General features: G+C 42.8%; 43 protein-coding genes and 2 pseudogenes (1 of these 45 running past the window's edge). 15 read left to right on the top strand and 30 right to left on the bottom strand.

Features of this window, described 5'->3' with window-relative positions; all coding sequences use genetic code 11:
• From yidC to dinB, 9 genes are all read right to left on the bottom strand, one after another.
• Positions 1-567: the beginning of a membrane protein insertase YidC gene (gene yidC / locus LN893_RS11970; RefSeq protein WP_229970335.1), read on the bottom strand. The gene continues 1,269 nt to the left of window position 1, outside the view; 567 of the gene's 1,836 nt are visible here — the first part of the coding sequence; its start codon is at positions 565-567; its stop codon lies beyond the left edge, outside the window.
• A gap of 33 nt (positions 568-600) precedes the next feature.
• Positions 601-2,214: a CTP synthase gene (gene pyrG, locus LN893_RS11965; protein ID WP_229970334.1), complete on the bottom strand. Its 1,614-nt coding sequence runs from the start codon at positions 2,212-2,214 to the stop codon at positions 601-603.
• A gap of 236 nt (positions 2,215-2,450) precedes the next feature.
• Entirely contained in the window at positions 2,451-3,515 is a 1,065-nt protein-coding gene (locus tag LN893_RS11960; protein ID WP_229970332.1) for a PA0069 family radical SAM protein, read from the bottom strand.
• Between the two features lie 226 nt (positions 3,516-3,741).
• The gene (locus tag LN893_RS11955) at positions 3,742-5,121 is read right to left on the bottom strand and encodes an SPW repeat domain-containing protein (protein ID WP_229970330.1); all 1,380 of its coding nucleotides are present in this window, start codon (positions 5,119-5,121) and stop codon (positions 3,742-3,744) included.
• A gap of 290 nt (positions 5,122-5,411) precedes the next feature.
• Complete coding sequence (locus LN893_RS11950; protein WP_229970328.1) at positions 5,412-6,110, bottom strand: LytR/AlgR family response regulator transcription factor; 699 nt, start codon at positions 6,108-6,110, stop codon at positions 5,412-5,414.
• A gap of 6 nt (positions 6,111-6,116) precedes the next feature.
• The gene (locus LN893_RS11945; protein ID WP_229970326.1) at positions 6,117-7,604 is read right to left on the bottom strand and encodes a redoxin family protein; all 1,488 of its coding nucleotides are present in this window, start codon (positions 7,602-7,604) and stop codon (positions 6,117-6,119) included.
• A gap of 20 nt (positions 7,605-7,624) precedes the next feature.
• Positions 7,625-8,692 (bottom strand): sensor histidine kinase, encoded by a 1,068-nt coding sequence (locus LN893_RS11940; RefSeq protein ID WP_229970323.1) that lies wholly within the window; start codon positions 8,690-8,692, stop codon positions 7,625-7,627.
• A gap of 164 nt (positions 8,693-8,856) precedes the next feature.
• Positions 8,857-11,340 (bottom strand): zinc-dependent metalloprotease, encoded by a 2,484-nt coding sequence (locus LN893_RS11935; RefSeq protein ID WP_229970321.1) that lies wholly within the window; start codon positions 11,338-11,340, stop codon positions 8,857-8,859.
• A 432-nt stretch (positions 11,341-11,772) separates the two neighbouring features.
• Positions 11,773-12,855 carry a DNA polymerase IV gene (dinB, locus tag LN893_RS11930; RefSeq protein WP_500797094.1) on the bottom strand — a complete coding sequence of 361 codons (1,083 nt, stop codon included), beginning with the start codon at positions 12,853-12,855 and terminating at the stop codon, positions 11,773-11,775.
• 154 nt (positions 12,856-13,009) lie between these two features.
• Between dinB and LN893_RS11925 the strand changes: the two genes are divergently transcribed.
• From LN893_RS11925 to LN893_RS11905, 5 genes are all read left to right on the top strand, one after another.
• A complete protein-coding gene (locus LN893_RS11925; RefSeq protein WP_229970317.1) occupies positions 13,010-14,293 on the top strand; it encodes a PQQ-dependent sugar dehydrogenase in 1,284 nt (427 codons plus the stop codon).
• A gap of 172 nt (positions 14,294-14,465) precedes the next feature.
• Positions 14,466-15,146, top strand: a complete 681-nt coding sequence (locus LN893_RS11920) for a type 1 glutamine amidotransferase domain-containing protein (RefSeq protein WP_229970315.1) — start codon at positions 14,466-14,468, stop codon at positions 15,144-15,146.
• Between the two features lie 214 nt (positions 15,147-15,360).
• Positions 15,361-16,239: a cysteine synthase CysM gene (gene cysM, locus LN893_RS11915; RefSeq protein WP_229970313.1), complete on the top strand. Its 879-nt coding sequence runs from the start codon at positions 15,361-15,363 to the stop codon at positions 16,237-16,239.
• 232 nt (positions 16,240-16,471) lie between these two features.
• The gene (locus LN893_RS11910) at positions 16,472-17,326 is read left to right on the top strand and encodes a pirin family protein (protein ID WP_229970311.1); all 855 of its coding nucleotides are present in this window, start codon (positions 16,472-16,474) and stop codon (positions 17,324-17,326) included.
• 95 nt (positions 17,327-17,421) lie between these two features.
• The gene (locus tag LN893_RS11905; protein WP_229970309.1) at positions 17,422-18,243 is read left to right on the top strand and encodes an SDR family oxidoreductase; all 822 of its coding nucleotides are present in this window, start codon (positions 17,422-17,424) and stop codon (positions 18,241-18,243) included.
• Between the two features lie 135 nt (positions 18,244-18,378).
• On the opposite strand, the gene LN893_RS11900 is transcribed toward LN893_RS11905, so the two are convergent.
• The 8 genes from LN893_RS11900 to LN893_RS11865 form a co-directional block, all read right to left on the bottom strand.
• The gene (locus LN893_RS11900) at positions 18,379-19,329 is read right to left on the bottom strand and encodes a pseudouridine synthase (protein ID WP_229970307.1); all 951 of its coding nucleotides are present in this window, start codon (positions 19,327-19,329) and stop codon (positions 18,379-18,381) included.
• Positions 19,330-19,580: 251 nt separating this feature from the next.
• Positions 19,581-20,036, bottom strand: a complete 456-nt coding sequence (locus LN893_RS11895; protein ID WP_229970305.1) for an Hsp20/alpha crystallin family protein — start codon at positions 20,034-20,036, stop codon at positions 19,581-19,583.
• Between the two features lie 170 nt (positions 20,037-20,206).
• Positions 20,207-20,572: a universal stress protein gene (locus LN893_RS11890; protein ID WP_229970303.1), complete on the bottom strand. Its 366-nt coding sequence runs from the start codon at positions 20,570-20,572 to the stop codon at positions 20,207-20,209.
• Complete coding sequence (locus tag LN893_RS11885) at positions 20,554-21,090, bottom strand: universal stress protein (RefSeq protein WP_229970301.1); 537 nt, start codon at positions 21,088-21,090, stop codon at positions 20,554-20,556. Before LN893_RS11885 ends, LN893_RS11890 begins: the two co-directional genes overlap by 19 nt.
• A gap of 397 nt (positions 21,091-21,487) precedes the next feature.
• Positions 21,488-23,914, bottom strand: a complete 2,427-nt coding sequence (locus LN893_RS11880; RefSeq protein ID WP_229970299.1) for a zinc-dependent metalloprotease — start codon at positions 23,912-23,914, stop codon at positions 21,488-21,490.
• Positions 23,915-24,137: 223 nt separating this feature from the next.
• On the bottom strand, positions 24,138-25,964 hold the full coding sequence (locus LN893_RS11875) for a M2 family metallopeptidase (protein ID WP_229970297.1): 1,827 nt from the start codon (positions 25,962-25,964) through the stop codon (positions 24,138-24,140).
• A 262-nt stretch (positions 25,965-26,226) separates the two neighbouring features.
• The gene (locus tag LN893_RS11870; protein ID WP_229970295.1) at positions 26,227-27,561 is read right to left on the bottom strand and encodes a DNA recombination protein RmuC; all 1,335 of its coding nucleotides are present in this window, start codon (positions 27,559-27,561) and stop codon (positions 26,227-26,229) included.
• A gap of 243 nt (positions 27,562-27,804) precedes the next feature.
• A complete protein-coding gene (locus LN893_RS11865; RefSeq protein ID WP_229970293.1) occupies positions 27,805-28,923 on the bottom strand; it encodes a fatty acid desaturase family protein in 1,119 nt (372 codons plus the stop codon).
• A 587-nt stretch (positions 28,924-29,510) separates the two neighbouring features.
• Between LN893_RS11865 and LN893_RS11860 the strand changes: the two genes are divergently transcribed.
• The 6 genes from LN893_RS11860 (at position 29,511) to LN893_RS11835 (ending at position 34,919) form a co-directional block, all read left to right on the top strand.
• Positions 29,511-29,702, top strand: coding sequence for a cold-shock protein (locus tag LN893_RS11860; RefSeq protein WP_229970291.1), 192 nt, complete (start codon positions 29,511-29,513; stop codon positions 29,700-29,702).
• Positions 29,703-29,834: 132 nt separating this feature from the next.
• Entirely contained in the window at positions 29,835-30,062 is a 228-nt protein-coding gene (locus LN893_RS11855) for a hypothetical protein (protein ID WP_229970289.1), read from the top strand.
• Between the two features lie 65 nt (positions 30,063-30,127).
• Entirely contained in the window at positions 30,128-30,583 is a 456-nt protein-coding gene (locus LN893_RS11850) for a cold-shock protein (protein ID WP_229970287.1), read from the top strand.
• Positions 30,584-31,488: 905 nt separating this feature from the next.
• On the top strand, positions 31,489-32,349 hold the full coding sequence (gene proC / locus LN893_RS11845; protein ID WP_229970285.1) for a pyrroline-5-carboxylate reductase: 861 nt from the start codon (positions 31,489-31,491) through the stop codon (positions 32,347-32,349).
• A 226-nt stretch (positions 32,350-32,575) separates the two neighbouring features.
• On the top strand, positions 32,576-33,667 hold the full coding sequence (gene proB, locus LN893_RS11840; protein ID WP_229970283.1) for a glutamate 5-kinase: 1,092 nt from the start codon (positions 32,576-32,578) through the stop codon (positions 33,665-33,667).
• 4 nt (positions 33,668-33,671) lie between these two features.
• A complete protein-coding gene (locus LN893_RS11835) occupies positions 33,672-34,919 on the top strand; it encodes a glutamate-5-semialdehyde dehydrogenase (protein WP_229970281.1) in 1,248 nt (415 codons plus the stop codon).
• A gap of 104 nt (positions 34,920-35,023) precedes the next feature.
• Here the strand turns inward: LN893_RS11835 and pgl are convergent, their stop codons facing one another.
• The 3 genes from pgl to gnd all read right to left on the bottom strand — a co-directional run bounded on the left by pgl (position 35,024) and on the right by gnd (position 38,752).
• Positions 35,024-35,752 (bottom strand): 6-phosphogluconolactonase, encoded by a 729-nt coding sequence (gene pgl / locus LN893_RS11830; RefSeq protein WP_229970279.1) that lies wholly within the window; start codon positions 35,750-35,752, stop codon positions 35,024-35,026.
• A gap of 7 nt (positions 35,753-35,759) precedes the next feature.
• On the bottom strand, positions 35,760-37,268 hold the full coding sequence (gene zwf, locus LN893_RS11825) for a glucose-6-phosphate dehydrogenase (RefSeq protein WP_229970277.1): 1,509 nt from the start codon (positions 37,266-37,268) through the stop codon (positions 35,760-35,762).
• Positions 37,269-37,333: 65 nt separating this feature from the next.
• Positions 37,334-38,752: an NADP-dependent phosphogluconate dehydrogenase gene (gene gnd / locus LN893_RS11820; RefSeq protein ID WP_229970274.1), complete on the bottom strand. Its 1,419-nt coding sequence runs from the start codon at positions 38,750-38,752 to the stop codon at positions 37,334-37,336.
• Positions 38,753-39,549: 797 nt separating this feature from the next.
• Here gnd and LN893_RS11815 point away from each other — a divergent pair.
• Both LN893_RS11815 and LN893_RS11810 read left to right on the top strand, forming a co-directional pair.
• Complete coding sequence (locus tag LN893_RS11815) at positions 39,550-42,111, top strand: PAS domain S-box protein (protein WP_229970271.1); 2,562 nt, start codon at positions 39,550-39,552, stop codon at positions 42,109-42,111.
• A 276-nt stretch (positions 42,112-42,387) separates the two neighbouring features.
• Positions 42,388-43,365 carry an ROK family protein gene (locus LN893_RS11810; RefSeq protein ID WP_229970268.1) on the top strand — a complete coding sequence of 326 codons (978 nt, stop codon included), beginning with the start codon at positions 42,388-42,390 and terminating at the stop codon, positions 43,363-43,365.
• 83 nt (positions 43,366-43,448) lie between these two features.
• Here the strand turns inward: LN893_RS11810 and LN893_RS11805 are convergent, their stop codons facing one another.
• The 5 genes and pseudogenes from LN893_RS11805 to LN893_RS11790 all read right to left on the bottom strand — a co-directional run bounded on the left by LN893_RS11805 (position 43,449) and on the right by LN893_RS11790 (position 48,491).
• Entirely contained in the window at positions 43,449-43,706 is a 258-nt protein-coding gene (locus LN893_RS11805; RefSeq protein ID WP_229970265.1) for a hypothetical protein, read from the bottom strand.
• A gap of 221 nt (positions 43,707-43,927) precedes the next feature.
• Entirely contained in the window at positions 43,928-45,712 is a 1,785-nt protein-coding gene (locus LN893_RS11800) for a cytochrome-c peroxidase (protein WP_229970261.1), read from the bottom strand.
• 94 nt (positions 45,713-45,806) lie between these two features.
• Positions 45,807-47,285 carry a PhoX family protein gene (locus tag LN893_RS11795; protein WP_229970258.1) on the bottom strand — a complete coding sequence of 493 codons (1,479 nt, stop codon included), beginning with the start codon at positions 47,283-47,285 and terminating at the stop codon, positions 45,807-45,809.
• A 318-nt stretch (positions 47,286-47,603) separates the two neighbouring features.
• Positions 47,604-47,666 (bottom strand): annotated as a pseudogene (locus tag LN893_RS20750) (hypothetical protein); the annotation flags it as partial.
• Positions 47,667-47,702: 36 nt separating this feature from the next.
• Positions 47,703-48,491, bottom strand: a pseudogene (locus tag LN893_RS11790) (IS5 family transposase).
• Between the two features lie 87 nt (positions 48,492-48,578).
• On the opposite strand from LN893_RS11790, the gene LN893_RS11785 reads away from it, so the two are divergent.
• Complete coding sequence (locus LN893_RS11785) at positions 48,579-49,205, top strand: hypothetical protein (protein WP_229970256.1); 627 nt, start codon at positions 48,579-48,581, stop codon at positions 49,203-49,205.
• Positions 49,206-49,378: 173 nt separating this feature from the next.
• Here the strand turns inward: LN893_RS11785 and LN893_RS11780 are convergent, their stop codons facing one another.
• The 4 genes from LN893_RS11780 to LN893_RS11765 all read right to left on the bottom strand — a co-directional run bounded on the left by LN893_RS11780 (position 49,379) and on the right by LN893_RS11765 (position 54,118).
• Positions 49,379-50,557, bottom strand: a complete 1,179-nt coding sequence (locus LN893_RS11780) for an MFS transporter (RefSeq protein WP_229970253.1) — start codon at positions 50,555-50,557, stop codon at positions 49,379-49,381.
• Positions 50,558-50,930: 373 nt separating this feature from the next.
• Positions 50,931-51,488 (bottom strand): hypothetical protein, encoded by a 558-nt coding sequence (locus tag LN893_RS11775; protein WP_229970250.1) that lies wholly within the window; start codon positions 51,486-51,488, stop codon positions 50,931-50,933.
• Complete coding sequence (locus tag LN893_RS11770; RefSeq protein WP_229970247.1) at positions 51,481-52,983, bottom strand: PQQ-dependent sugar dehydrogenase; 1,503 nt, start codon at positions 52,981-52,983, stop codon at positions 51,481-51,483. The genes LN893_RS11775 and LN893_RS11770 overlap by 8 nt, the downstream gene beginning before the upstream one ends.
• Before the next feature lie 430 nt (positions 52,984-53,413).
• The gene (locus LN893_RS11765) at positions 53,414-54,118 is read right to left on the bottom strand and encodes a pseudouridine synthase (protein WP_229970245.1); all 705 of its coding nucleotides are present in this window, start codon (positions 54,116-54,118) and stop codon (positions 53,414-53,416) included.
• Between the two features lie 861 nt (positions 54,119-54,979).
• Between LN893_RS11765 and LN893_RS11760 the strand changes: the two genes are divergently transcribed.
• A complete protein-coding gene (locus LN893_RS11760) occupies positions 54,980-55,462 on the top strand; it encodes a serine acetyltransferase (RefSeq protein ID WP_229970242.1) in 483 nt (160 codons plus the stop codon).
• A 96-nt stretch (positions 55,463-55,558) separates the two neighbouring features.
• Here LN893_RS11760 and LN893_RS11755 read toward each other — a convergent pair whose 3' ends face one another.
• Entirely contained in the window at positions 55,559-57,250 is a 1,692-nt protein-coding gene (locus LN893_RS11755) for a potassium channel family protein (RefSeq protein ID WP_229970239.1), read from the bottom strand.
• Positions 57,251-57,671: the final 421 nt, after the last annotated feature.

Genomic DNA, 57,671 nt, shown 5'->3' with positions numbered 1-57,671 from the left:
TAGTTTATAGCCAACTTGGAAGCTTTGGTTATACAAAGTATAAGTTTGCTCAACATACTGGTTTGCGCCTAACTCTGCTCTAAAAGATATTCTTTTCGCTTCGCCTGCGTCAGTCGTTATTGTGCTTACATCAGATGGTGTAAAATACAAATCAGACAAACGTACGGTGTTACCATTGTTTGTAGCGAACTGCACATCGGTGTTGCTGCTTTCTTTGTCAAACAGCACAAGCGGACCGCCTTGGTAAGACTTATAGTTTTTTAGTACTACTTCCTCTACCTGGCCACCTTTTGTGTTGAAGGTAATCTGCAGGTTTTCGTTGTCGAGAGTAGTTGTAGTGGCTTCTCCTGTGGCTGCAGCACCAAACGTACCCATTGCAGCTGCTCTTCGAGCCTGCGCTACTGAATCTTCCGCTATTGTTGATGTGGCAGGGGCAACTTGCTCGACTCTGGCAACTTGTTCTGTGGCCTGCTGGGCTTGCTGGTTATTGTTCCCCGAAAAGAAGAAGGTATAAACCAGCAGCAGGACCGCCATCAGTCCAAAGCCAATCGCATTATTTCTATCCATTTACTAAATATTCAAATTGTGTTTTGTTTTTGCTTACTTTGATTTAGCGTAATTAATTGCCGCTTTTATAAATTTTACAAACAGCGGGTGAGGGTTCAGCACGGTGCTTTTTAACTCAGGATGATATTGTGCAGCCACAAACCATGGGTGATTTTGTAACTCGATCACCTCTACCAGCCCCGTCTCAGGGTTGATGCCTGATGCTAGCATACCAGCTTTTTCAAAATCTTCTAAGTACTTGTTGTTGAACTCATAACGGTGGCGATGACGCTCTGTTATCTTCTGCTTTCCATAAATAGAATAAGCCTTAGAACCTTTTTTTAGTTCACAAGTATAGGCACCTAATCGCATAGTACCGCCTTTTTGTGTAATTTCTTTCTGATCAGCCATCATATCAATGATAGGATGTGGCGTATCAGGGTACATTTCTGTAGAGGCAGCTCCCTCTAAACCAAGTACATTGCGTGCAAATTCAACTGCAGCACATTGCATACCTAAACAGATGCCCAGGAACGGGATTTTGTTTTCGCGAACGAACTTAATAGATTCTAACTTACCCTGAAAACCTCTCTCTCCAAAGCCTGGTGCTACCAGCACAGCATCCATGCTGCCCAGCAACGTAGCCACATTATCAGGATTTATGTTTTCAGATTGGAAAGTTTTCAGTTTTACCTTACACTCGTTTGCTGCGCCAGCATGCACAAAAGATTCTATAATAGACTTATAAGCATCTGGCAACTCTACATATTTACCTACTAAGGCAATATTTACCTCGGCTGTAGGGTTTTTAAGGCGACCAAGGAATTCTTTCCAAGTGTCTAACTCAGGCTCCGATCTCTGCGGTAGTTTCAGTTTGCTGATCACACGCTCATCCAGCTTCTCTTTTCGCATCAGCAGCGGCACATCGTAAATGGTCTCTGCATCCAACGATTCGATTACTGCATTCTGCTTCACGTTACAGAACAAAGCTATTTTTTTGCGCAAATCAGACGGAACTGGATGCTCTGAGCGGCAAACTAAGATATCTGGCTGTACACCTGCTTCCGACAAATCCCGTACGGAGTGTTGGGTTGGTTTTGTCTTCAACTCACCAGCTGCCTTAAGGTAGGGCAGGAGCGTCAGGTGAATTACACAGGTTTCGTTTGAACCTAGTTCCCAGCGCAACTGGCGCACCGCCTCAATAAACGGAAGGGATTCTATGTCGCCCACACAGCCGCCAATTTCAGTAATTACTATATCATACTCGCCCGTCTGGCCTAACAGCAGCATACGGCGCTTTATCTCATCGGTAATATGCGGAATAACCTGAACTGTTTTACCCAAATAAGCGCCTTCTCGCTCCTGCATAATTACGTGGTTGTAAATGCGACCTGTCGTAACATTGTTTGCCTGAGAGGTTGGTGCATTCAAGTATCGCTCGTAGTGTCCCAGGTCGAGGTCGGTTTCTGCACCGTCTTCTGTTACAAAACATTCGCCATGCTCGTACGGGTTCAGTGTGCCTGGGTCTATGTTAATGTAAGGGTCGAATTTTTGAATGGTTACGGAGAAACCTCTTGCCTGCAGCAACTTAGCAAGAGAAGCAGAGATGATACCTTTACCTAAAGAGGAGGTAACGCCCCCTGTAACAAATATATATTTAGCAGCCATAAGTTTGTATTAACTATATGGGCTACAAAGTTAAATCATTTATTTCATTATCCTGTAGTATAAAGCCATTCTTATAGGTTTTGCATAAGAGAACTTAATTAATATTCAAGTCGGAACGTGTGGTTTTCGGAAATGGTGTGGTTAAACAAAAGAACAAAAACATATCCTCACAAGACAAATAATTATGAATGGCTTATTTACCATTACAAAAAGCAAACTAAACCAGGACCTTTCAATTAAAGATTTAAACCCAATTGTTTGCCTGATTTTGTACAGAAGTGACTGTAATTGTAAGGTTTCATGGTTCGGCCAGCCATATACTTTTGCTTGCTGATGCGAAAGAGTTTGGAAATAGTGTCGGCAAATAGGCCTTCTCCGCGCATCCGTGTACCGAAGCGGCTGTCGCTGAGCTTGCCGCCGTGGCAGTCTGCAATTTGTTTGAGTACTTTTTGTGCCCGATCGGGAAAGGCTTCGTTTATCCAATCTTCAAAAATAGGACCAATACTGCCGTTCAGCCGAACAATGGTATAAGCTGCGTTACTCGCACCTGCATCGGCTGCTTGTTTTATAATTTGTGGTATTTCAGAATCATTTAAACCAGGTATGATAGGGGCCACCATCACATTAACAGGAATTTCTGCAGCACTTAATTGGCGTACAACTTCCAGTCGTTTGGCAGCCGATGCCGTGCGTGGTTCCAGCTTCTGTCTTAGCTTTTCATCCAGGGAGGTAATGCTCGTATTCACATGCACCAGGTCCAGTTTGTTCAGCTCTTGCAGCAGGTCGAGGTCGCGGAGGATGAGAGCATTTTTGGTGATGATACTAACGGGGTGACGGTACTGCAGGAGAACTTCTAAAATGCGGCGGGTGATCTTCTTTTTAGCTTCTATGGGTTGGTAGCAATCAGTGTTACCTGCTAACATAATGGGCATTACTTGCCAGCTTTTGCTTTCTAGCTGCTGTGCCAGTACTTCTGGAGCATTTTCTTTTACAATGATTTTGCGCTCGAAGTCCAATCCTGCACCATATCCCCAATACTGGTGCGTGTTGCGGGCATAACAGTAAACACAGCCATGCTCGCATCCCTGGTAAGGGTTTAGGGAATAACCCAAACCCAGATCTGGACTATCTATCTTGTTTACGATTTTTTTCGGGTGCTCTGCAAAGAATTCTGTTTTACTGTTGTTCAGCATCGGTTCATCTAAACCTTCTATATGCTCCGCTACATACTCGTGCTTCAGGTAAGGATTAGCAGGATTATACTGTGCTCCGCGACCTTTTATAAACTCTTCTGCTTTCATAACTATTTATACAAGTGCTAATATAAATAGTTTAACTAAAATAATTAGCTTTAAAAGCAAGATATAATTTATACATCAGCCCTGCTTTCTAAAAAGTAACGCTGAGGGTAAATATAAATTAGTAAGGAGCAGGCTTGCTAAAACATAAAGTAGAGACAGCATAGCTGTGACAAGTACTTTTCTCTTAGTAGTTGTACATCAGAGTAGGTTTAGACAGTTTTTATACTCAAACAATGTACTTATCAAAGCTACCTCTTTTATCTTCTACTTTTCCTTTTCGGAAAGCAAGCGGTATGATAATGATGCCAGCTGCCAGGCTATTCCACATAGCCATATCCTGATTGGCACCTAAAATAAAGGGAGCAGCAACTAGCCAAAGTCCTAGCAGAATGTGCAGGTAACGGAGTGGACGTGCTACCTCAGACATAGCAATAATTGCAAACGTAACAACAATGGCACCTGCCAGGTGGTTGCTATTGGCAATGGTACCACTATAACCTAACACCCCTGGAGCAGCCATTACCCACATACCCACCAGCATAATGATGATCAGGTTCCATGGCCTGAGAAACAGATCGTGTGTAACTTCTTTTAAAGTAAGGTCCAGGAGCGTTTCAGGGTTCTTTGTTTCTTCTATATGTCCGCCTTTCATAGTGCCGCCAAACCAAAGCGTTTTCCAGTAAGATGTTTTTCTCGCTTTCTTCTCATGGCGCATCAGCTGAATTGTTGCCAGCACTTCATCAATCGCAAAAGGAATCATGATAAGAGAAACCATTGCGCTTGAGAGGCACAACGTACACCAGTAGCCTACCGAAACGGGTTGGAGAATAACTAAGGTGATGCTAACTACACCAAGCGGAAAAATTAAGATGCCGAAGATAATGACGATCCAGGGCATAGTGCGCCAGCGATGGGTGCCACCTGCCAAGCCAAACAAAACATCAATAAGATAAGAAAATGCACCAAGAATGGCATCAGGAACAGGAAACGATTTTGAAACAGCCGAAGTAAGTACTTTTCGGGTTCCATCGCCAAAAAATGGATCCCAAACAGACTGTATGTACTCTAATTGAAAAGCACCCATATAGCGGCCAATAAAAAAACCTAACCAAGCGAAGAAAACTACAGGAACCCGCTGATTCCAGGAAGAAGGATTGTAGCTCCAGCCAGTGGGAACATTAGGTCCTGGCTGCTCAAATAATTTTATGCCTGGTTGCTTTGGAATAACAATCCCAAAGATTACGACCAAAGTTCCGATAAGATAGCCATTCAGTAACCCAGATCCTTCCTTAGGCCAAAAAACCATGGGAGCAACAAAAAGCCATATGCCTATAAAAACAACCACCCATTGCGCCCACAGTTTGTAGGGTTTCAAAGCAAAATAACTCATCACGATCAAAAAGAGACCTGATAGAATATCGCTCCAAACCATTGCAGGAACTTTGTAACCAAAAGTGGGAGGATTGGCAATAAGCCAGAGCCCCAAGGTAATGATGCAGTAGTAAACCCAACTTACTTTTTTATGATGCTCTTCATGAGTTTTCTGCTTTTCTTCCGAGAACATCTCCTTCTTTACAAAGAAGAGATTGCTAAAAGTAAGATCCATATACCTAAGTTGTTTTTTCCGATACAGACAAGACAGGTTGTACTAATGCAAGTAGGAGGGACGTTATCCCTCCAGAGCTCTTTTAAAGCATGCTTTAATATCAGTAAACACTGCAGCAGCAGCTACTAAGGGCTTGGTAAAGTAACGCAAGAAGGCTCTTTTTGTTCACGCTAAAGCAATGCAGCGGCAGTTGGGAAAGGGCACAGGAGGAAGTTGAAAGAGTACTGGAGCAATGCTCTGCATTTGAACACTTTTAAAAGAATCTCTGCAGGCTTGTTTAAAAGTGTGTTCTACCCGAGTGGCAAAGACAATTTCTGTAAAAGCTCCTGCTTAAAGTTACTCGAAAGAGGGATGCTAGTACCTGACACGGTTAATTGATGCCGCTCGATCTTTTCTATTTTGGGAAGCGCAACTATAAATGATTTATGTACACGCAGGAAAGGTTTACCTACCAGTTTAGCCGTTGCCTCTGTAAGTGTCATGCGGGTAACGGTGCGCTGCCCAACTTCATAAAAGGTAAGGTAATTATCATCTGCCTCAATGTATAGCAACTCGTCAAGGTTAATGCGCACCATATTATAACCGTCTTTTACAAAAAGGAAATTATCGAGTTGAGCTTTGCTAGCGCTAAATTGCTCCTGCACACGGGTGCAGGCTTGCAGAAAACGGGCAAAACTGATAGGCTTCAGCAGGTAATCGGTAGCGGCTAGTTCAAACCCTTGCACGGCATATTCGGCGTAAGCGGTTGTGAAGATAATTTTCGCATCAGTGCCTGCTATTCTGGCAAACTCTATCCCAGATAAATCGGGCATGTTGATGTCGAGGAAAATCAGGTCTACCTTTTGCTGCCGCACATAGGTTAAGGCTTCTGTGGCGCTTGCAAAGGTTGCTTCTAAATTCAGGAACGGTACTTTCTCAGCATGCGCTCGAATAATATTCAATGCAATAGGTTCGTCGTCTATGGCAATGCAGCGAAGTTGGGTGTTCATAATAAATTATCTAAGCAGTTGTTCAATCTGGTTGTATAACTTTTCTCCAGCTGACGGACGCTCAGCCTGTAAGTTCACTACTTCACCATTTTTGTCGATGAGTAAGTAAGATGGATAGGACAAAGTACCTTTTGATGCGTACAAGTTGCGAAAGTATTCCTCTAGCTCTTTACTACCCAAAATATGTCTGCCTTCGAGCATGTAAAAGGTTATCATATCTTTCCATGTCTTCTCTGGTTCAGAACTATGTTCAAAAGCAATATAGACAAAATCAACTGGTTTACCCTTAAATTTTTCCTTCAAAGCTGCCGTATACTTAAATTCTTCCCTACAAGGACCGCACCAGCTTCCCCACATGTCAATGTACACAGCTTTGCCTTTATGCTGAGCTAGTATTTCCTCCAGCAACTTGAAATTTGAAGAGTTTTCTTCCAGTATTATTTCAGTAGTTACTGTAGCTGTTTTGCTTTGCAGCAGGGGCTTCATAGCCTCGGTTAAGTGTGCTTTATGGCTGCTATTCGGGAATTTTTTTAAAAAATCTTCATATGCCTCGGGTAAGTAAGCTATTTCTCCACTTTCAAGGCCGTTCGTAATAAGGGAGGCTAGGGCATTTTCCAGCGCATGCCCTTCTAAGCCATAGTTCAATGCTTTGTACTGCCAATAGTTTTCTCCTTTTGCACGCACTTCTTTGTTTATCTCGGCAAAAGGTTTTCCGAAAATCTCTTCGCATAGCTTCATAAACTCTTCTTTGCTTTGGCAACTCATCTCCAGGAAGCGAGGGTAATAAGCTATAGTTTGCCCGTAATGGAAGCTGCCTATGGCGGACACGTTTGAGAGAGGCTGATTGGAATATGCCGTTTTGAGTGCCTCTAGCCACTCCTGCCTTGAATGCTTAGAAACATGCCCTACAGACCAAACATCGTTTTTATAGATCAGGTCGAACAATTTGCTGGAGGCAAAATAAGAAATGTCGGCAGCCGTGATACGTAAAAAATTTTTGTTCCTGAGCTTGGCATTTTTTAAAGTTTGCAAAGCAGTGGCTTGGCTTGCTTTTATCGATGCTAGAATTTCGGAAGGATAGGTGAGGGTATCATTCCAGTTCTGCGGGTAGAGCTTCTGCATTGTTAAGCCTGTCTTGTACCAGAATGCATTTTCTGGCGCTAACTTTCCTTTAAATTTTAGGGAGTTTATGAAATCCTTCGCATCAGCCTGAATAGTTAAAGTTTTGCTTGGCTCAGCATATAGGTATAATCTTGTGCCATCAAAGTCCAGAAATATAGTTTGCGGCTTTTTTACAGGCAACACTACTGTAAACTCCCCTTTGGTGTTCAAAGCTACTTCCTGTGAGTTTTGTTTATGGTACCACACATCATAAGGTACATTCACGTTTACCTTTTGCCCTGGCTTAGCGTGATTAATTTTCCCCTTCAGAAGCATCTGCGCCTGTAAGGCATGGGTTAACAAAAGACAAAGTATAAAGATTAGTTTTTTCATAAGTTATGAATGTTTATGGGTTAGGAATGGAGTTGTAGGTGCAGGTCAACTATAAAATTTTCTGTCTGATGTGTTTCTAGCTTATGTCGGTTGGGGTAGAGCAACTGTAGACGCTTTTTGGTGTTTTCTATACCTGTGCCTTGTCCTTTGGGGGGCATGTTTTCTCTCAAAATTTTATTCTGTACTATTAGGTGTAGCTGTTGCTCCTTAACCTTTAGCTGTATATGCACCCAACAAGTATAGTCCATGCTGATGCCATACTTAAAGGCATTTTCAATGAAGGGAATGAGTAGCATGGGCGCAATGATGCAGGGCTTGCCGTCGTAGCTTATCTCTGTTTTCACCTCAATGTTCTCTCTGGCAGGCAGCCGCAGGCTTTGAAGGTGCAGGTAATCTTCAATGAATTTTATTTCGTTAAGGATAGAAGTGAAGTCCTGTTGCGCCTCATTCATGGTATAGCGCATGATGCCAGCGAGTTGGTCTATACTTTCAGCGGTGCTTGGAGCCTCTTCTTCCAGGGCCGTGCCATAGAGGCTGTTGAGGGTGTTGAAGAAGAAGTGTGGGTTTACTTGTGCTTTTAGAGCATTCAGTTCTGCCTGAGATTTTTCTGAACGGCTTTCAGCAACATGAATTCTTTTGTAGATATAATCTCGTACCAGTGCGTAAAGAAAAACCAGTAATGCTATCACAATCGTAGCAGGTAGAGTACTCTCCATACTTCCCAAACCATACCGCAGTTCATCTGCTACAAAAAAGTACATGGCACCAGCCACACCACATGCAATGGATGTAAGTATAAAAAGCTTTGTTCCTTTTCGCCTGAATATGTAATGATAGTTTGCTTCTGCTAACAAAGCAATAAAGGATATAAATAGCCACACTAGTTGCTCTGCGTTGTGATTAAAAAACCTTTGCCACACAGTTACAGGTGTGCCATCTTCATTTATAATATAGTTTCCCCAGGTTTCGAGCCTGTAAAGGTAGAGGAGTATATCGTATAGGTTTAACAGAAACCACGAACCAAATGCTAGCAGCAACCATTGCTGCCAGAATCGGAGTTTATGTAGATGCAGTTTTTTGAAATCCATTGCCTTTTCTTTTCTTCAAAAGAACTACATCAACAGCAGAGAGAAAAATAAATGGGGTGAAACAGGAAAAGGGTGTGGTGTAATGGCTATCTGTAAAATAAAGAACACAAAAAAGCCCCAACTGCAACAGTTGGGGCTTTCAAACTTTAGATCAGGCTTTACACTTAGCTCTTTGGATGAAGAATATTGTCGATTCTTACCAAAGCATCCTGTAGGTGATACTTTGTCATGCTATCATTAGTCTTAGGTAAAAATGCTTTTATCTGGCTTTGCAGCGCTGTCAGTTCACCTCTAACTAACGGACGGATATCAGATTGAGACACATTTACAGAAGAGCCACCAAAACGGCCTGAACTCTGTGGCTGGTCTTTCATCAGGTACTCCATGCGCTCCAGGTAGCCGCGCTGCAGGTTACGACGATACATATCTACTGTTTTACCAGTTGCAATTTCGTTCCAGATACCACTGCGCAAATCAGACATCATTTCCGTTAAGGTATAAGTGTTGTTACCTAATGTAGCCTGTGCTTGCAGCACACGCGCCATACGGCTTGGGTCAAGCACGTTGTTTAGCACCCTCACCTGTGTCTGGCTGATACGCTCTACTGTACCTGCACCTTCAAACTTGCGGATGATGTTTTCGTCCAGTAACCAAGTTGGCGTAGCAAAGCTTTGCTCGTTCAGGAATTGAACAGCACGCTTCTGCTTTTCTTTCGGAACATATGAGTAAACATTGCCTTTCTGACCAGCGGCTTTGTAATTCTCATAGATACCACCGATGTTAGCCGTAACGTGGCCCATGTAACGGTTCCACTGTCCAATCACCTGTCCGTACATTTCTTCCAGATCAGAATAATTCTGATCATTCTGAGTTGTCCAGGTCATTAGGTTTGGCATTATGCGCTTCAAATTTTTGATGCCGTATGTGCTAGCCAGCATAGCATCATCTCCTAAGTCCTCTGTCTGTGAAGAAGGGTCAATAGGGTTGCCCTGCTGACGACCGAAACGGTACATCGGGTCATTTTCGTGCTCACGAATCCATGCATTCAGTTTCGTCAGGTTGTCTGCACCATTTGTTTCAGGGAAATAAGTATAACCCCATTTAACAGCGTGTTTGTCATAAACACCGATGCCTGGCATTAGAGCTACACCCTTGTCTTCTGGCTGTGCCACATAGTTAAAGCGGGCATAGTCCATTATAGAAGGAGCCGTTCCCATTGTTTTTGTAAACTCTGGGTCACGCAGTTTTTCTACAGGGTAAGCAGGGCTGGAGCCCATGTTGTGAGGCAAACCAAGCGTGTGGCCAACTTCGTGCGCTGCCACAAAACGGATCAGCTCACCCATTACCTCATCCTTAAACTGAACACCACGAGCGTCTGGGTTAACAGCAGCAGTCTGGATGAAATACCAGTTGCGCACCAGGTTCATTACGTTGTGGTACCAGCCGATGTGGCTTTCCAGGATTTCGCCAGAACGTGGATCGTGTACGTTAGGGCCGTAAGCATTTTGTGTTTCAGAAGAGAAGTAACGGATAACTGAATAACGCGCATCTTCTGTGCTGAACTCTGGATCTTCTTCTGGAGAAGGCGGGTCTTTAGCAATAATAGCATTTTTGAAACCAGCTGCCTCAAAAGCTTTGTTCCAGTCCTCTACACCTTTTTTCAGGTATGGACGCCATTTCATTGGCGTAGCAGGGTCTATATAATATACAATTGGTTTTACGGGCTCTACCAGTTCACCACGCGCATACGCCTCTTTGTCTTTTGGCTCTAGTTTCCAACGTACAATATAACGACGTCTGGCTGCACGCTGCTCATCCGTACCGTAATCGGTTTGGTTGATGGTGAAATAACCGACACGCTCATCAAACTTACGGGAAGCCATCGGTTTTTTAGGAAGCAACACCATCGAGTGGTTCAGCTCCAGAGAGATAGTTCCTGTGTTTGAGTTTGCTGGTGCATCAGTTGCCTCGTAAGTCATCAGCGAGCGAGCCTCAACGTTCATTGGGAAGCTCTTTACGCTTTCAATAAAAGAGCGCTTATCATCCAGGCGCCTTACCTTGTACTGATCACGTCTTCTTTTGTCTAGTCCAATAGCTGGTACATCCTTCGAGAAGAAATCCGTTACTTCAATAACTTGAGTGCCATTGTTGTAAGCCTTAATATCGAAGGCCTGAATGATAGGGGCAAAGTTGGAGTTCAAAACAGAGTTGTAGATCTCCAATGTATCGGCGGCTACGTTTTGAGTTGAAATCGTGCGCAGTAATATTCTGTCGCCTTTTTTTTCCCAGCGCAGCATCTGCGTTTCAAGTTCTTCGCCACCGTAGCCAATGTTTGTAGCTGTTTTGGCAATACGGCTAACCATAAGCATGTCACGGTTCAGCAAAGTATCTGGTATTTCGTAGAAATACTTTTCATCGATGCGGTGCACTTTAAACATACCGTCATCGGTCAGTGCTTTCGACGTGATTACCTCATTGTAAGGCTTTGGCTTACCATCGTCTCTTTTTTGAGGAGTAGGGGCTGCAGCAGTAGTTTCCTGCTTTGCATTTTTCTTCTTTTTGCTTTTTTGTGCAAAAGCAGGTGGTGCCAGCATGGCACCAGCTAGAAGCAAGGTGGCCAGTTGGGCACTGCGTACTTTTTTGCTCATGGTTTAAAGTTTAGATTAGGTAAGATTTGATTTAGGTAGTAGATGTTGTAACTATGAAAGTAGTAAAATTTCAAATACCAGCAATAGTTTTTATTTTATTCTCAGACTAACGGCAGGTTAAATGGTTTAATTATAATGCAGCTTCTGTTACAAAAAAAATATTTTAGCTGTTCTAACACGTGCTAATCCTATGATATCAAGGATGATAAAAATCTACACATACAGAAAAAAAGAACAGAAAATATGTTTTATAGTTCATTTCCCCGATCTAAGAAGACTGCCTAAAAGCAGCTGGTGTAATGTTGTAGCCCAAGATTTTGGTCAGAAATGATAGAATAAATTGGCTGGTGATCTTCGGAATTGAAGCCTTTCTAGCGAAAGGTAGAAGATGTACTGGGGCTAAAATGGTGAGGCCTTTAGCTTCAATTAGGGCTAAAACTCAAATGTAAGCTGGTAACCTTCCTGTTTATCGTGTTGGTAGATTAAGTTAGAGGCTGCAATACCTAAAAGACGCACAGGGAATTGAGGTAACTGTGGTGTGTGCAGCAATTCTCGTGCTATCGTAAAAATGGCTTCGGGAGAACTAAACTCGCTTAAGTAGGTTTTACTGCGCGTATTCTGATTAAAGTCGAAGTACTTGATTTTTACGGTTATTGTTTTGGCAGAAGCTTTCAGTCGTGCCATGTCCTGTGCCACTTCCTTTGCCAAGTAATCCAACTGTGCCAGCATGTCTTCCTCCTCCGTCAGGTCTACCTCAAAAGTGCGTTCCGAACCAATCGATTTGCGTATGCGATGAGGCTGAACTTCTCGGCTATCCTGAGCTCTTGCAATATGGTAGTAATAGCGGCCTACTTTTCCGAAATTACGCACCAATTCTTCTTCCGAACGCTCCCGAAGGTGAGCACCTGTTATAATGCCCATGCTTTGCATTTTGCCAGCCGTAACCTTACCTATACCATGAAATTTCTCTATGGCTAAGCCTGCTACTAGTTCTTCGGCTTTATCAGGTGTTATAAGCGTGAAACCATCAGGCTTGTTCATGTCTGAGGCTATCTTGGCTAAGAACTTATTATAGGATACACCTGCAGAGGCCGTTAGCTTTGTTTCCTCCAGTATACGGGCTTTGATCTCTTTGGCAATGATGCTGGCGGATGGCATTCCTACTTTGTTTTCTGTCACATCAAGGTAGGCTTCATCTAAAGAAAGGGGCTCCACCAGGTCGGTGTACTGATGGAAGATTTCCCGTATCTGTCTCGAAACGGCACTGTATACCTCAAAGCGAGGCTTAACAAAAACAAGTTGCGGGCATCTCTGTGCCGCAATTTTAGATGCTAGTGCAGAGTGAACACCATACTTACGCGCTTCGTAACTAGCCGCGGCCACTACACCTCTTGCTTTAGAGCCACCCACAGCCACAGGCTTTCCTCGCAGTTCGGGGTTATCTCGCTGCTCTACAGATGAGAAAAAAGCATCCATATCAATATGTATTATTTTGCGGATTGGCTGTCTCAACAGTTGCGGAATCTTTGAGCAAAGATAATAAATTGAGCGGTAAGAACAGGTTAAACAAAGCTGGTAGGATTGTTAAGCGTGTGACTATACCTAAGGCTCTTCTTGCCGTATAGATTGCTTAGTTTTAAAACCAACTTAACAAAGCATGAAATTTACTATGAAAACATTACCTGGGTTAGCTATACTTTTTGCCGTTACTCTTTCCAGTTGTAGCGAGTCTCAGAGAGTAGCAGAAAGTGAAGGTGCCAGCGGGAACGGACAAAATGTAGATACGGTAAGCACTGCCGTAAATGAGAACCTGATTTTACCACCACCCGACACCACACACGACGCAGAAAAACGAAGCAACATTATCGGATGGGCTGATGGCGAAACGCCTGTAGCACCTGCTGGCTTTACCGTAACCAGGTTTGCTGATAACCTGAAACACCCGCGACGAATTTATGTAGCTCCTAACAACGACATATTTGTGGCCGAAAGTGATGACGAAGAAAAAAGTGCCAATCAAATTACGCTGATACGAGACACGAACAACGATGGAAAGCCTGAGCTGAAGAAAGTGTTTATGACCAGACTAAACCAGCCTTACGGCATGCTCGTGCTGAACAATTATTTTTATGTAGCCAATACTGACGGGGTGGTTCGGTACCCATACAAAGAAGGCCAAACCAGCATATCAGGAAAAGGAGAGAAAATTCTGGACTTACCAGCAGGCGGCTATAACCACCACTGGACCAGAAACCTTATAGCCAATACCGACGGATCTAAAATTTACATATCAGTGGGTTCTGCCAGCAATGTGGGGGAGTATGGCATGGATGAGGAGAAGCGCCGTGCAAACATTCTGGAAATTAATCCTGATGGCACAGGTGAACGCGTTTATGCCAGCGGCCTTCGCAACCCTGTAGGCATGGACTGGGCACCTAACACCAATACCCTTTGGACGGTAGTAAACGAAAGAGACAATCTAGGAGATGATCTGGTGCCAGATTACTTAACAAGTGTAAAACCAGGAGGCTTTTATGGCTGGCCCTATGCATACTTCGGCCAAAATGTAGATCCACGCCTGAAAGGAGGGCGGCCAGATCTGGTGCAAAAAACCTTGGTGCCCGATGTACAACTCAGATCACACACTTCATCTTTGGGTTTAGCCTTTTATGATGGAAGCACTTTTCCAGAAAGGTATAAAAACGGGGCATTTATAGCACAGCATGGCTCTTGGAACCGCTCTGAATTCTCTGGCTATAAAGTGCTTTTCGTGCCTTTTCAGAACGACCGCCCAACAGGTAAACCAGAAGATTTTCTTACGGGTTTTATCGCCAATGCAGGTAGTAGCGATGTGCATGGCCGACCTGTAAGTGTTGCTGTTTTGCCTAATGGAGCTTTGCTTGTTTCTGACGATGCCAGCAATATTATTTGGAGAGTTGCTGCAAATAAATAAACCTGCATTATTACTGGCTCCAGTTCTAGTGAAGTTGCCTCACACAATAAACAAATTCTTTCACGTTGAAAGCGATTTCTGCCAAGAGTATGTTATATCTTTTTATGGATTAACTAAGTATTTATTTAAAAGGCATCAAACTGAAGATGCCTGCAAAACCAAAAATTAAACTATGAAAGTATTATTCGTTTTAACATCACACTCCGAACTCGGTGACACAGGAAAGAAGACTGGGTTTTGGGTGGAAGAATTCGCAGCACCTTATTATGTACTCTCAGATGCGGGAGTTGAGGTTACGCTAGCTTCTCCGCAAGGAGGTGCACCGCCCGTAGACCCAAGCAGTGAAGCACCTGGTGCGCAAACCGAAGCCACTGACCGCTATAACGGCGATCAGGAGCTGCAAAACAAACTGATGAACACAGTAAAACTTGCTGAAGTAAAAGCTGATGATTATGATGCCGTTTTCTACCCAGGAGGCCATGGGCCACTCTGGGATTTAACCGAAAGCGAGTGGTCTATCAAACTAATAGAAGAGTTTGCAAAGCTGGAAAAACCCGTAGCAGCAGTTTGCCATGCCCCAGCAGTTTTTGCTAAAGTAAAAGGTCTAGACGGAGAGCCATTGGTTAAAGGTAAAAATGTTACTGGCTTTACCAACTCAGAGGAAGAGGCTGTAAACTTAACAGAGATTGTGCCTTTTCTGGTAGAAGATAAGTTGCAGGAGCTTGGAGGAAATTACTCGAAAGTAGAAGACTGGCAGCCGCACGTTGTACGGGACGGTTTGCTGATTACGGGCCAAAACCCAGCTTCATCGGAAGGAGTAGCCGAAGAACTGCTTAAGCTGCTAAAGCAATAAGTTTAGATAATTTTTCTGATACCCCACCTGGCTCATATTGGCAGGTGGGGTATTTGTTTCGCAAGGTTTTCTTGCTGCGCTTCCTTTCTGTAAAAAAAAATCTTTAGTGTAACTATAGGGAAAGGGGGTGTACTAATTTTAAGAGCCATTCAGAGTAGTTGGAAATAAGCCTTACCTTTGTACGATAAACCAGTATAGATACATTTATTCTGATATGGCATCCTTACTTGAATTTATTGGTAATACTCCGCTTGTGGAGTTAAGCAATATAAATACTAAACCTGGCGTAAAACTGCTGGCGAAACTGGAAGGTAATAACCCAGGTGGGAGTGTGAAAGACCGTGCTGCCTATGGGATGATTAAAGGAGCTCTGGACCGTGGAGAGCTTAAACTAGGTATGAAACTTATAGAGGCAACTAGCGGGAATACAGGTATAGCTCTGGCTATGATTGCTCGTTTGTTCGGGTTCGAGATTGAACTTGTGATGCCAGCCAATGCTACTCAAGAACGAGTTAAAACAATGGAGGCTTATGGCGCAAAGGTTATTCTTACGCCAGCCGAAGGCTCCATGGAAGCGGCTATAGACTATGTACAGGAGCAGGTTGGAAAAGGTGGATACCTGGTGCTGAATCAGTTCGCCAACCCTGATAACTACATGGCTCATTATGCTTCTACGGGTCCAGAAATCTGGAAGGATACGCAGGGAACTGTTACGCATTTTGTCTCATCAATGGGCACTACGGGTACTATTATGGGAGTGTCTCGTTACCTGAAAGAGCAAAATGATAATGTCCAGATTGTTGGCACTCAGCCTGTAGAAGGTTCTCAAATTCCTGGAATCAGACGTTGGCCACAAGAGTACCTTCCAAAGATTTTTGAGCGGGAGCGGGTAGATACTGTTATTGATGTATCGCAAGCCGAAGCTACTGCCATGACTCGCAGGTTAGCGCGTGAAGAGGGTGTGTTTGCTGGCATGAGCAGCGGGGGAGCCGTTTTTGCCGCCACTAAATTGATAGAATCTTTAGATGAGGGTGTTGTCGTATGTATTATATGCGACCGTGGCGACAGATACTTATCATCTGATCTTTTTTAGTAGATCCTCCCACATTCAGTTTTTGTATTCAAAGCCATTCTTATCAGATGCTTCTGGTAAGAATGGCTTTTTTATTAAAACAATATTTCTAGTGCTGTTGCTAAGTTCAAAGCTTAGAAAGTTGCTGTTCCTGGAGAGATTTTACCTCTTGTAACCAATCAGTTTTGATAGCGTTTGCTAATATTAATGTATATACATTATTTAGAGTTTACAACCTATAAATCTTTCTGCTGTGAGAAACATCAAAAAAATACATAAAGCCGCGTATGCACCTATGGATGATTTGGTTACCTATAGGGCTATGCCAACACACGAAGTAGAATATATAGATCCTTTTCTATTCCTGAATCATCACGGGCCTCAAACATACAAAGCGAATAACCGAGGGCTTCCATTTGGCCCGCACCCGCACCGCGGCTTCGAAACACTAACTTTTATTCTGGAGGGTGATATCATGCATCAGGATACTGGTGGAGGTCAGAGTGTGATAGAGGCAGGTGGTATACAGTGGATGACAGCTGGCAGTGGCCTTATTCATGCGGAGGTGTCATCTGGCAAATTTAAAAAAGAGGGAGGACCTTTAGAGGTGCTGCAGCTCTGGTTTAACCTGCCAGCGAAGCACAAAATGGTGAAGCCCAGCTACATTGGTTTGCAGAAAGAACAAATTCCTGTTATATCAGAAGATGAAGGCAAGGTAACAGTGAACCTGATTTCAGGAAGTTGGAAAGATCAGCAGGGGCCGATCCAATCCCTTAGCGACATACACATGACAAGTATAGAGCTTAAGGCTGGAGGTGCTTTTACCGCTACTGTTGCTGCAGAACGTAACATCTTCTTTTATGTGGTTCGCGGAAGAGTCAAAGTAAACGGAGAAAATGTTGAGAAACTGCACCTGGTGGAGTTCGGAAATGAAGGCGATGAAATAAAAGTAGAAGCTATAGAAGATGCCGTCATTCTTTTTGGACACGCTCTGCCTTACAACGAACCTGTTATTTCCCATGGTCCTTTTGTAATGAACACTGAAGAGGAAATAAGGGAAGCCTTTAGAGACTACCAATTAGGTAAAATGGGTGTTTGGGAAGGATGATTCATTTTTATTGCCTCGGCTTATAAGCTGAGGTGATTCATACTGTCTATTTTAAAACGCATACATCAATATTTTCTATCACCTAAATATAGCTAATGGAAGGATTAGAAAAGTTCTCTTTGAAGGAAAAAGTAATAGTAATAACAGGCGCTACTGGTGTTCTGGGTGCTGCATGGTCTTTGGCTGTTGCAAAAGCTGGCGCTAAAGTAGCTGTGTTGGGCAGAAATAAAGAACGTGCCGAAGAACGTGTGGCCGCTATAGAAGCAGCAGGAGGGGAGGCCATTGCTGTTTTGGCAGACGTGTTGAACGAGGCTGAAATGGAGGCTGCCAAAGAACAAGTGTTACGTGCCTGGGGTAGCATTGACGGAATAGTGAACGCCGCTGGCGGTAACCTGCCTGGTGCTACCATTCAACCTGACCAGGATATTTTTGACTTAAACATAGAGGACACTCGCAAAGCAGTTGATCTCAACTTGTTTGGTACAATTATACCTACTAAGGTATTTGGCAGAGAAATGGCGGAGAGAGGTAAAGGTGTCATTATCAATATTTCTTCCATTAGCGCTCAAAGGCCTCTGACCAGAGTTTTGGGCTACACAGTGGCTAAAACTGCGATAGAAGGATATACGAAATGGATGGCGGTTGAGCTAGGTTTGCGCTACGGAGGCAAAATAAGAGTAAATGCGCTGGCACCAGGTGTGTTTCTGACTGAGCAGAATCGTACGCTGCTTCTCAACCCCGATGGTAGCCCCACTGATAGAGCACAACGGTTCATCACGAATACGCCCTACCAGCGCTTAGGCGATCCAGAGGAATTGACAGGAACTTTGGTTTATCTGCTGAGCGATGCTTCTGCCTTTATGAATGGCGAGACAGTAATTGTGGATGGAGGCTTTAGCGCTTACAGTGGCGTATAGCTTGCAGAAATAGCCAGACATAGTAAACGTTGATGCACTTGCATAGCTTTTTATAAGCTGAAGGTGTCTCTAAACAAAAAGGGTAGCTGCATAATCATATTGCAGCTACCCTTTTTGCTTATCTGAATATAAAACTTAGCGCGTCTTTCTTGGTGTACCGCTTCTACCAGATGCCCCACGTGCAGGACCTTTAGTTGCTCCCCGATTCCCTTTGTTTGTTGGGTCGCCACTTCTAGAAGAGGTTCTCTTGCCAGTTGTTGCACTCGAAGATTGCCCTGGCTTTGCGGCTGCTCCCCTTGTTGGTCTTGAGGTATTGCTTCTGCCAGAGAAAGAAGGTTTGCCAGAGGTAGTGCCGTAAGCTGGTGCACGTGAAGCCACTTTAGAAGATAACACCTTTCTCAAATCAGCTACTTCTGGTTCTGTAAGCGTACGCCAATGGTTAATAGCAAGCTTGCCAAGCGAAATATTATGTACACGAGTACGCTTTAACTTCACAAGTTTATAGCCTAACGCCTCTACTAGCCTCTTAACGTGGTGGTTAGTCCCTGGCTCCAGCACAATTCGAAAGCGGGTAGGGGTTAACTTCGAAACTTGGTTTAACTTTTTCTCTTCTCCAAGTTCTGCTGTACCAGTGTCTCCTATCTTTTTCAGAAAGTCAGGCGTGATGATTTTATCAACAGTTACCACATATTCTTTTTCGTACTTATAGTCTCCCTTCGTCATGCGGTTTACTAGTTCACTGTCGTTGCTCAGGAAAATTAATCCTTCAGCATCTCTATCCATTAAACCGATTGGTTTTAAAGAAGCAGGGTGATTAAGTGCGGAGATAATATTGTTTCGGGCAGATGTGTCGGATGTTGTGGCAATACCAGCAGCTTTATTCATCACCAAAAATACTGGCGCTTCGTCCCTTGTGTTTAGCAGTTCGTCGTCGATGCGCACTTTATCTTTGGCCGTTACCATAGTGCCAGGCTGTGGAATTTTACCATTAACGGTTACCCTACCTTGCTCAAGCAACTCATCGGCTTCTCTACGAGAGCAAAAGCCTGCATCACTTATAAATTTATTTAATCTCTTTGGTTCCATGTTGTTTAGGCATTGAGCTAGTTGTACTACAGTGTACTGCTTTTTGCAATGCCAGTTTTTGAAAGGGCGAAATTACTGCAAAAGGTTTGGTTTACCTACTTCTTTTATAGATGCGAAACAAGGTGTGTTCTTTAATTTAAAAGTTAAGCTTTCTGATATGTGGGTATTGGTGAAATGGTTTACCATAAGTGCAAAAGCATCTTAAATGCTAGGCATAAATAAAAAAGGCGGTGAGAGCACCGCCTTTTAAATTATGATATTTCAATTTGTTTTGCTGGCTTCACTTTGGCCTCCTCTGTTTTAGGAACAGTAATATGAAGTATGCCATCGTGATACTTGGCAGAAATCTGCTCGCCCTGAACTAATCTCTCAGGCAAGGCAAATGAACGTGTGAAAGATTGGTAGCTGAACTCTTGGCGGGTATAGTTACCATGGCTATCCTGCTCTTTATGCTTATTCTCTTTTTCGGCGGAGATCACAAGCATGTTGTTGTCCAGCTCTACCTTAAAATCCTCTTTGCTCATGCCTGGAGCGGCAACTTCCAATTCAAAAGCATCACTTGTTTCTTTCACATTCACAGCAGGAACTGAACTTTGTTGTGTGTTATTTGTAAGAGGCCAACTAAACCAGTCCCTTAACATGCTATCGTCAAAGAATGAAGGAATGCTTGGAAACAAGCTTCGGTCATTTTTCATTAATGTACCCATTGTTGTACCCTCCCTTCGTTCTTTAAGTTAAACATTAAATGTTGTTCAGTTTTTACATTAACTTAAATCATCTAATAATCTATCAGCAAGCCTCTTGCCATTCTGGTTAGAAAGAAATTTTGACAGTTTTTAAACTTATTATGAGAAGCGTAACTGAAAAATTTTCAGTCTTAATCTGCCACAGCAGCTTCTTTTTTAGCTCTTTCTTTTTGATGTAAAATAGTAGACGGCAAAGCTAGCAGTGGCACCAACGGGTGCGTTGTTATCTTAGCTGTAATACTTAAATCGAGCAGCCTTGCAAAGAAGTTATGTTTTTGCGGGATCATTACCAGCAGGTCTGCCTGTTGTTCCTGCACAAAGTCTTGGATACCCGCGGCCACATCTTTGCGCAAGTCAAAAGAAAAGTCGTAATCTATGTCTTGGAAGTTTCTGTAGAAAACTTCTAAGGAGTTATGTGCATCAAACTGTTCTGCAGTTCGGTACAGATGCAGCACTTGTAGTTTTGCCTTGAAAATCTTTAAGAAATCTCGTAGCATGTGCAGATCCGCATTATCTGGTAATTTTGCAAGTCTGCAGCAAAAACCGCTGAACTGAAACTTCTGAATGGTACACCTTTCGGAACAGCTAAGATTGGAACCTGGCTTTCCTGCATAACAGAGATGGTGGTACTACCGAATAATGCCTGGCTCACGGCTTCACCTTCCTGCATTCCCATCACTACAAGGTCAGCTTTATACTTCTCTATCGCCTGTAAGATCAGTTCATAAATGCCTCCCATTTTGGCAACGCAGGTTATTTTTACATCACCTATATCAGCCTTAACAGCAAAGGCTTTTATGGCTTCATCGGCAAAGAGTTCCAGTTCTTTTTGTCTTCCTTCTTCAAGAGCCTGTATTACATTCATTACCTCATATGCCGCTGGGGGCGACATGATCGGGAAGAAGGCATGAAAAAGTTTGACATCCGCGCCAGCTATTTTAGCTATTTCGAGCGCGTAATGTAAAGCATTTTTAGAATTCTCGGAGTAGTCAACGGGTACTAAAATGGTTTTCATGGCTGCTAAATTTATGTAAGTGAAACATAGTAGTTTAGCAGGCTTATTCACCTCTGAACTACAGTATAAAAGTACAAGCCAACGCTTCAGAAAAATATGCGCTCCGTCAGTTAGAAAAATGATGTTTATAATTTTTTATGTGTAATAAAGAAGCTAGGCTCTAACATTAGATGACTTTCTTTATTCTTCTCATGAGCAGTGTAGCCACAGCTTACGAATCCACCTTGTCGAAGGAGGGAAGCTTCTCCTCTTAGGTGAAACAAAGTCTTATGGTAGTGCTTTTTATTGCAGAATGGGAGTATATGCACTCAGTTCTCTAAACAAGAATAGCCCCTGCCAAATCTTGTTTGGCAGGGGCTAAGCTGAACAGAAATTTTTTAGTGGTTTGACTTAATCATCAATCACAGCCTAAAACACTCCCGCTACCAATTGGAGAACCAGGAGGTAGATCTAGTGCTCGGGTAGGTTTGTATTCTTCAGGATTTTCTATTCTTTCCAACGCAAAACGGAGATGCGCGCGGTAGGCATTGTCTCGGGTGCGTTTGGCTTGGCTAGTGGCAAACTCTTTTATGTCTGCTATGGCGGCTTTGGAAATAGCACGGGCTTGGTAAGAAGCGCTCTCATTTTGCGCAAGGGCCAATAGGTGTGTTAGTACCACCTGTTCTGTTTGCAACTGTACCTGAGCTTCCAAGCCTTTTGCACGGCGGCTTTCCCAGGTTTTATCTATTAGCTGGCGCGTTACATCTTCCAAGCTAAGGCTGTTACTGCGTGCTCCAAGCTCAACTAAACGGGTTGCGCGCTGTGGATGTAGCAAGAAGGAAAGTGTAAAATCTGCTGATGCCTCGGCAGCTGCTAGTGGGTCGAAGGTAAGGCCAGTGCGTTTAGCAAAAAGCTCGCTACTGCGCACGTTTGGTGCTCGCGGTGGAATCAACTTGATGATGTTTTCAGGCAGAGTAAGTGTTTCTGGTGAAAGTGTTTGCAACAAAGCATCCAGTGCTTTTTGCTGTTCCCGCTTATCCAGCACTTCCGTTACGGTTTGGCCGTCTCCCCGAAGAGCATAAGTATAGTTAACTCCACCCACCAGCTTAGCAGCTGCCTCTGCCTGGTAACGATGAAAGTTGTAGATCGGCACTAACACATCTTCCAACGTGCTCATAGCAGCTCCTGGTTTTATATTGTTTTCAGAAAAATTCTTCAGGGCTTCTTTGCGTACTTTTAGTACACGTAGCAACTCGTCAGAAGCGTTTGTTCCATTGTCCCAAAGGTGGGCAACAGGATGTGCGCCACCTGGTGCACGGGCATCTTGGTCGGAGATAAAAAGCAGGTTGCGGCTTCTGCCGTTGGCTAATATGTCTTCTAGGGCTCTTTTCTCGTTAGTTCCCTGCGGGAAATCCTGGTAGCCATAAGTTACAGCTACTTTGTCCCATTCTCCAATGCCGCTGTCATAGGCTTTGCTCAAGTCTATCTTGCCAGCTCTATCTAACTTAACTTGTGGGTGTGGATAGTCCATTACAGAGGCATTGTTGTTAGCGGCATAGTTATGCATGATGCCTAAAGTATGCCCCAGTTCGTGTGCCGACAGTTGTCTGATCCGCGCCAGCGCCATGTCCATCATGGTTTTATTTGCAGGTTTACCCTCTTCGTAAGGTGCAAGCAAGCCTTCAGCAATCAGGTAGTCCTGGCGCACACGCAAAGATCCCAACGAGACGTGTCCTTTGATGATTTCTCCTGTACGAGGGTCGGTAACGGAAGCACCGTATGACCAGCCACGCGTGCTGCGGTGTACCCACTGAATAATGTTGTAGCGCACATCCATAGGGTCGGCGGTGTCGGGCAACACTTCTACACGAAAAGCATCTTTATAGCCAGCAGCTTCAAAAGCCTGGTTCCACCAACGCGCGCCGTCAAGCAAAGCAGAACGAATAGGTTCGGGAGCACCGTTATCTACATAGTACACGATAGGCTTTACGGCCTCAGAAACTTTTGCACCTGGGTTTTTCTTCTGTATGCGGTGGCGGGCTATGTAACGTTTCTCAATATTTTCGTCAACTGGGGTAGCATAATCATAGTAGGAGATACCGAAGAAGCCAGCCCGTGGATCGGCCTCTCGTGGTTTGTAGTTGTTATCGGGCAGCTCGATGAAAGAGTGGTGCTGGCGTAAAGTCAGGGCTCCTGCATCTGGTGCTACTTGTCTTACATAACGGCCTGCATCGTCGCCGCCAGTAAAGGTAAGGGTGCTTTCAAACTCTGTGTTTTTAGGGAAGTTTTTAGTGCGTGGCAAGTATACTGCCGAACGGCTGTTATCAAGACGGTAGCTGCCCTGGCGTGCTCTACGAATGCTACCCACCACATCATGGGCATCTCTTAACAAAAATTCAGAGGCATCTACAAGTACGCGACCACCTTCTTCAGCTTCTGCTTTAAAGCCCCAGATAATAGACTTCGCAAAAGACTCTTCAACAGCTCTTTTTTCATTCGGGTTATCGGTAATGGCGCGGTAGGAGAGGTTCGGCTGTACCAACATTACTTTTGGCCCGATCTTTTCAAAATACACGACACGCTCACCGCCTAATTTCCCGCGGTCCAGGCCGATATCGTTAGAGCCAAGGCCTGCTGGCAATGAGTTTACATACAGGAACTCCTGGTTCAGTTTGTCTACCTCCAGCCATATTTTGCCAGAAGCCTCATCATAGTAAAAAGGAAAATAGCCGCCGTAGCGCTTCATGTTTTCAGTTTTAGAAGAGATGCTTGGTAGCTTCTGGGCCAGAATAGTAGTGAGGGGAAAGAGGAGGAGTAAGAGGTTGATTAGTGTGGTTTTCTTCATGACATAAGGTGCTGCTAGATTAGTTATAGGTTAGTTTGAAATAGAAATATAAGCATTTATATGTTTAAGGCAATGTTAGCTATGTGTGGCTAGAGTCCTTTGTTACATTCTCATTCTTCCTGCTGCAAAACGTAGCGTAAATACTTTCTCCAGAAATCAAAACTAAAAAGCCGCAACGGTTACCCGCTGCGGCTTTCTGTACTTGCTGAACATTTATAATTACTTAAAGTGTATACTTTCTGCCTTTGTTTTGCTCTTTCAAGTACTCCATCAGCGGTTGGAAGTAGGCTACCATGGCACGGGCACTTAACTCTTCACCCGTTTTGTCTTTCAGCATCTGGCGCCAATCTGCGGAAGCACCTGGGTACATGATATCGCGTAGGAAGTTTCCTACCTCTTTGCTACCGTAATAATTGGTGGCGTGCGGGTCCTGCTTTAAGATGTTTTTAGCGATGTGGTCGTGTAGCTGGAATAATATGACATAAGACAGCGCGTAGTCGTAATATTGAGCAGCATCGTCATTAATGTGCGTTTTGGTAGTCGCATCTGTGTATTCCTCCCCACGCTCCGTTGGTGGCACCATTCCCTGGTACTTTTTGGCTAGCTCCCACCAGCGCTTGTTCAGCTGGTTGGCAGATAAGTTCTGAGCATAGAAATCATGTTCCCACTCGCTCATCACACCTGCTGCAAAAGGTATAAAAGTCACATAGCTTAGCGCTTCCTTCAGTAGTGTCTGCACCTCATCTGTCTGTGTGTTTTTGTCGATCAGATTTAGTTCAGCCAAAAATGGTTTCTGCATAGCCGCCAAGCCCATCAAGCTACCCATTGCTTCGTGGTAAGCTCTGTTCGCACCACCACGCAGCAGCACAGGTACGTCAGGGTTTGTATAGGTCATGTAGTAATAAATGTGGCCCAATTCGTGGTGCGTTATTTCATACCACTCGGCGTTTGGCTCCACACTCATCAGGCTGCGCACGTCTTTATCTAGATCCATGTGCCAGGCAGAGGCGTGGTTGTTCTTTTTATAGTTGGCATTGGCTGGCAAAGGGTATAAGCTCGATTTTTCGTAAAACGACTGTGGCAACTCCTGAAATCCGAGGCTTACATAAAATTGTTCGGCTTGTTTTACCAGCCATTCTTCGCCTTTAGGTTTTAATGCAGCATCTAAGTCTATACCTTCTACATTTACCATCGCACTCCAATCCTGGCCCCAACGGTTCGGTAGCCAGTGGGCAGGCAAGTAATCGGGTACCTGTACGCCATAAGTTTTGGCCAGTTCGTAGCGGGCATATGTGTGTAGTTCTCGGTACAGCGGACGAAGTTCCTCATTCAATTTCTCCATCAGTGCCATCATTTCCTCACGGGTCATGCCGTAATCGGAAGCCTGATAAGAGAAGTAATCGTCGTATCCGAGGCTTTGTACTGTTTGGTTGCGGAGGTCGCGTAAGTTCAGAATACCCTCGCGAAGGTTTTTACTCACTTCTTTGCTGGCTCTCCAAGCTTCCAGGCGCTTCTTCAGGTCTTTCTCATTTTTCAAGATGTTGTCGATGTCGTTTGTCGCAACTTCCTGTTGAAAGACTTTATAGTTAAAGCCGTAAAGCTTTTCTGTTTGTTCCGTTTCTGCTTTTATTCTCGCTTTTACTACATCAGGAATAACCTGAGGATTGTTGGCACCAGCGTAAAGAATGGCTTCAAACTGCTTTACCTGTAGGGGCGTCAGCTGGTCTTTTTTCTCCAGCATCGCCTTGGCATTTTCAATATTTTCAACGCTACCAGTAAAGGCGGCAAAAGCTTCGTTAGCCCTGCGAGTTGCAGCTGCATTGGTGGTATCGCCCTCTACAATTTTTGTATTAGATGCCCATTCGGCCTCAGCTGAAGCTGTGTACAGCTGCTGATATTTGTTTGAGTATTCATCTAAGAAAGCTTGTGCTTCTTGCTGCACAGAAGTCATTTCTACTGTTGCTTCAGTACCTGCTGTTTCTGTTTTCTGGCTAGAACAGGACGAAAGGAGTATGGCTGCTGTTAAGCCTGTATAGATTAGTTTTTTCATGCGGTTAGATATATTTCGACCTACTAAGATAATGTTCTTTAGTAGGAGGCGCAAATGTTATGTCTAAGACTATAGTTGTCCGTACAAAACCTCAGTACCCCTCTATTATAGATCTCATATTCCTTTTTTGATCATCGCTTGGTGTTGCATTAATCTACAAAATGCGCGCGATCAGCGGAGACTAAGCTATCATATCTTCAACAATTCTAGATCCGTGCGACTGACAATTTCAGATCATAATGTACTAACAGCCACTCTTCTGTTAAAACTCTTCCTTATGCTCCTCTTTTACCTGTGCCTCCTGCAGTAGGTTGTCATCAATTGTCTTGCTTGTCTTAGCGCCAAGCTCTTTCAGAATCTCTACGCGGCGAACCAGGTTTCCTTTTCCCTCCGTAAGCTTGTTCATTGCTGCATTGTAGGAGCTTTGGCTGTTTTCTAAGTGTTTGCCAATTGTTTTTAGGTCATCTACAAAGCCCACAAATTTGTCGTAAAGTTTGCCACTTTCTTCAGCTATTCGGATTACGTTGCGCTTCTGGTCTTCCTGGCGCCAAACACCTGCCACTGTGCGAAGCGTTGCCAATAGGGTAGAGGTGGTAACTAGCACAATATTTTTATCAAAAGCATCTGTAAAAATATCATGGTCGTGCTGCAGTGCCAGGTTAAAAGCAGGCTCTATAGGTATATACATCATCACAAAATCTGGGGAATTGATTCCAGTCAGGCGATGGTAGTTTTTACGACCAAGGTCGGTGAAGTGGGTGCGGATGGAGTTGATGTGGCTGCGTAAGTATACTTCCAGCTGATTGTCATCTTCGCAACTGCAATAGGCTTCGTAAGCCACCAACGAAAGCTTAGAGTCAATGATGAGATGCTTGTTATCGGGCAGGCGAATGATAACGTCGGGACGGTATACCTTGCTTTCATCGTTTTGTCGCACTTCCTCACGCTCATAATGTACGCCTTTGCGCAAACCCGATTTCTCTAGGAGGCTTTCTAGCAGGTATTCTCCCCAGTTTCCCTGTGTTTTACTTTCTCCCTTCAAAGCTTTAGTAAGGTTGAGTGCATCCTGGCTCATCTGCTGATTTAGCGAGGCTAGCTGCGTAATCTGCTCTTTAAGAGAAATACTTTCCTTCAGCGACTTCTCATAAGTCTGGTCGACCTTTGTTTCAAACTCTTTGATACGTTCTTTTAGAGGAGATAGAATACGCTCCAAATTCTCAGAAGAAGCCTTGTTGAAGTGCTCCGCGTTTGTCATGAGCACCTGGTTCGAAATGCTCTGGAACTGCTGCAAGAATTTCTCTCTTAGTTGCTCCAGTTCCTTTGCCTGCTCTTGCATGCGTTGCCTCAGGTGGTCATAGTCTGTCTCTACTTTTGTAAGCGCATTCGTTAACTCGAGCGTCTCCGTTTGGGCCTCGCGTAATTGCGCCTTCAGTTGATCGGTTTCAGTTGTTTTCAACTTCACCTGTCCTTCTAACACCCCCTGCGTTACTTGTGCCTGGTTCAGGTTCTGTTGTAAAGCGCTTTGCTTTCCCCTCTGTGCCAGAAAGGCCAACACTAATCCTCCTAAAAAAGCAGCTATTCCGATTAAGATTTCCATAGTGTAAAGGTACAGTTTTTTAGCATTTGCTAATATGTTTAGTTTATAATAAAGCCTACAAGAGGGGGGAGCTTCCTTCAACTAATGCTACACCTATTGAAAAACATGATCTCTGTAAAGCTAAATGTTCTCAAACAATAAAGCGGCTGCCTTAACTAAGGCAGCCGCTTTATTGTTGGTACTGTTAACAAATATTTATGTCGAGCTTATCTATGCAGCTTGAACAATAAAATTAAGTCCTGTTTATCTGCTGACTAAAACACTGGTCCTGCGCTGCGTCTCATAGGCTTCTTTACCTAGCTTTCTGAGTACACGGTAATGAGAAACTATGGCCGACCAGAAACTTTCACTTTCCATGTAGGGCAGGTTAAACTCTTTGGCAGTTTGTTTCACTATTTTCGAAATTTCAGGATAGTGTATGTGGCATACCTTTGGGAAAAGGTGATGCTCAATCTGCCTGTTTAGACCACCTAGAAGAAAACTGGCAACTGCACTTTTTGGCGCAAAATTGGCCGTTGTTCGCATTTGGTGATTTGCCCATGCCTCCTCCACATTGCCTTGTTCATTTGGAATTGGGAAATCTGTGCCCTCTACAACGTGCGCTAACTGAAAAACCAAACCCATTACAATGCCTTCGGCCATGTGAAGCACAAAGAACCCGACTACTGCCTGCCACCACGTTATATCCAAAGCCAAAATAGGTACTCCGATAAAAATAAAGTAATGCAAAACTTTGTAAAAGAACAGATTGAAATACTCTGATTTAGGGTGCTTAAGATTATGGTCTCCAATTTGTTTTTGGAAGAACTTAACATAGTCTTTACGTAGTACCCAAGATAACGAGGCTAACCCGTATAACCCAAAAGCATATAAGTGCTGGAAACGTTGTATGCCGTTCACCTTTTCATTTTCATCTAACCTTATTAATCCTGGAGCTACTTCTATGTCCTCGTCATGACCAGGTATATTCGTAAAAGTATGATGCACAATATTGTGCGAAATATTCCATAAGTAAGGATTGGCACCGATTAAATAAAATAGATAGCTAAGGCCTTTGTTGACTTTGCTGTTCTTCGAAAATGACCCATGAATAGCGTCATGGCAAATATTAAATCCAATAAAGGCTGCAAATGCCCCTAGTACGGCAGTCATACCAAGCATTGCCCAGCCACTAAACCATCCTGACAATATTAGTAGGTAAAGCGAAAAAAAGCTAATGAGGTAGAAGACGGTTTTGGTCCACATTAAGCTGTTAGCGTTTTTTGAAATTCCTTGTTCTTTAAAATAAGTGTCTACTCTTTTTCGGGTTGTGGCGAAGAATACTGATTGGTCTGTGTTTATGAATTTTAATTTTTGTGACATGAAGGATTGCAAACTGTGGGGAAATTGATTGTGATGTACTTCTTGATTTGGTTATTCAGAGCCTTGTATACTGCAGAAAGACGAATCAGAAAGGGAAATAATACTCCTACACTTAGTGCTGTAAAGGAGTTTTGTTTGTAAAGGTAACTAAAATTTAACGCTGTTTTAATAGTGAGTATTGCCATAACCATGCCAGTTCACGATTGAAAATGGACTAACACTCAAAATGAAAACATTTGTAAGCAATAGCTTTTATATATACAGTATTTCTGCGAAAAAAGGTGTGATAAACTTGAATAAGAAGAAAATTTGATCGCTATTATAGTACTTTTTGCTTTGAAAATTTTGTGCTCGGCACCCTATTACAAATGCTTTTGGTGCAAAACAGTTAGAAGATTACTTCCTAAGAAATAGTTTCAGAAGCTATCTTCTATAAGCATAATTCGAGTATATAATTATGCTTATAGAAGATAATCTGTCTATTATATCCGAATTTATGGTATTGTAAATTTTTTATTGTACATTGTAACAAATAATGAACGTATATGCCTCAGATAATGTAGTAGGTGTATAATAAACAAAACAACATGAATAAAGGAACAGTAAAATTCTTTAATGACCTGAAAGGGTTCGGGTTCATCAAAGAAACAAATTCAGATCAGGAGTATTTCGTACACGTATCTGGCTTGGTAAATGAAATCAGAGAAAATGACGAAGTTACTTTTGACCTACAAGAAGGAAGAAAAGGACTAAACGCGGTTAACGTTAAGCGTGCTTAGTTTTAACATATAAGTCATTGATAAAAAAGCCTTACCCCCGTAAGGCTTTTTTATTTATCACAGGAAAGAAAATTAGCTGTCTTTAATAAAAAGCCTGAGCAGGTTAAAAAAAGTTGCTCCCTAATATTTAATATGAACAGAAAATATATAGTTGATATAACAACCCGTGAGTACTTATGTGTAGCATTGCAAAAGGGTAGGGAATGGTCTCCAACTAATCAAGACTCTTTGCAGCAGTTTATGAATTCTCGCACGAACAAAAACTCAAACGACGAAGAATTAGTGTCTGGAGAGTTCAATGATAACACCTTCTTTGAGAAGTGGATACGTAACGGGACTAATTTCCTGTTTAGGTATTAACAAGGGTGCAAAAAACTTCGTTGATAAGAATTCAAGTTTAAATTTTTAGAAATCAAATACACAATATGGGTAGATCACAGGAAACTTTCAGTAAAAAAGAAAAAGAAAAGAAAAGAAGAAAGAAAAAAGAAGATAAGGAGCAGAAGAAGGAAGATCGTAAAGCCAACTCAAACAAAGGGAAAGGCATTGACGAGATGATGGCTTATATAGATGATGATGGAAACATTACCACTACTCCTCCAGATCCGAAGCGTAAAAAGGCTGTGAAGCAAGAGGACATACAGATTAGTATTCCGAAGCAAGAAGATATAGATCCTGCTGATCTTATCAGAAAGGGAACTATTACCCACTTCAATACTAGTAAGGGGTATGGCTTTATCAAAGACCACGTTTCGCAGGAAAGCATTTTCGTCCATCAAAATAGCATTGATGGTGCAGTGAAAGAGAATGATAAAGTTACTTTCGAGGTTGAGAAAGGCCTCAAAGGTCTCAATGCTGTTAATGTAAAGCTTGCAGAGTAAGCTTTAAAGCCACTAAATTCTACCTACTAAATGGATAATTGTAGAAGATAGAAAATAAAGATAAATCTTCTGCCATCTCGGGTTGAGGAGAATTGTTGTAGGGCAAGGCTTGTAGACTTAAAGCATACATAACATAGTTGATTTGTTTGCTATTAGCTTGATTGAGCCTTCAAATGCAGTAACAAGGCCTTTCAGTTAGATCTGAAAGGCTTTCTAATATATGACAGGTAAAAGCAAACTATAAGCTAAAGTCGTTTCTATATGTAGAAAGGGGGAGTGTAATAGTTTTGTCTGTTCCATCACTTATAAAGCAAAAGGCCAACCGTTACTGAACGGTTGGCCTTTTGCTTTATAGACCATCTTAATCCTCTAATTTTCTTCTGGTAAAATCATAACATAAAGTTAATGTATAGAATCCTATGAAATTGCAAATTACCGTTATCAGGATTCTATGCCCATTATTAGTGTTAGGACTCATCTTCTGCTTGTGCTAATTAAAAAAATATAAAAAAATAAAAATTTTAGTTTAACTACATCTAATGCCACCTTGAAATTTGTAGTGGTACAGCTAAATGGAAACATATATTTATCTTATACTAGTTACAAAAGAAGTAGCATAACTAGCAATTTTAAGTTTGCAATCAGCTGATTAATAGTTATTTGAATTTACATCGTTTCTTGCAAGGCAGCCATTGTTTTTTAAATTTATGCTTATAAAGTTAGCGCTGGAATAGAACAAATCTAAAGGTGTATTTTACTAAGGATTTTAGGCGAGTTGGAGGTGTGTCTGAAAGGTTGATGTTCCGATGGATTTTTATGGCAAGGGTATTTTTTGTACTTTTGCAGTCCTGAGTATCCGAAAACATACTTAATTTATACCTATCATTAATTTAAAAGACATTAGAATGCACATCGATAACGTAGCTATCCTGGGAACAGGTAATCTTGGAAATGCCATTGCAGAAGGACTACTAAGCAATGGGAAGTATAATCCAGAAAACATATATGTAACCAGGAGAAACACGAAATCTTTACAACATTTAAAAGACAAAGGACTGCATGTAACGAGCGACAATAGCTTTGCCGTAAAAAATAGCCTCTATGTCATACTTTGTGTGCAGCCTGCTCACCTGGAACATGTTCTAAATGAAATCAAACCTATTCTAAATCCAGAGCAGCATGTGTTGTTAAGCGTTATTGCAGGCGTTACCATCGATCATATATTTAAAATAGTAGGCGACTTTCCAATTGTAAGGTGCATGCCGAATACAGCTATTGCCGTGCAAGCATCCATGACTAGCCTTGCCTTTAACAAGAAAGCGGAAAGTGTTGAGGACAAGGTGCAGGACATTTTTAACTGCCTTGGCGATACACTTGTAATAGAGGAGGAGCACATGGCAGCCGCGACTGTACTTTGTTCTAGTGGTATAGCCTTCTGCATGCGTTTTATCAGAGCCGTTACTCAAGGCGGTATTCAATTAGGTTTGGATGCCGAAGATGCTCAAAAAATTGCAGTACAAATAAGCAAAGGAGCCTCTACTTTACTCGCCATCAACAAGTCTCACCCTGAGCAGGAAATTGATAAAGTAACTACGCCAGAAGGATGTACCATTACCGGCTTAAATGAAATGGAGCACCAAGGGTTAAGTTCAGCTGTAATCAAGGGGCTTGTAGGTTCTCACCAAAGAATAATCGACCTAAAAGAGCAGCGCGAAAAAGAGTCGAATAAAATTTCTTTTAGCGCATTGCAGGAGCTTCTGCAATAAAGCTTTCAAGGGTAAGGCCTTACCTTACCCGAAGTAGGCAATTTACTCCTGCTTCATACCTTCTTTTGCTCTGGTTCTTTACTGTGCTCATTTCTACAGCACAGTATCAGGGCGTCAACAAACTATCTTACCCTCTACAGCTTAGGGAGATTATATTCTTTATAGAGAGGCAGCAAACTTCTGTTTGTTGCCCTCTATTCATTTTGTTAAAACAGAATTAATATACATGGATTATCAGCCACAGCGTGTTGTCGTAAAAATAGGTTCCAACGTTTTAACCAAAGACGACGGCTCACCAGACAAAGAGCGAATGGCTAAGCTTGTAAAGCAGCTGGTTTTCCTGAAAGAGCAAGGCCTGCAGGTGGTGCTTGTATCATCAGGAGCAGTAGCCTTTGCCAGGAACCACATTAACTTTGATGAAAAAACGGAATCTGTTGTAAGAAAACAAATTCTTGCTTCTGTTGGCCAGATCGATATCATTTATGCCTACAAAGATCTTTTTCAGGCAGAGGGGCATCGGGTGGCACAGATTGTGGTTACGCCGCAGGACTTTCTTTCTCGCAGACACTTTCTTAACATAAAGGGTTGCCTTACGGGTTTGCTCAACCACGACATTATACCTATCATAAACGAGAATGATGCGGTAGCCGTGACAGAACTTATGTTCACAGACAACGATGAGTTGGCCAGCACGACTGCAGCTATGATAGATGCCGACACCTTGATTTTGCTTACCAATGTAGATGGTATTTATAAAGGGCATCCAAGTGATCCTGATTCTAAACTCATCGAGCATGTTGGGCGCAAGAGCAAAGGTATTGGCCGTTACATCTCTACAACTAAATCAGCTTTTGGTAGGGGAGGAATGGAAAGCAAAATGAAAATGGCCAAAAAAGCGGCTTATCTAGGTATCCATGTTTACATTGCGAACGGTAACCGTGACAATGTGCTAAACGACTTTTACAATAAGAATCTTAAAGCAACTTATTTCGAACCAGAGTCGTCTAAACCAGGTCTAAAAAAATGGGTTGCTTATAGCGATAACTATACCAAGGGAGAAGTTATTGTGAATGAAGGAGCTAAAGAAGCACTTTTGTCTTCTGAAGCAAACAGTTTGTTGCCCGTTGGCCTCGTAGCTGTATCTGGAGATTTCTCGAAAGGAGATATCATTCGGATAAAGGATGAGAACGGTGAGAAGATTGGAATTGGAAAAGCGGAATATGGTTCTAAAAAGGCTAACGAATACGTTGGCATGAACAACAAAAAACCAATTGTCCATTACAATTATTTATATTTATTTGAATATCATAGCGTCTAGAAATATGAGTCTGAAACAGGTTTTTAGTAATGTAAAACAGGCAAGCAGAAAACTGAGTTTGCTGCCAGAGGAAAAAGTAGTAAAAGTACTTACAGATTTGGCTGCAAGTGCCGAACAAGCTACTGACACTATACTGGCTGCAAACCAAAAAGACCTAGATCGTATGGACGTCACTGATCCAAAATACGACAGGTTAAAATTATCTGGTGAGCGCATAGCTGCCATAGCCAGCGATTTGCTAAACGTTGCAAATTTACCTTCTCCACTAGGACGGGTGCTGACGGAGCGGACACTAGAGAATGGGCTTGAAATGAAGAAAATCTCTGTTCCTCTTGGTGTGATTGGTATTATTTATGAGGCCCGCCCAAACGTAACGTTTGATGTGTTTAGCCTGTGCTTGCGCTCTGGCAATGCCTTGCTGCTAAAAGGAGGCAGTGATGCAAAAGATTCAAACGCTGCCATTGTTAGTTTAATACATGAGGTGCTGGAGCAAAACAGCGTCGATAAAAATATTGTGCAGTTGCTGCCGCCAGATCGGGAGGCAACGCACCAGTTACTGCAAGCGGTAGAGTATGTCGATATTATTATACCACGCGGTAGCCAAGGCCTGATCAACTACGTGCGTGAGAATTCTAAAGTGCCTGTAATTGAAACAGGAGCTGGTATTGTACATACTTATTTTGATGAATATGCTGACCTGGAAAAGGGAAGAGGCATTGTGGTGAATGCTAAAACTCGTCGTGTAAGTGTTTGTAATGCACTTGATTGTTTGGTTATACATAAAGATAGACTTTCAGACCTTCCAAAGATTGCCGAAGGGCTTGCGGAAAAAGAGGTAGAGATATTTGCAGATGCTCCGTCCTTTGCGGCCCTACAGAAGAACTATCCAAGTGAAAGACTTCATGAGGCAACAGTAGAACATTTTGGCACAGAGTTTTTGTCTCTTAAAATGGCTGTTAAGACAGTAGATAGTTTTGAGGAGGCGATTGATCATATAAACAAATACACGTCTCAGCATAGCGAAGCTATTGTTTCAGAAAATGAGGAGCATATAGAACAGTTTATGCGTGCCGTGGATGCCGCAGCCGTGTATGCCAACACTTCTACCGCCTTCACTGATGGTGCTCAGTTTGGGTTAGGAGCAGAAATTGGAATCAGTACACAGAAGCTTCATGCTCGAGGACCTATGGCTCTTGAGGAACTTACCAGCTATAAGTGGATTGTGAAAAGTAATGGATTGATAAGAGCTTAGTATAAGACACAATAGTAAACGAAAAGGCGACTATACCTATGTATAGTCGCCTTTTCGTTTACTATTAATTTTGTCGGCTAGGCAGAAGTTAATGAATCTTTACCTTATTTACTTCTGCTCAACTTAGAAGCAGCAGCCTCATCAACAAACCAAATAACTTCCCCGTTCTGTGGCTGAATTAGCTGTGAAGGAAATTTTTCAGGATTTCGTTCACCTTCCAGCACCTCAAATAAGGCAGGAGCCTTGTTGCTCCCGAATGTGAGAAAACAAATTGTTTTGGCTCTGTTGATCAACGGCGCAGTAAGCGTAATCCGATACATAGACTGCGGCTCGAGATAATAAGCCTTTACCCAACTATCTTTTTCCTGCAGTACTTCTGTGCCAGGGAACAAGGACGCTGTATGGCCGTCATCACCCATGCCTAAAAGTATTAGATCGAATTGAGGGGCCTGCTGACCAAAATGTTGCTGCAGTGTTCCTTCATATTGCTGGGCAAATGCTTCTGGTTCTGTGTCTGCCCACATGGGGTAAATCTGTGCTTTTGGCACAGGGACTTTACTCAAAAGAGTGTCCATGGCCATTTTAGCGTTGCTTTTATCATCTGTGAGCGGTACCCAGCGCTCGTCTCCCCAAAAAATATGCGTCTGTTGCCAGGGCACCTGCTCTTTGTATGGTGACTCAGCCAGCAAGTTGTACAGCTGTACGGGCGAGGAGCCTCCTGTTAATGCTACAGTAAAGCGGCCATGCTGCTGCACTGCTTCTTGAGCAGTTTTTACAAAAAGTTCTGCGGCTACTTTACTTATTTGCGCTTTATCTTCGAATATCTGTAACATCTTTAAATTAATGAGGTCGTGTAACTGTCCAGGTATGGCCTTCTCGGGCAATCAGAGCTTCTGCATTTTCTGGTCCCCACATACCCGCTGCATAGTTAGGAAACTCCAACGATGGGCGCGATTCCCAAGTTTCCAGAATTGGTGTAATTACTTCCCAAGCTACTTCCACCTGGTCCGAACGCATAAACAAAGTAGCATCACCTTGCATGGCATCTAACAGCAGGGTTTCATAAGCTTCTGGCGACTGTGCACCCTCGGCGCAACGGTTGAAGTCAAATACCATTTCCGCTGGAGTCAGGGCCATGTCTAAGCCTGTCTTCTTCGCCATAAAGCGCAAACGGATGTCCATCTGCGGCTGAATGTTGATGATAAGACGGTTTGGCAGAATGCTTTCTGACATGGAAGTAGGGAACGTTAAGTGCGGCACAGGGCGGAACTGAACTGTGATGGAAGAACTTTTCTCCTGCATACGCTTTCCAGTGCGGAGGTAAAACGGAACACCCTTCCAACGCCAATTATCTAATGAGAATTTAATGGCGGCGTATGTTTCTGTTCCTGATTTAGGATCTACACCTTGTTCTTCGCGGTAGCCTGGCACCTGTTGCCCTTTAAGCCAACCTGACCCATATTGCCCACGCACAGCATTCTTGGTTACTTCTTCGCGCGTGAAGCGTTTAATGGCTTGCAGCACATCTACCTTTCTGTTCCTGATTTCTTCGGCCTCAAAAGTTACAGGAGGTTCCATAGCAACCATGCACAGCAACTGCAGGAGGTGGTTTTGAATCATGTCGCGTAAGGCACCAGAACCTTCGTAGTAGCCTCCACGATCTTCTACACCTACTTCTTCAGCCACTGTTATCTGCACATATTCAATATAATTTCTGTTCCAGAGCGGCTCGAAAAGGGCATTTGCAAAACGAAAGGCCAGAATGTTTTGTACGGTCTCTTTGCCAAGGTAGTGGTCGATGCGATAAATTTGAGACTCCTGAAAAGTACGGGTTAAAAGTTGGTTTAGTTCTCTCGCCGTCTCTAGGTCATGTCCAAATGGTTTCTCTACCACAATTCTATCACGTTCTACATCACTGGCTATACCTACATTATTTAAATGTATGGTTACAGGTTCTATAAAATTGGGAGCTATGGATAGGTAGAACAATCGATTGGCCCTTGTTCCCCAAGCTTCTTCCAGGGCATGAATTTTTTCTGCTAATTCCTGGTAGGAAGCAGGGTCGTTTATATTAGAGCGGAGGTAAGAAATAGACTGTTCAAAATTTCCCCAAGATTCATCCGTAGGTTTACCGCTTCGAGAAAATTCTTCCACTCCGTCTCGTAAATGTTTTCGGTATTTAACATCATCTGTATCTGATCGTCCTAAACCTATGAATGCAAAAGGTTCAGGTAACCAACCATCAAGGAAAAGGTTGTAGAATGCGGGTACAAGTTTTCTTTTTGCTAAGTCTCCCGTTCCTCCGAAAATAATAGCAATAGTTGGAGCTGCTTTACTAGCTGATTTCATATTCAATTTGATAAAATGAAAGATAAAGGTTTGTCTTCTCTGAAAATGGCTGTTTTACTTAGCGCTTAATTCCAGATGGTATGGAAGATTCCTTCTTTATCAGTACGCTCGTACGTATGCGCCCCGAAATAATCGCGTTGCGCCTGAATTATATTTGTAGGTAAGGTTTCGGTACGATAGGCATCAAAATAAGCAAGTGCAGACATAAAAGCAGGCACTGCTATACCTTTATCTATAGCCACTTTCACTATTATTCTAATATCATCCTGGCGATCTAACAAATCTCCGCCTATTTTAGAATCCAGCAGAAGGTTCGGTAACGATGGATTCTGCTCATATGCTGAACGTATGTCTGTTAAGCAAGCCGCTCTTATAATACAGCCGCCGCGCCAGATTTTGGCTACATCCTGCAGTTGCAGTTCGTATTTATAAGTCTCTGATGCCACCTTTAGCTGTGCCATGCCTTGCGCATAAGTCGATATCATGGCGAAATAAAAAGCATTTCGCATTTTAGCAATAAACTCCTGATGGTCTGTACTGATAGCCTCTTGTAACCTATTATTAGGTAACAGGTTAGCAGCTTCTACACGTTCTTCTTTAAATTTAGAGATGTCTCGCATTAGCACCGCCATATCTATAGTAGGCACGGGTACTTGCAAATCCATTGCGTTTTGCGACGTCCATTTGCCAGTACCTTTAGAGCGGGCTCTGTCTGAGATGACATGTACTAATCGCTGGCCAGTTTCTTCGTCTTGCTTTTGAAGTATTTCACCAGTTATTTCAATTAGATAAGACTGTAGTTCTGTATCATTCCACGCCTGGAAGGTGGCTTGTAATTCATCATCGCTTAAGCCTGCGCCTCGTCTGAGCACATCATACGTTTCGGCAATTAGTTGCATAATGCCATATTCAATACCATTATGCACCATCTTAACAAAGTTGCCTGCAGAGCCATTGCCTAAGAAGGTAACACAGGGCTCTCCGTTAACCTTGGCTGCCACAGCTTCAAATACAGGACGAAGTCTCTCATACGCCTCTCTGTTGCCGCCTGGCATCATACTTGGGCCAAAACGGGCTCCTTGCTCTCCGCCTGATATACCCATTCCAAAAAAGTGAATTTCTTTTTCTTCGAGTTCTAGTACACGGCGTTCTGTATCTGGGAAATATGAGTTGCCCCCATCAATAACGATATCACCTGGCTCTAGCAGTGGCAATAAGCTTTTAATAACAGCATCTACTGGCGGGCCAGCTGGCACCAAAAGCATGATGGCTCTTGGCTTACGAAGCGACTGTATAAACTCTTCGGTGGACGTGGTGCCACGGACAGGCTTCCCTGGTCCAGCTTCTATTTCTACGGCAGCAGCTTTTGCACCATCTAAGTCAAGGCCGATAACTGAAAAGTCATTGTCAGCGATGTTGAGCATTAAGTTTCGGCCCATAACACCTAAGCCAACCATTCCAAATTCGTACTGTAAATCGTTCATAATAAGATTTATATGTAGAGTTTTTATGCGAATTTTACTTTAGCTTTTGCTGTAGAACTGGAAGTTAAGCTTTTAAAGTTTATCAGTTCTGTATTAGCAGATAGCTTATAAAAAGTAAAACTACGGTTTGTAAAACATTTTCCTATTAATATATCATCATTTGATCATAAGTAGCAACAATTCTGGTGTTCATTAGCAGAAGCTTACTTTATAGTTCCTCTTAAAAGCGGCTAAAACTGGTGGCATACCTACATGATCATTTTTTGATTAACTAACTAATAGTGAAAGTTGTGCAGCCATTAATACGTTAGCTTGATCTATAACTGAGCTTGTTCATAATCCTTCATCAGATTTTGTATTAAGCTTTCACATTCGAAAACGACTGCTACTATACAACCTACTCCCTTAATAGCTGCAATGTTTTCAATAATAGTGCTTCAGCTATAAGAATGAATAGCGTGAATTCCCACTGTTTAGTATGAAAGCAGTTCTTTATTCTATTGTATACTAAGAAAGTCTTAGTTTCAGAATAAGAAAAGGTTTAGCTTTTCAAAGAGTAATACTAAAGCAATACATGGTGACAATTGCTCAGAAACAGCTGTCATTAATTTATATATAGTTGTCGCAAAAAGCAATCAATGTTTTCTTCTGCAGCTGTAACATCTCATATCCGAAGTTAATTGTTCTGTAGTTACTTTAGGATATATTATATTTTATCATGAAAATTATGGAATAAATATATAATTTATTCGTATACTTGTATTATATAAATAATAAATTAATTATATAGCTCCTTTATGAAGAATGGCTCCTGGAATAACGGCCTCATATCCCATTTACTAAACCATTCAGATGATGTAATATGTACCCTGAGTTCCAAAGGTAAATTCATCAAAGTAGGAGAGAGTTGCTCTAAACTTCTAGGATACCCGAAAGAAGAGTTAGAGGGACGACTGGCAGAAGAGTTTATTTATCAGGAAGACCGCGTCAAAACCACTCTGGCTTTTCAAGAAGCTTCCCCTCAAAAACCAAAGGTAAACGTAGAGAACCGCTTTGTGTGCAGCGACGGGAGACTCGTACGTCTCTCTTGGTCTTCCGTCTGGTCAGACGAGAATAATTATTTTTTATGTATAGGGCACAACGACGCCAAACAAGCGGAGACTGATGCAAATATTGAGGAAGAAAGAGAGGTGCACCGTCTGCTGAAAGAGTATGGTGCCGACTTGGTAGCACTTATTGATGAAAATGGCAACTGCATCTATGAGGCTGGTGCTTTTGTAAGTAAATCTGAAAGCAAGGCCAATCCTCTGAAAGGAAACAACATCTTCGACTTTATTTATCCTGAAGACACGGCTACAGTTAAAGAAGCCTTTTTCCAGGTAAAGCAGACAAATAAACCTGTTAAGGTTCCGTACTTCCGCTTCAAAAATGCACATGATCAGTGGCGTTGGATTGAGGCAAATGTTAGCAATCAACAAGAAAATCCTTTAGTGAAAGGAATCTTTATCTGTTGTAGAGATGTGACACAGAGTAGGCTTGAGAGGATACAGTTAGAGGAAAGTGAGCAGCGTTTTAAGAGCCTGTTCGAGAATAATCCTGATATGGTTCTTTGGCAGAATGAGTCAGGTGCCATACTAGATGCCAACAATGCTTTTCTATCTTTCATCAAAAAAGAGAAAGAGGAGGTTATAGATAATTTATTAGCAGATTATTTGCCCAAAGAGGTAGAATCCATTTTTAACCAAAAGCTGCGAGAGGCATTCTCTGGCAACAAGGTAAGCTTTGAAGTGGATGTGAATTTTGAAGAGCATGGGCAAAGAGTTCTTAGTGTAGTAAAAGTACCTTTAATTGCAGAAGGCAAAGTTGTCTCTGTTCATGCGGTCATTAAAGATGTTACCGAAACAGCAAATTCATATAGAATTGTTGAGCAGCAGGCAACCAAGCTGCACGCCATTTTAGAGAGCATAACAGACGCTTTTTATACCTTAGACAAAGACTGGAAATTTACATTTATCAATAGTGAATTTGAACGCTTGGTGCGAATCGATAAGCATGAGCTGTTAGGAAAAAGCATTTGGTCCGCCTTTCCAGAAAACGTAACACTCAAATTTAACAGCTTCTTTCATGAGGCTGTCGAGGCTGGGAAAACAATGAGTTTTGAGCTGTACGTAGACGAAATAAAGAAATGGCTAGAGGCAAGAGTTTACCCATCTGAGGAAGGCTTGTCGGTATACCTACACGATAAAACCGTGGAAGTATATATTAAAGAAGAATTAGAGAAACTTTCATTGATAGCTAGTAAAACAAGCAGTGGAGCCATGATAACAGACGCTGGTGGGCGCGTGGAATGGATAAATGAAGGCTTTACTAAAATTACAGGTTATACATTAGCTGAAACGGTAGGTAAAAAACCAGGTGCGTTGCTGCAAGGGGCAGAAACAGATCAAGAGGAAGTACAGAGAATAAGGGAAAAGCTGCGGGAAGGAGTTCCTTTTAATGCTTTACTATTAAATTATAAAAAAACAGGGGAGGCGTTCTGGGTTTCTATGGATATTAGCCCAGTTTATAATGCATCAGGAGTATTAACTCATTTTATTGCTATTCAGAAAGACATTACCCCACGCATAGATGCTGATGCAAAACTGGTGAAGATGAGCCAGGACCTATATCAGCACAATACCGACATGCAACAGTTTACTTATATCATTTCCCATAACCTCAGGGGAGCTGTGGCCAACGCGCTGGGGCTTTCCAGGCTTTTAAGCAATTTTGATAAAGCGTCTGCTCAATACGATGTTGCTTTGTCTTACTTAAACGATAGCATCGCAAGGCTTGATGACATGCTGCTTGATATCAATAGGGTGCTGTCTATACGCGATAAGCGAGACATGCTAGAGAAAGAGAGTGTGAGGTTGCTAGATGTGTATCAGCAGGCTATAGGAGATATGCAGGAGGCGCTGGACCAATGTAATGGGCAGGTGTTCGCAGCATTGGAAGAGGGGCTTCTGGTGGACGGCTATCGTGCCTATCTTCACAGTATCTTTTACAACTTGTTGTCTAATGCCATCAAGTACCGCTCCCAAGAACGAAACCTTATTGTGAAGGTAGAGGCCGCTATAGAGGAAGAGGGAAAGGTGGTTATTCGTTTTTCTGACAACGGCTCAGGTTTCGACATGGAAAAAGCTGGCCGTAATATCTTCAAGCTCTATAAGAGATTTCATTCTAATATCGAAGGTAAGGGAGTAGGCTTGTTTTTAATGAAGGCACATATAGAGGCGATGGGAGGAAGCATTGAAGTTGATAGCCGAGTAGGAGTGGGAACTAGCTTTACCATAAAGTTGAATGGTAAGAAAGCATAGCTACCTGTCTTAAACCTACCATATAAAGGTAGAGACACACTATTATTGTACTGAAAACTTCTAGGACGCCAGTTCGTTTTATTCTTTAGCCTTAATCAGCGCTGACTTCTAATGGAGAAAATCAGCAAACTGCGAAGGAAACTATTGTATTGATGGAAGGATAGGCTTATGTTTGAATATGCTTTAGCGAAAGTAAACTTTAAATTTATTATATGCTCTCGCTTTACTATTTGAATTATTCTTCACATATCTTATCACGCGCTACTGAATAAATTAATGAGCAACAACACACGACAATACGCCATAGGAGTAGATATTGGCGGTACCAATACAAAGTACGGCATAGTGAACCACCGCGGGGACATATCTTACAGCGGCAGATTATCCACTAGTGCTTATGCTACGGCAGAAGCTTTTATAGATGCTTTGTATGCTGTTTTAGAGCCTGTTATGAATCAGGTAGGAAAAGAAAATATAAAAGGAATAGGCGTTGGCGCCCCAAACGCTAATTACTTTACGGGCTCGATAGAGTACGCCCCTAACCTGAACTGGAAAGGCATTGTTCCTTTCGCCAGCTTGATCGGAACGAAGTTTAACCTACCTTGTTCTATCACCAATGATGCTAATGCGGCTGCAGTAGGTGAGATGATGTATGGTGCCGCCAAGGGCATGAAAGATTTTATTGTTATTACCTTGGGTACAGGAGTGGGGAGCGGTATAGTGACTGGTGGAGAATTAATTTACGGTCATGATGGTTTTGCAGGAGAATTAGGCCATACCATTATCCGTTATGGAGGTAGAGAACATTGGTCTACAGGCTTGAAAGGTTCTTTGGAGGCTTATGCCTCAGCTACTGGCATTGTGCTTACTGCAAAAGAAATGTTAGCGGCAACAGATCAGTCCAGCACGTTGCGCGATTACGCACCAGAGGACATCGATTCAAAGGCAGTTTATGAATGTGCTATGAAAGGCGATAAAGTAGCACAGGAAGTTTATCGTTTCACAGGGCAAGTATTGGGTGAAGCATTGGCCAATTTTGTGATGTTTTCTTCTCCGGAGGCCGTCATACTTTTTGGCGGTGTTACAAAAGCTGGTAGCTTGCTTATGGATCCTGTAAGGGAACACATGGAAAAGAACCTGCTGCACGTTTTCAAGAACAAAGTATCCTTAAATTTTAGTGAGCTGAAAGAGGCTGATGCTGCTATATTAGGGGCAAGCGCACTAGTGTGGGCAATGAAAAGGCCGATTTTATAACACCACCATTTTGTAGAAAAGCACAAGCCCACTTAAAATAAGTGGGCTTGTGCTTTTATGGCTATTTTATGGTTTTTTATCTCTTAGTTCAGTATCTCGGCTATTTCAACCAGATCAACTTGGTCTGTATAAGCGTCTAACAAAGCTTTGTTCTTAAAGCCACGCACAAGTACAATGTGGTTGTGTCTAGGTTCGTGCCATACCTCTGCAAAGAAGTCGCCTACGTGGTAGAGGGTGATTCTGCAGCCCCAGGCACTACGTGTAGTGAGGAAGGTGCCGTGCTTCCACACCGTCTGAGCCCTTTCATCCAGGTTGATTCCGTTGAAGTCGTACAAAGTCATGGGTAGTTATACGCATGTTATGCTTTGAAGGTGACTAACTTGGCTAAAGTAAATGAAGGAATATCAGAGAATTTAAGTAGAAACCCCCTCATTTCAACTGATTCGGTACTTTGAGGTAGAATTTTTAATTATCAAATATATAAGATTCCCCTTTCATAGTACATGATTCTTTTGAATGAAATTCGGTTTTACCGCGATGAGTAGGAGCTTTGTACTTTTTGCTAATTTACCTCATCAGTTAAAGAATTAAGAAACGCTATCACGGCTTTGGTTTCCTCCTCCGTCAAATTAAGAGGGTCAGGAGGTAGCGTCTGGTTCTCCAGGTGCAGGCCCATTCCCATAGCTCCACCTTTGTTATAAAAGTCCATTACTTCCTCCAGCGTTTCATAAGCACCATTATGCATATAAGGCGCTGTTTTAGCTATGTTTCGCAGCGTCGGGGTTTTAAATGCGAATCGTAATTCCTCCATTTTGCTGTGGGTGTAACGACCTTCGTCAATATCTAGAGTCGGAGTAGTTGCCCTTGGATCTTGTAGAACTCCCAATACTTCAGCTTCTGTGTTGTTGAAGGCGGGAGCTGCAGTTCCGTTGAAAACTGGTATAAAATGACAGGTGGCGCATTTGGCTTTGCCCGTAAACAAGTTAAAGCCTTTTATCTCTTCTTCTGTCAATAGCTCTTCGGTGCCGCGCATGTGTTTGTCAAAGCGTGAGTTGAAAGGGGTAAGCGAACGAACATAACTAGCCAGCGCAATCATGACGTGCTTAGGCTGCACCTGTGTATCCAATTCTGGAAAGGCTTCTTTAAAAGCCTGAAGGTATACTGGTTGTTGGTTTAGGCGTTGAGCAGCCTCTTCAACTGACCCGTGCATTTCGTCTTTATTATGTATTACATCCACTGCCTGGCTTTCGAGCGTACTGGCACGCATATCATAAAACTGGGCATGCTGTAGGCCAGCATAAAAAAGGGTAGGAGCATTTCTTTGTACAAATTTCCCCTCCTCAATGGCTATGCTCTTAGGCAAACCGTCTGTAAAAGCTAGTTCTGGTTTGTGGCAGCTGCCGCAGGTGCGTGTGCCACCAGCTACTACAGGGTCAAAGAAAAGTGCTTTTCCTAAAGCAGCCTTTGTCGGTGTAGCCATAGCTTCCGAAGAGCCAGCGAAAAAGTTAGGGTTAAGTGCACCTTCGTCGAAAAGGGTAAGTGCTTTCGTATTTAGCACCGACTGTGTTTCTAAGGGCTCAATTTCTAGTTCCTCTTCCCACCTAACCAACTCTGATGTTATAGGGTTAGCAAAATTCAAAATGAACGCCATTCTGTCGAAGCTGTCGGGGTCGTTGCTGTGAGAAGTGTAGGCAATGGCATTCTGTAATAGTTGCTGTATTTTGGTGTTTTCTCCATAGAAATGGAGTACTGCCTGTACCGATCTTAGTGCTGCTACAGATTCTTTTACACCAGTAGCAGTTATGGGTGTATCGAAATTTGTGATTCCTAATACAATAACCCTGAAGATTTCTTGCTTGCATGCGGCAAAGATATTGGCGTCTGAGAAGGTAGTATGCTGGAGTAGCGTGCGTGCTCGACCTGAAACAGAAATGAACTTTCTCACTTCACGCACTAATTCATCTCGGTTTTCCTCTTCAAATTCAGGAAATATTTTCTCTTCTATTACCTGTAATCCAGATGGGTCAAAGCTTGTTGTTTCATCCGTCTCAATTTCAGGCAAAGGAGCACCATTCATTTCTTTACTGGCAGTAGGAGTATAGTATTCTGTAAACAGTTCGACTTTTTTGTAAGCTAAGCGAGTTGCCAGAAAAGCTGCTTGAATAGAGTCAACGGGACCGTTGATTGCCTGGCGCAAAAGCCTGTCTGTTGCTGTTGTCTGCAGCGTATCGAGGTTTGCCAGCAGGTATGCTTTAGCTTTAGGTGCAGGTTTCTGTTGTACCTGCTGTGTACAGCAGAACATTACGATGGCTAAAAAAGCCACCAATGCCATTACATTTTTCTTCATAAAAGCTGTTAAAAGCTCTGTTATTAGTAAAAAAAAGAAAGCAAAGCCTTCTGGAAACAGACAGGCTTTGCTTTGTACCGAAGTTGATAAGGGGTTATCGCGGTACGTTTGTCAGGATTACGGTCTGACCGCCTTCTATATTAGATGATAATCCGCTACCATCTGCATTTCTGAATTTTTCGTCTCTCCAAGTATGCGGATGTATGTTTACGATGAAAGTACCAGGTTTTCCTGTAAGATCTGATATGTCTAACATGGCACCGTACTCCCAGCTGCTAAGGCGAGTTGAGCCTGAAGGGTTGTACTTAGCATTGAAAGTGGCATCGTCTCTACGATGGTTCATTTCCAGCATTGGCTTCAACTGGTTGTTTTTGATGTTAAGCTGCCATATGCGGCCATCATGTTTGTTATCCTGATAAAATGAATCTCCGTCCTCCTGTATGTAAACATAGTTTTCTGTCACACAGATATTATCTGGGTTTACAATGCTGTTGCCTGGATCTTCGTTACCGTCTATCAGAGGAGTAATTTTTCCTTTAAGCGGGTCATTTGCATTCATCTCCAGCTTGTATACTCGGCCCCACATAGTTAAACCAGGAGCAGGGTTAACCTTATCTGGGCTTACACCTGTAGAAGTAAAGTATAGTGTTCTGTTAGCAGCTGGAGAACCTTTTCCATAGTCAAGATCTTCTACGCGGGCAAACTGTATGGCTTTTTTATCTATAGTTTGAGTAGCCAACTGTGCACCTGTGCTTGATTTTACATTACTGTACTCAACGAATTCAATATCATAGCTTTTACCTACTTCCATATCCGTTTCAGTAACATTCAGGTCTTTGCGACGCAGCATGTACAGTTTTCCGTTCTGTAAATCACCTGTAGCGTTAGACACGTACATGTTTACCTGACCCATACTGTTAGCTGGATTGCTTTCGTCTTCGCCAATAAAAATAATAGTCTTGTTGTTATAGGCAGCTTTAGGAAGAGGTACTGCATTTTCGGCGCTGCACTTTCCTAGGGCTGGCAAGGTTCTATCAGTACGGCTCCTGTCACCTACACTGCCCATAGGGTCAATAGCGTGAATCATAGACTCTATACCGCTTTCACCTGCTGTTAAAAATGTCGGGCCAAAACCGTGTTCCTGTGGTGTGGCAAGTGTTGCAGAACAAAGTCTCCACATACCACCTGCGGCATCCACAATGTACTCTCCTGAAACAGGCTTAAGGTTTTTATCGAGCTTTACACGGGATACAGACTGCAGAATTTCATGATTCGTTATCATGAGAAAGCCATTGCCACTAGGATCAGGTATTATGCCTGCTCCATCAGGTTGTGCTCCGTAAACGAAGTTTGGTGAGTTCTCCAGTTGATCATCACTGCTGATCATAGTTTTGATCTTTACATTGCCAAAGCCAGGCAGCGTCTTAACTAAAGAAGGAGTAACAGAGTAATTTTCCAAAGTCCATTCTTCAGGCCATTCAGGGTTGAAGGGTTTGTCGTCTTTACAACCTGTAACGAATACAGAGGCCATGGCTAATGCAAGACCAAGTTTTGAGTAAGAGTTCTTTTTCATCACAACGTTTTTGTTATGCATCAAAACTAAGACACGCATGTTACCCTACTGTTAGTAGAATGTTATTATAATGCAAAACATGTTGGGATAAATCAAATTGACCTGATTAGCGCCTTTATAGAGGAACCTAGATCTATGTTTTTGTAGAATTTACTTACTAAGTGAAACAGCAACAAAAAGCCCCACGAGTATTAAACTCCTGGGGCTTTTTGTTAGTAGTGTCTGGGTTTTATAAAGGTTCTTGAATCTGATTGATAGTTTCATCCATCATACACCTCTATTTGTTATGTGAATTCTTCTTGAAATTTGACGGACTGTTTATGGATTGCACATATTGCAGTACATAGTGTCCTCACTGGTCTTCTGATGCGGGTATTTTTCTTCTTTTAGAGGTTGTTTTTAGAGGTTGTTTTGAATTCATTTAGATAATTTTTTAAGCATGATGTTAATCATGGTAATTTGTATCATTGCCTCGGATGATTTGGTCGAGTACTCATAGTCTTTGGAGAGCCTTCGGTAGAGGTTTAGCCAACTGAAGGTTCTCTCCACAATCCACCGTTTGGGCAAAGCCTTAAAGACCTTCTTGTGTATCTTCTTGACTATCTCCAGCCTCCAGCCCAAATGGGAGAAGGTGTTCTTGACCCATTCCCACATCCTCAGCCCGCTGTAGCCCTGGTCTGCAAAGACGAGTTTCAAACGGTTGAAATCAGCTATTCTGCTGGCCTTTCTGCGGAGCAGCCACCCAGCTCCCTGCCGCTCGGGCACGTCAGCCCTGTGCACGACCAGGACGATCAGCAAGCACAGCGTGTCGGTCATCAGGTGCCTTTTGCGCCCCTTCACCCGCTTGGCCGCGTCATAGCCCCGCTGCCCTCCCTGCTGCACCGTCTTCACGCTCTGCGAGTCTATGATGCCCACACTCGGGGAGTCTGCTCTGCCGAGCTGCCGCCTGACTTGCCTGAAGAGGTGATCATGGATCATCTCCTAGCAACCATTCAGCCGCCATTTGCGGTAATAGTAGTAGACTGTCTGCCAGGGTGGAAGCTCCGAGGGCAGCATGCGCCACTGCACTCCGCCCTTGACAATATAGAAGATGGCGTCAAGAATGCTGCGCAAGGGTCATGCCCGCTTGCGCTCGAGCACCTCATCCTCTAATATCTTTGCTATGAACTGCCATTGGGTGTCGGTTAAACTGCTAGGGTAAGCCATAAGTCTGCAAACTTTTATTACCCTAACAACCGACACCTGCTTTTCTATTCATCCAAATCAAAACAGCCTCTTATAAATAAAACGAATATGAAAAGAACTATCAAAGCCGTTCTAATGGCTGTTGCTTTCACTGCATGCAATAATGCTGACCAACAAAAAGAAGCAGTGAATAATGGTATCACCTATACGATAGTTGATGATTCACAAATCAACTCCTCCACCTTAGCTAAGACAACAGAGGAAGACAATATTGCATACCAATTAGATAGCAGCCTAATAGGTAAAACAACTGCTGAGATAGAGAAGTATGGGCCTTTTAATTGTGCAGGTACTCTATTAGGTTCTAATGAAAGCGGTGGTAATTTATGGGTTTCCCATCTTGCCAAATCACAAAAAGAATGCAGAAACGGGGTAGGCAAAATACTCCTTCAAAGGGTTGTTGGCAGGAACGGGGATCAGGCGGTATTTGAAATCTTAGATGAAATCAATATACAGTCAAGCTATCCTGAAAAGGACTACAACTGGACAACCTGTAAGGTGAAGGGGGTAGATGATGAGCAATTCTATGTCATACATTTCAAAGACCAGCGGCAGCATGAACTTACAGAAATTTATGATTTGTGGGCTATAGATATGAGTGCTGGTAAATTTGTAAAGGTGAAGAATGCGGAGGGTGTAACTTGCGTTAATCCAGATTACTCAGGAGATTTATAGAGATGTTAACTTTTACCTATAACAGAGCCAAATATTTTAACTTTCTCTGGAAGATTGACGTACACAAATATGGCTAAAAGTTGAAAGGTTTGATGAGTTAAGCTTTTCTATAAATAAAAAGGAAAGCTCTTCATTGTGAAGGGCTTTCCTTTTTTAGTTTAGCTGAGTAGTTTTTATGGTATGCTACTTAAAGAAGCTTCTGTGGAAGTCTGCTTCTGCCTTTGGATGAGTAGAACAGCTATAAAAGCTCCTGTTGTCGCCATCAACGTACCTACTAGTTCGGGAGAGGTATAGCCGTAACCCATGGCTATTGGCAGGCCCCCAAAAAATGCACCTAGCGCATTACCTATATTGAAGGCAGCCTGAGTGGCTGCTGCGCCTAGCATTTCTGCTCCTTTCGCTGTGTTAATCATCAATATCTGAATGGGTGCTGCAATTGCCATAGAAAGTCCTCCTGCTACAAAAGTCATGAGCAGTGCCATTACTTTACTTTCAGAAGTAAAGTAGATTAACAGAAGAGAGCTGGCCATACTCAACAACAGTATAAGGGTGGCCTTAACAGGTTTTACCCTATCGGCAAGCCTACCACCTATAAGGTTGCCTACAACCATACCAAAGCCCGCGAGAATAAGCACATATGGCACTTGGTCAGCGGCAAAGCCTGCTACCTCCGTCATCAGCGGGGCTATGTAGCTAATCCAGGCAAATAATCCTCCTGTACCTATAGCTGTTATTAAAAGGATTAACCAGGCTTCTCTGTTCTTAAAAAAGCCCAACTCGGAGCGTACATTTCCTGATTTAGTAACTGGAAGGGCAGGCAACCATAGCTGAATCAACAGAAGTGTAACTAAACCGATAACTGTGACTAAACCGAAGGTGTAACGCCAGGAGTAATGGTGACCAATGTAGGTGCCAAGGGGTACCGTAAGTAGATTGGCAATTGTAAGGCCTGCAAACATCGTAGAAATAGCCTGTGCTTCTTTGCCTTTCTGAGCCAAACGGCTTGCTACTACAGAGCCAACTCCGAAAAAAGCACCATGTGGTAACCCAGCCAGTAAACGCGACATGAGCAACGTAAAGCTAGAAGGCGCAAAGGCTGAGCAGGCATTGAAGAGGGTAAATACAATCATTAGCGTCCACAGGATTTTCTTTGGCGGAAAGCTACGGCTGGCAACTACCAGTAAGGGAGCTCCAATAACCACGCCCAGCGCGTAGGCTGAAATCATATGTCCTGCTTCTGGTATGCTAATATTAAAATCTTTGGCAATATCGGGTAGTAAACCCATCATCACAAATTCAGTAGTTCCTATTCCTAATCCACCTAAGGAAAGTGGTAGCAGTGTTTTTTTCAATTTTCTGTATTTAATAATTCCAGTATATTACACCTCTCTTTATGTTTTTACAAAGAGGCTTTGGGAACAGCGTGTTGCTACAAACTTAATTCCAGTGCAATGATACTAGCTTTATCTTTCATATTCCCGCTTGTATAATTTTAACTCTTCTCAAAGATTGAATCTTGCTGCTGCAGATTTCAGTTTTTCTTAAATTTCATTGTTATATCAGTGCTTTCCAAGTAGCCAAAGGCTTTGGTTTGCAACATTAAGCTAACTGAAGCAAGGAAAGAAGTGCCCCGTTGCCCCCACTTATGAATATTAAACTAATTTGATACACATAAAAAAGCCTTTCAGTTCGCTGAAAGGCCTTAGGAGACTTATGTATCTTTCTTTAAAAACTCTCGTGGTAAAGTATAGATTTAGAACACATTTCCAGCACGCACTCCTGTATTAATAGCTGGCTTGTTGATTTCTCTGCCACTACACCAAACGCAATCTCGGCTATACGCGGAATGCCCAGTGCAAGTCCCAGCTGTTCTGCCACAGCAAACGCACCCATCGAGTGATGATTCGAAATATAAAGCTGGTGCAAATCCTGCCATGGTCCCGTCACACTGCCTGTCATGGCAATCATATCCCCGAGACCTTGACGGGCTTTCCCCATAATCTCTCCCAAAAATTGACGTATGTCCGAAGGTTCACGGTCTATGAGGGAGAATAGCTCTCTTGCTTTCTCTTCATGCCTTTCTTCCTGCTCATACATTTGGGTTAGATATTGCTTTATGTGTGGCTCCTCTATTTTCTCTACCGTATCAAGAAGCAGCTTGCGGCACGAGGCCTGTGTCAGGAGAACATTATCAAACCATGCTTTAGCGCGGTCTAATTGGTTACTTCTTGTTTCCTGGTCTAGTTCTATTAAGGTGACTGTAGTTTTAGTTGCATTATCCATTATTCTCCTCCTTTCTTGTTACTTTCCAGAGTACACCTGTATGGGCAAAACCCATCATGTTTCCTGGCGTTACTTTTGCCACACCCCAGTCAAGAACATACAAGCTCTTGCCGTCGGGGCTGAACTTGCATGACACAGGTCGCTCTATGCCGCCAGAGCCGACAGTAGAGGCGGGGCCAAACTTTTTGTTGTGCATGAAAGGCTCGGCGGTACCATTTTTTACATCAACCCTTATAACTCGGAATCCATGGTCAAGGTCCTCGGGGCGTGGGGAGTTTAGAGGAGCGAGTGTACCCCATTCAGCCACAAAAAGCTCTCCTTTATAGCCAAAAGCATCAGAAGTTGAAAAATCCATTTTACACATACAGGAATGTGGCTGCTCCAGAAAAGCGGCTGGGCCTGCCCATTCAGGCGGGTTTTCAAGTAGCAGTTCTGGAGCCTTACCGCGCAAGGGCAGGTGTGACTCATGTGTAACAGGTAAGCCATCTCCACAAATATCAGGGAAGCCGTACCAGTCAGGAGTCGTAACAGACCCAAAAGGTTCTCGCGCTTTTTTAATGTGCCAGATGCGGTCTGGATCATTTGCAATGGCACGCTCTCCTTTCTCTTCAAAGTCATTATCCGTCACAAACAATTCGCCTTCTTCATTCATTGCCATTCCGAAAGGATTGCGTATGCCCCATGCCAGTAACTCCACGTTTGTTCCATCTGGGCGGGATCGCCAAACGGCAGAGTTGCAAAATAGCTCTCCTTTAATAACCTCGCCTTTTTTAGCTGGTGTACCAAAAGGCTTAAAAGCACCAGTTTCTATCATAAAAGGGAAGGGCAGCCTTGGGTCTCTTGACCTGACATTGTTGCCTGTTAGCGTTACATCTTGCCCTGGCACATCCAAAGCTAGCGGGTGTTTCGCCAAGTCTACAGTAAAGCCAGCTGGCAGCGATACGCCCTGCTGCGTAACGGAACCATGTCCGAAGTACATCAACCCATCAGGACCAAAAATAGGACCGCCTGGTTCGTGCCAACCACCACTCGGAATCTGGTCGATTAAAATCTTGAGATCACCTGTTTGGAGGTTATACTTGGCAATCTGTGCATGGTAGCCACCTTTAAAGAACATGTAAAGCTCACCATCACGCCAGGTCACGCTTCTGGGTCCAGCATGTACATTCATGGTAATGGCCTCTGTTTCGCCTGAAGGATGTCGCACCACGATACGGGCTGGCATGTAGGGTCGTGTAGGCCAGGAACTGCCGCCTTCGCTAACGAAAATAGTGCCGTCGTCGGCGAAACTAACATCGGTAGGGAAAGAAAGTCCCACCATTACTGGCTCCACCACATATCCTTCTGGTACCACTACATCGTTAGGGTCTACGGAAGGTCTAGCTTGTGTCGGTAGGTTGTGCAAGTCCTGCTGCGAGGTAGAGGCTGTTTTTAGTTTTGCTTTCGAAATCTTAAAGCCTGTGTTCTTTTTTCTTTGGGTTTCATTTGAATCCATAGTTTATCATGTATTGTTGAAGGGTTTTGATAATTTGAAATTATCTATTTATCAAGGGCACTATAAGAGCCATTAAGTTTGGAATCAAACTTAATGGAGGATAGGTGGGAGCAGGTAGTGCAATCTTTTTAAAGCTTAATGTAGCTTTGCAGCACTATAAATAAAACGGGCCGTTGGAGCTAAAGTTTATACAAAATTATTACTCCTTTCTTTAAACCTCTCTAAGCTGATATTGTTGATTACTTTTTGAGATATGGCAATATTTATCTGTCGTTTCCCACCTTGAGTTGATTAGGAACGTCGGCATGGCACAAGCTTTAACCAGGAATTCATACAAACCCGCTATAAGAACTACACAACTGATTTTGCTGGTAATACCTGAAGGATGTAGTGTTAGGCTATAGCTCTAAATCTATGTTGCGAGTCAAACTTAAGTTAGCTTTTGAATTAAGGTGCTTAATTCTTCCAGGTTTAAGTGGCGCCATTTCCCTTGTGCTAAATTGCCCAGTTCAAGATTTATAATACGGATTCGTACTAGTCTCAGCACCTGATACCCCAGCTTATAACACATCCTCCTAATCTGACGGTTGAGGCCTTGTGTAAGGATTATCTTGAAAGTTAAGTCATCTATTTGCGCAACTATGGCAGGCTGTGTTTTTTGTCCCATAATCACGATACCTTCAGCAAGGCGATCTATGGCTTCTTGTGTCAATGGCTTATCCACCGTTACAACGTACTCCTTTTCTTGTGGCCTCTTGGCGTGAAGTATTTTGTACGTAAGTCCTCCATCGTTAGTGAGCAGCAGAAGGCCTTCTGAATCCTTATCAAGTCTACCAACAGGAAATAAATTTGGTGTTAAACCTGTGGCGTCCAATAAATTGTTTTCTATCTGGGTATTCATAGTAGATTCTATGCCACGTGGTTTATGATAGACGATGTAAACATTTTTTCTCGGCTCTTTCACTGTCTGGCCATCCATCAAAACCTCATCTTCAGGAAGCAAAAATTGAGATAATGTTCCTGGTTTACCATTCACCAAAACCCGACCTGCTACAATACGATTGGCAGCTTCTTTATTGGATAAATTCAACCTTTGAACAATAAAATATTTGAGGGAGGAATTGAGAACTCTCATTTAGAAAAGACTAGCTGAATAAAAGCTTACTAGAGGATAATGAAGCTGTAATTTAGTAAAGCCACGCTTTAAATACACTTTTGTGACAGTATGATGTTGGAAAATGATCTCCTATACTTGTTATACATTCAGCGAAGCAGGCTAACCAACACATACACTTGCAGGAAGGCGATGGAATGATAAATTGAAATTAGCCTAGCCAAAAAATATGGAACGCTCATGTACTCCTAAGATAGCCTGATCAACTTTTATTAAAATTGGTAGACTTACACAACAAAAAGATTTCATTAAGAAAAATCTTGTAAAGTTTGGTAAAAAGCTATCAAAGAGGATTATAATTAGGTTTTCTCTGCTTTCCAGGATTATTAAATGAGGCAAATTCACCGATATAAATGACCAGTTTACCGATACATTTATCCATTTCACCGACATATAACTGGTTTTGAATTAACTTTCTTCTTATCTTTGCAGCATTAAGTTTGTTTTCATAGCTTGGAAAGGGTAGAAGATCTTCTTCTACCTTTTTTATTTTCTATACTTTTAGGGTTTCACTCTCTATAAAGAATGCTGTAATTCCTTCTTCAAAATCACCATTTTCAGCATTGTGGCAAAAGCCTATCGGCAGAGCCTGGTACATCAACAGCTTTTCTCCACCTAACTTTTTCGCTTAGACTCTGTCTTTTTATAGTTGTAAAAGAGTCAAATTCCATCAAAGCAATTGCTCTTTAATATGCCGAAACTTCAGTAACATCAGGTATGGGTAAAGCGTAAAGCCAATCTCAATGTAATGGCATGTTTGGTATATCCTATATTTTTCAAGATTGGCGTGCAAATAAGCACAACATAAAAGGCAGGATTGTAATGGTCCTTTTCAGGCTGGCACGGCCAGCCTCTAAAAACAAGTTCTTTAGACTGCTCTGGCTTCCTTACCTGATGTTTTATAAAATACTGGTAGAGTGGTTTATGTGCATTGAGTTGCCACACTGGACAGAAGTAGGAGAGGGCTTTTACTTGGGTCATGGGCAGGCGCTGGTGGTGAATGGATGTGCTGTAATTGGCAAAAACTGTTTTATGAGGCACTCCACTACTATAGGCAACATTAGGTACGAGGATGGCAGCTACTCAGACTCACCAATAATTGGCGATAATGTAGAGCTTGGGTCAAATGTTTGTATTATCGGGAAAGTCAGGATTGGAAATAACGTCAGGGTAGGGGCAGGTTCAGTTGTGGTAAAAGACATACCAGATAATTGCATAGCTGTCGGGAACCCAGCACGAGTTATAAGAAAAAAAGTAGAGGCACCTGTACAGCAACTGCAAAACGAGCCTCCTATCTTAAACTAAGGCAGTGTATACTTTATTAAGTGAATTTTAATCTGCCTCAGCCATGAAGGGAAAGGCACTAAGACTAGAATCAACCCAATCAAATGAAGAGAAAAGTTAACTGCTCCCATACAGGCGAAAGAAACGCTCTTCTGCCTCAACAGTGCCAATAAGTATAATTTCTGCTTCAGCGGGAAGTTCCGTATTTGGATCAGGATTGATAAGCTGCTCGTTTTCCTGCCGAATGGCTATAATGGTGCAACCTGTTTCCTGGCGAATAGATGACTGAGAAATAGTATGTCGCGCCAGCCGCTCAGGCACTTTTACTTTGATCAGGTTCAGTCCCTCGGCTACCATAAGAATATCGCTGCGTTTAAGAAGATTGAAAATAGTATTGGCCCCCATTGAGGCATAAGACATTACGTAATCGGCTCCAGCTCTGTGCAGCGTAGCCAGATTCCGTTCTAAGGTGGTGCGAGAGATAATTTGAATGCCTGGACGTAACCTGCGTAAGTAGATGGTCAGGTATACGTTCAAGTCATCGTCATGTGTGGTAATGATAACACAGGGAGATTCCTCAATACCTGCCTGCTGCAGTATCTGTAGTTCAGCTGCATCTCCCAGTATATACTTCGAGTCGCTTTTTATTCGCTCTGGCACCTTCTCCACGATGCGGTAATCCAGGTTACGCGCTTCTAAAGCTCGTCCTGTAGCCCTGCCTACTCTTCCGCCCCCAATTATGACCACTGGGTGGTTCATGTTTCGTTCCACCTGAAAAGCTTCATTGTACCTGCCTATCTGTGCCTCAGAGCCCGCCAACACGAGTACCATAGTAGAAGTAATCAGCGTATCTGGTTGTGCTGCTCGAAATTTGCCTCGCTCCCAGAAACCCGCCACACTAACCCCTACTTGCTCACGCAGCTTTGTTTCGCGCAGCGTTAACCCTACTAGGGAAGATCCAGCCACCGTGGCTTCTGCTATTTGCAGCTCGTCAAACTGGCCTATTACATGCGCAATGGCATCACCTCCGCTGGCCCTGCGAGCAAGAAAATTTCCCATTATTTCCCCCAGTCGCAAAACGTGGTTGCTGCCCGCCAATTGCAAAATATCCATTGATGCGCCGTAGCTGCAGGTTGAAATAACAGGTACATCGTTGCTTATGCCCCGTACTGTAAAAGCCACGTTAGTATTAAGCACGTCTGTGGCGGTAGTTGCCACTAAGGCTGCGTTGTTTACCTGCACCCTTTGGTATGTTTTGGGATTATCCAGGTTTCCTAGCATTACTTTTACACCTAAACCATGCAGTCGCAAACCTTCTGTTAAATCAGGTACCAGCACAACGTACGGATACTGGAATCGATCAAGTTTCTTAATCAGAGCCTCAGTCACGGGATCGTAGCGGGTAAGTACTATATGGCCATTTGTTTTGGCTGGCAATTCGCGTGGTACCTGGGCATTTTCCTGTGCCTTCATCCAGGGAGAATAGAAGAAGTTTATAAAAGTGAAGGGGAACAGAATCAGCAGGAATACCATACCCGATAACAGTACCACAATGGAAAAAAATCGGCCTGCATCACTGTTAAAAGTAATATCTCCAAAACCTAGTGTTGACATCACCGTGAGGGTCCAGTAGAAGCCAGTTATCCAGGTATGCTGTTGCCCCTCCCTTAGCATGAGCAGGTGGAAAATGATTGTAAAAACTATCACCAGGATAAGCAATACAAACAAGAACCTGAACAGGAGCTTCATATTGCGACGCTCGGGCTTATTACGAAGGAAAAGGATGAGCTGGGTAGGTAGAAACTTCATATGCTGTTTACGATAACATAGTGTCCAAAGGATTCCTAAAGCTATAATTGAAGACCTTGTTCTGGAGTCCTTGTTAATATTTTGACCTGATCGAGGCGGAAGGGTAGAGATAAAGTGCTTTGGCCCAGTTAATTCACAATAAAAAGATTTCTCTGGCTTTTGTGTGTGCCGCTACAAATTACACCATGACATAACAGCTACTTGTTTGGCTGAATTTCAGAAAAAGTAATTTAGACTTGGATGATAACACCAAAAGCCTGTGAGTGGGAGATGATCTTCTACAATAAGAGCGGAGTTCACTGTTTGTAAGATTATCATTTATCTAGTACTAACTATAGCAATGGTAGCATTGATTTCTAATTAACTCAAGTTGCGAATTACAAGCACTTGTGTATGGTGTATGCGAAAAGGAACAAGACGA

Origin of the sequence: Pontibacter harenae, from assembly GCF_020907245.1 — a bacterium.
Classification (GTDB): Bacteria; Bacteroidota; Bacteroidia; order Cytophagales; family Hymenobacteraceae; genus Pontibacter; species Pontibacter harenae.
The sequence above is the reverse complement of the archived record's forward strand: the minus strand, read 5'-3'. Positions and strand labels throughout refer to the sequence as shown.

What these genes read in the sequence shown, in the direction of transcription:
- LN893_RS11960 (WP_229970332.1), bottom strand. Translation starts at nt 3,515, where the DNA reads ATGAAAGCAGAAGAGTTTATAAAAGGTCGCGGAGCACAGTATAATCCT.
- LN893_RS11885 (WP_229970301.1), bottom strand. Translation starts at nt 21,090, where the DNA reads ATGAAAACCATTTTAGTACCCGTTGACTACTCCGAGAATTCTAAAAAT.
- LN893_RS11785 (WP_229970256.1), top strand. Translation starts at nt 48,579, where the DNA reads ATGAAAAGAACTATCAAAGCCGTTCTAATGGCTGTTGCTTTCACTGCA.
- LN893_RS11770 (WP_229970247.1), bottom strand. Translation starts at nt 52,983, where the DNA reads ATGGATTCAAATGAAACCCAAAGAAAAAAGAACACAGGCTTTAAGATT.
- LN893_RS11835 (WP_229970281.1), top strand. Translation starts at nt 33,672, where the DNA reads ATGAGTCTGAAACAGGTTTTTAGTAATGTAAAACAGGCAAGCAGAAAA.
- LN893_RS11890 (WP_229970303.1), bottom strand. Translation starts at nt 20,572, where the DNA reads ATGCTACGAGATTTCTTAAAGATTTTCAAGGCAAAACTACAAGTGCTG.
- cysM (WP_229970313.1), top strand. Translation starts at nt 15,361, where the DNA reads ATGGCATCCTTACTTGAATTTATTGGTAATACTCCGCTTGTGGAGTTA.
- LN893_RS11940 (WP_229970323.1), bottom strand. Translation starts at nt 8,692, where the DNA reads ATGGATTTCAAAAAACTGCATCTACATAAACTCCGATTCTGGCAGCAA.
- LN893_RS11895 (WP_229970305.1), bottom strand. Translation starts at nt 20,036, where the DNA reads ATGGGTACATTAATGAAAAATGACCGAAGCTTGTTTCCAAGCATTCCT.
- pyrG (WP_229970334.1), bottom strand. Translation starts at nt 2,214, where the DNA reads ATGGCTGCTAAATATATATTTGTTACAGGGGGCGTTACCTCCTCTTTA.
- LN893_RS11870 (WP_229970295.1), bottom strand. Translation starts at nt 27,561, where the DNA reads ATGGAAATCTTAATCGGAATAGCTGCTTTTTTAGGAGGATTAGTGTTG.
- zwf (WP_229970277.1), bottom strand. Translation starts at nt 37,268, where the DNA reads ATGAAATCAGCTAGTAAAGCAGCTCCAACTATTGCTATTATTTTCGGA.
- LN893_RS11880 (WP_229970299.1), bottom strand. Translation starts at nt 23,914, where the DNA reads ATGAAGAAAACCACACTAATCAACCTCTTACTCCTCCTCTTTCCCCTC.
- pgl (WP_229970279.1), bottom strand. Translation starts at nt 35,752, where the DNA reads ATGTTACAGATATTCGAAGATAAAGCGCAAATAAGTAAAGTAGCCGCA.
- LN893_RS11900 (WP_229970307.1), bottom strand. Translation starts at nt 19,329, where the DNA reads ATGGAACCAAAGAGATTAAATAAATTTATAAGTGATGCAGGCTTTTGC.
- LN893_RS11765 (WP_229970245.1), bottom strand. Translation starts at nt 54,118, where the DNA reads ATGAGAGTTCTCAATTCCTCCCTCAAATATTTTATTGTTCAAAGGTTG.
- LN893_RS11955 (WP_229970330.1), bottom strand. Translation starts at nt 5,121, where the DNA reads ATGGATCTTACTTTTAGCAATCTCTTCTTTGTAAAGAAGGAGATGTTC.
- LN893_RS11800 (WP_229970261.1), bottom strand. Translation starts at nt 45,712, where the DNA reads ATGAAGAAAAATGTAATGGCATTGGTGGCTTTTTTAGCCATCGTAATG.
- gnd (WP_229970274.1), bottom strand. Translation starts at nt 38,752, where the DNA reads ATGAACGATTTACAGTACGAATTTGGAATGGTTGGCTTAGGTGTTATG.
- LN893_RS11925 (WP_229970317.1), top strand. Translation starts at nt 13,010, where the DNA reads ATGAAAACATTACCTGGGTTAGCTATACTTTTTGCCGTTACTCTTTCC.
- LN893_RS11850 (WP_229970287.1), top strand. Translation starts at nt 30,128, where the DNA reads ATGGGTAGATCACAGGAAACTTTCAGTAAAAAAGAAAAAGAAAAGAAA.
- LN893_RS11755 (WP_229970239.1), bottom strand. Translation starts at nt 57,250, where the DNA reads ATGAAGTTTCTACCTACCCAGCTCATCCTTTTCCTTCGTAATAAGCCC.
- LN893_RS11935 (WP_229970321.1), bottom strand. Translation starts at nt 11,340, where the DNA reads ATGAGCAAAAAAGTACGCAGTGCCCAACTGGCCACCTTGCTTCTAGCT.
- proB (WP_229970283.1), top strand. Translation starts at nt 32,576, where the DNA reads ATGGATTATCAGCCACAGCGTGTTGTCGTAAAAATAGGTTCCAACGTT.
- LN893_RS11775 (WP_229970250.1), bottom strand. Translation starts at nt 51,488, where the DNA reads ATGGATAATGCAACTAAAACTACAGTCACCTTAATAGAACTAGACCAG.
- LN893_RS11805 (WP_229970265.1), bottom strand. Translation starts at nt 43,706, where the DNA reads ATGACTTTGTACGACTTCAACGGAATCAACCTGGATGAAAGGGCTCAG.
- LN893_RS11950 (WP_229970328.1), bottom strand. Translation starts at nt 6,110, where the DNA reads ATGAACACCCAACTTCGCTGCATTGCCATAGACGACGAACCTATTGCA.
- LN893_RS11945 (WP_229970326.1), bottom strand. Translation starts at nt 7,604, where the DNA reads ATGAAAAAACTAATCTTTATACTTTGTCTTTTGTTAACCCATGCCTTA.
- LN893_RS11875 (WP_229970297.1), bottom strand. Translation starts at nt 25,964, where the DNA reads ATGAAAAAACTAATCTATACAGGCTTAACAGCAGCCATACTCCTTTCG.
- LN893_RS11860 (WP_229970291.1), top strand. Translation starts at nt 29,511, where the DNA reads ATGAATAAAGGAACAGTAAAATTCTTTAATGACCTGAAAGGGTTCGGG.
- LN893_RS11855 (WP_229970289.1), top strand. Translation starts at nt 29,835, where the DNA reads ATGAACAGAAAATATATAGTTGATATAACAACCCGTGAGTACTTATGT.
- proC (WP_229970285.1), top strand. Translation starts at nt 31,489, where the DNA reads ATGCACATCGATAACGTAGCTATCCTGGGAACAGGTAATCTTGGAAAT.
- LN893_RS11795 (WP_229970258.1), bottom strand. Translation starts at nt 47,285, where the DNA reads ATGAAAAAGAACTCTTACTCAAAACTTGGTCTTGCATTAGCCATGGCC.
- LN893_RS11920 (WP_229970315.1), top strand. Translation starts at nt 14,466, where the DNA reads ATGAAAGTATTATTCGTTTTAACATCACACTCCGAACTCGGTGACACA.
- LN893_RS11815 (WP_229970271.1), top strand. Translation starts at nt 39,550, where the DNA reads ATGAAGAATGGCTCCTGGAATAACGGCCTCATATCCCATTTACTAAAC.
- LN893_RS11905 (WP_229970309.1), top strand. Translation starts at nt 17,422, where the DNA reads ATGGAAGGATTAGAAAAGTTCTCTTTGAAGGAAAAAGTAATAGTAATA.
- LN893_RS11760 (WP_229970242.1), top strand. Translation starts at nt 54,980, where the DNA reads ATGGTCCTTTTCAGGCTGGCACGGCCAGCCTCTAAAAACAAGTTCTTT.
- LN893_RS11865 (WP_229970293.1), bottom strand. Translation starts at nt 28,923, where the DNA reads ATGTCACAAAAATTAAAATTCATAAACACAGACCAATCAGTATTCTTC.
- LN893_RS11810 (WP_229970268.1), top strand. Translation starts at nt 42,388, where the DNA reads ATGAGCAACAACACACGACAATACGCCATAGGAGTAGATATTGGCGGT.